This is a genomic window from Spirillospora sp. NPDC048911, from assembly GCF_043198015.1.
Lineage (GTDB): Bacteria > Actinomycetota > Actinomycetes > Streptosporangiales > Streptosporangiaceae > Spirillospora.
The window spans coordinates 341224-398306 of sequence record NZ_JBICUD010000007.1 but is presented as its reverse complement, the minus strand read 5'-3'; the positions used below and the strand labels follow the sequence as shown (position 1 = coordinate 398306).

The following is a 57083-nucleotide window of genomic DNA, read 5'->3' as shown; positions in this document are numbered from 1 at the left end:
CACCGCGTTGGTGTCGAAAATTCGCAGAGCCGTGGGACCGTCGGCCGACTCCGTCCCCAAGATGCCCGCGTTGTGCACCAGGACGTCGAGCCGGCCCTCAGCCGAGCCGATCGACGCCAGCGCGCCGGTCACGGACGCGTCGTCGGTCACATCGAGCTGGACGAAGCGTGCGCCGAGAGTGGCCGCGGCCTTCTCGCCCCTCTCGACGTCACGCGCACCGAGGTAGCAGGTGACACCGCAGCAGGCGGGCGTCCCCGACGTGGGTGTGAGAAGGGTGCCCGGGCTGCGCCGCGAGGAGGTCGCCATGCTCGCCGGCATCAGCGCCGACTACTACCTGCGGCTGGAGCGGGGCCGTGATCGCAACCCCTCCGTGCAGGTGCTCGAGTCGATCGCGCGCGTGCTGCGCCTCGATGACGACCACCTGGCCCACCTGCTGGCGCTGGTGACGGAGGTCCTCCGGCGCCGACCGCGCGAGGACAGCCCTCCGCCCGGCGCGCTCAAGCTCATGGACTCCCTCGTCCAACCCGCGTTCATCGAAGACCGGTATTTCGACATCCTGGCCTCGAACGACCTGGCCAGAGCGCTCTCGCCCCGCCTCAGCGCCGGGGGGAACCAGCTGCGGGACCTGTTCCTGGACCCGGCCGAGCAGGCTCTGCATCCGGACTGGAAGAACGTCACGGAGTGCTTCATCGCGAACCTGCGGCAGGCCGCGGGCAACGACGTCGACGATCCCCGCTTCGTCGAGCTCACCGGAGAGCTCTCACTGGCGAGTCCTCGATTCCGTCAGCTCTGGGCCCGCCATGAGGTCCGGGGACAGCGCGGGACGCCGCTGCGGCTGCGGCACCCGCAGGTCGGGGACCTGACCCTCAACCGGGAACGACTGAGCATCGGCGGAGCCGAGGACCTGATGCTCGTCGTGTACCACCCGGACGCCGGGTCCGGCGACGCGGACAAACTCGCGCTGCTGGCGTCCGCGGGTCTGCCCACCTCGGAAACGCGAAGCGACGATCTTTCTCGGAACAACGCTGAGGCGGAAGCGCCCCATGGCCACGATCGGAGTCCTCTACGGTAAGGCTTCATGATCGAAGTGCCCCCCGCCTCTCGTGACGAGGACGTCCTGGTCTTTCCCGACGAGTGGCGGGAGGCGCTGTACCCCCGCCGTGGCGGGCTGCCTCCCGTTCCTGCGGTCGAGATCGATCCGTCCGCCCAAGCGGAGATCGACGGGTGGCTGGAGAGAGCGCGTCCGCGAATCGATGCGGTCCTCGATGACGAACGCAGCGAGCGGGAATTCGTCGAAGCGGCCCGCGACTACCTGCGCGGGCAGGCGAACCCCCTGGGTGCGGCAGTGGTCGCCTGCATCGACGAGGAACTGCGGTACGGCCGGCAGATCAAGCCGTGGATCGACGCATGGGCTGCCGCTCATGGCCTCGCCTTCGCTGCCTGCGCGTGCCTGGAGATGGATCAGGTCCACATCTCCACGCACCACGACCGGGAAACGTACGAGAAGGAGCTGGACTACGTCGGTCCCAGCATTTACGTCGACTCGACGTCGGTCGGCGGGTTCCATGGGCGGCGAGTGCGGGCACTGCTGGCCGTCACCGATGAGAAGAGCTACCAGGAGACGGTGGAGCGGCTGGCGGACTACCGCCAGACCCCGACGGAGCGCTACGCGGTCTCCTTCCTGGTGCCGACGCGCCAGGACTGGGTGGACGAGTGCTGCGCCGAACCGGTCGAGCGCCATCGCAGCAAGCTGTGGTGCTCGCTCGGATCCGCCGACCAGCTCGCCCGGCTCGGGGACTGGGCGGAGTTCGGCGAGTACGGACGCTGGCAGGCATGTCTCGTCACGGCGGTGGAGGGAGTCGGGCCCGCGGTCGCCCCGCAGCTGGCGCGTGCCTTCGACGACGAGTCCGACGCCGGCGACCGCAGGAGGATCGTCGCGGTGCTCGGCGAGCTTCCCACCGACGAGGCGTTCCTGCTCGTGGCGGAGCGGCTCGACCAGGAGTACGTCCTGCCCGTCGCGCAGGCGATGATCGAGCGGTTCCCGAGGCGTGCGATGCGGGTACTGCCACAGGTCTCGGCAGGGACGTCGAAGCGGGCGAAGCTGGCGGCCGGGCTGCTGAACGCGCATCTGCTGGCGCGGCCCGACCTGCTCGCCGAGGTGCTGCCCGGGCTGGACGACGAGGCCAAGGCGGCGATCCAGGCCATCGAAGAGGCCCGGGTGGACGAGGCGTCCGCTGGCGACGTCCCCAAAACGCTGTTGAAGGGCGGGAAGAAGGGACCACCGAGCTGGGCGCCGCCCACCACCCTGCCGCAGATCCTGCTCAGGGGCCGTGACCTGGCGTTGCCCGCGGCGGCGACCGGGCACCTCGTCGAGGCGCTGGCGAAGGCGAGCCCGCGTCGATCGCCGCCCACGGCGCTGGACGCGCTCGACCCGGGATCGCTGGCGGAGTTCGGGTGGGCGCTGTTCGAGCGGTGGCGCGTCTCCGGCGAGTCCCGGATCGGCTGGGCCACGTCGCAGCTGGCCTGGACCGGTGACGACGAGACGGCGCGGCGGCTGGGCGGGATGGCGCGGTCCTGGCCCGGGCAGGACGGGGTCAAGCTTCCGCTGAACGGGCTGGACGTGCTCGCCGCGATCGGCACCGACGTCGCCGTCATGCAGCTGCACCTGGTTTCGGAGAAGGCCAGGCCCAAGCGGCTCAAGAACAAGGCGGCGCAGCTCCTCCACCAGGTCGCGGCGAACCGCGGGCTCACCATGGAGCAGCTCGGCGACCGCATCGTGCCCGACTTCGGGCTGGACGCCGACGATGGGATGACGCTCGACTACGGGCCCCGGCGTTTCCGGGTGGGGTTCGACGAGGAGCTCAAGCCCTACGTGACCGACGACCAGGGCAAGCTCCGCAAGGCGCTCCCGAAGCCGGGCGCCAAGGACGACCCCGAACTCGCGCCCGCCGCGTACCGGACGTTCACCGGCCTGAAGAAGGACGTCCGCACCGTCGCCGCCGATCAGATCCGGCGGATGGAGCGAGCCATGAGCGAGCAGCGCCGGTGGGAGACCGCGGACTTCCAGACACTCTTCGTCGGGCATCCACTGCTGTGGCACATCGTCAAGCGGCTGGCCTGGCTGCACGAGGACGGCGGGAAGACGACCGCGTTCCGCGTCGCCGAAGACCGCACGTTCGCCGATGTGCACGATGACGTGCTGACGCTGCCCGAGACGGGAACCGTGCGGATCGCCCACCCGGTGCACCTGGGGGAAACGATCGGCGCGTGGAGCGAGGTGTTCGCCGACTACGAGATCCTGCAGCCGTTCCCGCAGCTCGGGCGGCCCACCTTCGCGTTCACCGAAAAAGAGCGCGAAGGCGGCAAGCTGGACAGGCTTGACGGGATCGCCGTCTCGACCGGCAAGGTTCTGGGGCTGGAACGGATGGGCTGGGAGCGAGGCACCCCGTTGGACGGCGGCGTCCAGTGCGAGATGGTCTGGACGGCGCCGGGCGGCAGCACGATCGTCCTCGACGTGGCCCCGGGCTTCCCGGTCATGTCACCGGCCGAGTGGCCCGAGCAGACCCTGGGCGCCGTCCAGATCACCACACCCGGCTCCGAAGCCCGTTTCGAGGAGCTAGACGACGTCACCGCCTCCGAACTGCTCCTAGCCCTGACCACACTCACCGAATAGACGCAAAACCCCCTGGGGAGGTGACCGGAGGTCACCGACCAGGGGGTGTGGGTGCGCCGTCAGGGACTTGAACCCCGAACCCGCGGATTAAGAGTCCGCTGCTCTGCCAATTGAGCTAACGGCGCGTGTCGACCGGGGCTCCGGGCGTACCCGGCGCTCCCCGCGACAGGAAGAACATTAGCAGGCACTGCGGACGCTGCGCGAATCGATTGATGGGGCCCCTCACCTGGGGATTGGGGCGGTCGTCGAGGCCGGGGGACGGGTGCGCGGGGCCGGGGGAGCGACGTTCGGGAAAAGTCGGGGCAATCCAGGAGCGAGGGAGCGGCGAATAGGAGGCAGGTGCGACGGAGCTCGCGGCGCTCGCGAGCAGAAGGGACACACCATGTCGATACGCCTCTCCAGACGGTCACGGACCGTCGCGGTGCTCGCCACGGGGGCGGCACTGATCGCCGGAGGGTCGACGAGCCTGGCACCGATGCAGGCCACGGCCTCGAGTCACCGGGAGGCTCCCTTGATCTCGGGGCAGCCCGAGTACGACAACACGGACGTGTACGCGTTCGTGAGCCCCGACCAGCCGAACACGACCACGCTGGTCGCGAACTTCTGGCCGTTCGAGGAGCCCGCCGGCGGGCCCAACTTCTACAAGTTCAACCCTGACGGCCGGTACGAGATCAACGTCGACAACGACGGGGACTCGCTGCCCGAGTTCACCTACCGCTTCACGTTCAAGGAAAGCTACCGAAGCCAGAACACGTTCCTGTACAACACGGGAGTCGTCCGCAGCTTCGACGACCCGACGCTCAACTACCGCCAGACGTACGACATCACCCTCATCCAGCGCAGCGGGGGCTCGGTCGTCAACACGCGGACCCTGGCCACCAACGTTCCGGTGGCGCCGTCGCGCGTCGGGGACGCGTCGATGCCCGACTACCGCACGCTGCGGCAGCAGGCGATCAAGCAGCTGCCGAGCGGCGCCAAGGTGTTCGCGGGACAGGCGGACGACCCGTTCTTCCTGGACCTCCGGGTGTTCAACCGCTTCTACGGCGGCAACCTGAAGGAGGTCGGCAACGACACGCTGAAGGGCTACAACGTCCAGACCGTGGCGCTGCAGGTCCCGACGTCCGCGCTGATCAAGCCCGGTCAGCCGATCATCGGCGTCTACTCCGCGGTCCAGCGCCGGAACGCGGCGGGCGGCTTCACGCAGGTCTCGCGCCTGGCCAACCCGCTCGTGAACGAGGTCGTCAACCCGATCAAGGACAAGGACAAGTTCAACGCGTCCGTGCCCTGGAACGACGCGCAGTTCCTGCCGAACGTCACCAACCCGGAACTGCCGCGGCGCCTCAACGAGGTCTACAAGCTGCCCATTCCGCCCACGCCGCGCAACGACCTGGTGCAGGTCTTCCTGAGCGGGGTGCCCAAGCTCAACCAGCCGCCGAACGTCCGGCCGGCCGAGCTGATGCGCCTCAACACGTCGATCCCGCCGACCGCCAGCCCGAAGCGGCTCGGCGTGCTGGACGGTGACAACGCCGGGTACCCGAACGGCCGTCGCCTGACCGACGACACGGTCGACATCTCGCTGCAGGTCGCCGAGGGCGAGCTCGTCGGCATGAAGAACGACCTCAGCGACGCCGTGGACGCCAACGACGTGAAGTTCGAGCCGAACTTCCCGTACGTGGCGCTGCCCACCTCCGGGTCGGCGGTGCGCGGCGGCTTCACCAGCGGCGGTGGCAAGGGCACCGCCAACGGCGCGGCCACCACGTACAACCTCGGCAACCGTTCGGCGCAGTCGTCCACCGCGGACGACGGCGGCACCCCCATCCTGCCGATCGTCGCGCTGGCAGGTGGCGCCGCCTTCCTCACCGGCGGATTCCTGATGTGGGCCCGCAGGCGGTCCCACTAGATCGTGCGCCGGCCCGTCAGGTTCGGGAGCCCCTGCCGGGCCGGCGTACCAAGGCTCGCCCCCTTCCGGCGTCGAGGCGGACGCCGGAGGGGGCGCTCCAGGTTCGGCGGGACGGCGTCGTCCCCGGACCAGCTCGCGACCAGGCAGTTGGAGTCGGAGAGGCATTCATGCTTTTCGTTCGCAGAGTCGCCGCGGGGGCGGTGATCGTCGTTCTGGCCGTCGGTCTCACCGTGATGGCGTCGGTGAAGTTCGGCAGCCGGTTCGAGCCGGCCGCGGAGTCCGCGCCGGTTTCCGGCGCGGGCACGGACAGGGTCACCGGCCGCAACATCGCGCGGCTGCAGGAACACCTGCGTGCCGAACCCAAGGACGCGGACGGCTGGGCCGGGCTGGGCCTGGCCTACGTAGAGCAGGCGCGGGTGACCGCGGACTCCTCGTACTATCCCAAGGCCGCGGCGGCGTTCGACCGTTCGCTGAGCATCTCGCCGAAGGACAACGAGCCCGCGCTGAGCGGAAAGGGTGCTCTGGCCGCGGCACGCCATGACTTCGCCGAGGCGCTCCGCCTGGCCGACCAGGCACTCAAGGTGAACCCGTACGGGACCCGCGCCCACGCGGTACGCGTCGACGCGCTGGTCGAACTCGGGCGATACGACGAGGCCGAAAAATCCGTCCGGCGCGCGGACTCGCTCAAACCGGCCGTCTCGATCTTCACGCGGTACGCCTACGTCATGGAGCTGCGCGGCCGTCCCGACGAGGCCGCGCGCGTCCTCCGGCTGGCCGCCACCTCGGCGACCGATCCCGCGGACGTGTCGTTCGTGCGCACCCAGCTCGCCGAGCTGGCGTGGAACCGCGGTGACCTCCGCGACGCCGAACGCGACTACGCCGCCGCGCTCCGCACCGACCCGAACTGGCTGCCCGCGATCGACGGCCGTGCCCGGGTACGCGCGGCCCTGGGCGACGCCGCCGGTGCCATCCGCGACCGCCAGGCCCTGGTCGGCCGCGCGCCGCTGCCGTCCTACGTCGTCGCGCTCGGCGAGCTGTACGAGGCGCAGGGCATGAAGGCACAGGCGCGCGAGCAGTACGCGGTCGCCGGCGCATGGGCCACCCTCGCCCGATCGAATGGCGTGACCACCGACCTTGAAGGGGCCATAACGGCCACCGACCACGGTGACCGCGCCGCCGCGCTCGTGGCCGCCCGCACGGAATGGAATCGCCGCAAGAGCATCCACGTCGCCGACGCGCTCGCCTGGGCGCTGCACGCGAACGGCCAGGACAAGGAGGCCCTCGGCTACGCCCGCCAGGCCGCCCGCACCGGCTACCGCAGCGCGACATTCCGCTACCACCTCGGCGTCATCGAGAAATCCCTGGGCCGCAGAGCAGACGCGCGCCGAGACCTGAAAGCGGCCCTGGCCCTCAACCCCCATTTCTCCGACCTGCACGCCCCGCTAGCCCGCAAGGCGCTCAAGGAGCTGTCATGAAGCGGCGTCCGGCACACGCCGCGAAACCGGCCCCCGCACATGACGCCGCCCGAACCGACCCAGCGCGTGCCTCGTGCGAGCGGAAGTCGCCCCAGGCGCGGACCGCTTATGCGCGAAGACACGGAGTTTCCGCGGGAGGGGCAGACAATGCCGCGAGGCGCGTACCTGGACGTCGCGCAGCAGGCCAGCCAACTTTGAAACGCGCCCTAACCACCCTGCTAGCACTCCTGGCCGGGCTAGCCCTAATCCCTTTCACCCAAACACCCGCCTCCGCGACGCCCGCGTCCGCGACGCCCGCGTCCGCGACGCCCGCCTCCGCGACGCCCGCCTCCGCGAGGTCTGCGTCTGCGATGCCCGCATCCGTGACGGTCGCGTTTGCGAGGTCTGCGTCTGCGATGTCCGCGTTTGCGGGGGCGCTTCCTCGGCACCCGCTCGGCAACTTCTCTGTTAATCGTTATGACGGGCTGGTGGTCGCTCCCGGCGAGCTCCGCGTCGACCACGTCCAGGATTTGGCGGAGATTCCCACTGCTCAGGCGGGCCAGCAGATCAAGGACGACGGGCAGGGCTGGGCGGCTGCGCGCTGTGCCGAAGCCGCCCGTTCCATGGGCGGCACGGCGGCTCAGCGGCCGCTGACCTTCGCGGTGCGCTCGTCGGCAGTACGGATCACACCTGGGCAAGCCGGACTTCCGACCGCGCGGTTGGAGTGCGCCCTCGCCGCGTCCGCCATCGGTGGCCCGATCGCCTTCCGCGACACGGGCGGTCCGGCCACGGTCGGCTGGCGCGAGATCACGGCACGCGGCGACCGGATGACGCTCACCTCGAGCGACGTACCGGCGGCATCGCGCAGCGCGCGACTCACGTCGTACCCGTCCGACCTCCTCTCCAGCCCGCTCGCCCAGCGGACCGCGAACCTGGGGGTGCGAGCGGGCGGACCCGCCCTGGCGCCCACCGAGACCCCGGTCACGAAGATTCTGCCGCGAGGTGCCGACAAACCGGCCCAGGCGTTCGCCGACCTGGTCGCCAACCGGCGCCTCACGCTGGGCTTCGCCGTCACCGCGCTGCTGATCGCCATCGCGCTGGGCGCCCTCCACGCCATCGCGCCGGGGCACGGAAAGACGATCATGGCCGCGTACGCGGTGAGCCAGGGTCGCCGTGCTCGCCGCAACATCCTGACGCTCGGCATCACCGTCACGCTCACCCATACGGCAGGCGTGCTTGCCCTGGGCCTGGTTGTTCTCTCGGGCACCGTCGTCGCCCCTGGCCTCGTCTTCGGAGGTCTAGGCGCGGCCAGCGGTCTCCTTGTCGCAAGCGCCGGGGCCCTCATGCTGCGCCGTGCCGTCCGCGTGTTCAGAACGGGAGCCCATACCCACAGCCACACGCATGCCTTTGGCCACGGCCACGGGCACGGGCACGGCCACGGGCACGGGCATGAGCCGCCGCGTCTGCATGACGCCAAGGCCATTCAGGAGTCGGTGCACACTCACCACGCCGCTACTTCGACCCTCGTACGTTCCGCTGCTGTCACTGAAGCGCCCGGCCACCAGCATCCGGACGGCGGCACCCACGTCGGAGAGACGCACGATGACTCGGAGCGGAGTCGGGGGGCGGCGTTGATGGGGTTCGCCGGCGGGATGGTGCCGAGTCCCTCGGCGGTGCTCGTGCTCATCGGCGCGGCCGCCATCGGCAAGGCGTGGTTCGGCGTCGTGCTGGTGCTCGCGTACGGCGTGGGCCTGGCGCTCACGCTGATCCTCGTCGGCCTGCTCGTCATGGGCGCCGGCCGTGCGCTGGCCGCCCGCCTTTCCGACCGCGTGGACCAGCCACGCCTGCTGAGACGGGTGAATCTGCGCGCGCTGCCCATGGCGACCTCCCTCGCGGTCGTCCTCCTCGGCGTCTGGCTGCTGCTCCGCAGCCTGCCCACGGTCTTCGGGTGACCGGATCCGGCCACGGCCGTGGGAGAAGCGGGATGAACGATGTGGGGACGTAGGCAGGCCGCGGCGACCCCGGTGGAATCACAGTCCCCGGTGGACCTGAACGCGCTGCTCCTGGACGTGGCGCGCAACGACGCGGCCGCGTTCGAGGAGCTTTACGACGAGGTGGCCGGGGTCGTCTACGGCCTGATCCGCAGGGTCGTCCGCGATCCGGCGCAGTCGGAGGAGGTGGCGCAGGAGGTCCTGGTGGAGGTATGGCGCACGGCCCTGCGGTTCGACCCCGCGCGGGGCGGCGCGATGGCCTGGATCACGACGATCGCGCACCGGCGGGCCGTCGATCGCGTCCGGTCCGCGCAGGCGGCGGCGGAACGGGAGGAACGCGCGGCCCAGAGCGCGGCCGAGATACCCCACGACGAGGTCGCCGAACAGGTCGTCGACCGGCTCGAACGGGAACGGGTGCGCCGCTGCCTGGACGGGCTCAGCGGCATCCAGCGCGAGGCGGTGACGCTGGCCTATTACGGCGGCCACACTTACCGGGAGGTCGCCGAACTGCTCAAGGTACCGCTGGGCACCGTCAAGACCCGTATGCGCGATGGGCTCATCCGAATGCGCGATTGCCTCGGCGTCCGGACGACATGACCGGGAAACCGGTGTCAGTCTTTGCCGGGGAGCACGCTCATCATGCCGCGCCAGAGAGCGATGGCGGTGGCCCGGGAGCTGACGCCGAGTTTGGCGTAGATGCGATTCACGTGGTTTTTGACGGTCTTTTCGCTGAGGAAGAGTTGGCGGGCGATCTCGCCATTCGAACGGCCGCTGGCGATGAGATCCATGACCTCGGCCTCGCGTGCGGACAAACCGAGGCTGACGCGGCTGGCGTCGCGGACGCTGCGGATCAGGTCCCGTACGGTGAACGACCCCGGGACCAGATGGCCGCAGGCGCCGCCCCGGATCGCGACCTCGACCGTGCCCTGGTCTTCGGCTGAGGCCAGCACGAACACGCGGGCGCTGCGGCTGAGGGGGGTGGCGTGGCCGGTGCGGGCGGCGTCGGCGTCGAGCAGGACGATGTCGGGACGCAGCCGTTCGGCCAATCCGACCGCGTCCGTGCCGTCACCGGCCTCGGCGATCACTTCGAGCTCTTCGCTGCCGGACAGAAGTGAGACGACATCGGCGCGAGCGTGCGGATTGCCGTCCACCACCATCACGCGCAGCGGGGCGGTTTCGTCGACACTCATCCCGCCTCCGGCGGTGCGACTTGGAAGTGCCATTGCCATTTATCACGTCGGAGCATAACCGGCCGATCATCGGGAGCCAACGAGCTTAGTCGATGGACGGGGCCAGCGGGATAGGTGCGCCTGCCGGTAAAGAACCGTTCTGTCCACCGCCATACGGCTCGTTCGGGTCGCTCCGGCCGCCGATGGCGGGCAGAGTGGAGGCGTGTCCGACCAGAACAAGGCCGCCGCCCTCCTCGCGTTCGAAGTATGGGGTACCGGAGAGCTTCACCGGCTCGACGCCATCGTCGCCCCCGACGTGATCCACCACGATCCGTACGACCCGAACGGCGGGCACGGCCTCCCCGGCATGAAGAAGTCGATCGCCAGGAATCGCGAGGCGTACCCCGACCTGCTGATCACCGTCGACGACCAGATCGCCGAGGCGGACCGGGTGGCCACCCGGTGGACGGCCGCCATGACCCACGACGATCGCCGGGTCACCCTCACCGGCGTCACCATCGACAGGTTCGAGAACGGCAAGATCGTCGAGGCCTGGCGGACCATCGACATGCTCAGCTTTCTCCGGCAGGCCAAGCCCCCCGCCGCGTAAGGCCTACGCCTGGAGAACGGAGAGGACGTTCCCGGCCGGGTCGGTGAACCAGGCGATAGGCGGCCCCTCGGCACGGAAGATGCCGCGCTCATCCTGGGGCATTCCTTCATATCGCAGGAATTCCACTCCCCGCCTGGCGAGTTCGTCCACGGCCGAGTCGATGTCGTCGACCGGGAAGTTGAGGACGGTGAACGTCGCCGGAGCGTGGTTCGGCTTCGGATACACGATGACGGGACGACCACCCGCGATATCGAGGGTGAGCCCAGGCGGCTGTTCTGTCACGTCGAGGCCCAGGATCTCGCCGTAGAACTTCTTCGCCGCGTCGAGATCGTTCACTGAGAAGCCGCTGAACGCCTTGGTATCTCTGAACATGGCTTTTCCTTCCTGTCAGAGATACAGACCACCCAGCCGCAGCCAAATCATCGCCGACGACGCTTTCGAATCCTGGTCGTGGGGACGGTCTAAGAGACGAGGGGACGGACCTTTTCGGCGGCGAACCGGACGAAGTCCACCGGGTCGGGCTCGTCGGCCGTGGGTTGCAGGATGACGGTGTCGGCTCCGGCGTCAGCCAGCAGCCGCACGGCCTCGGCGATGTTCTCGGCGTCTCCGGCGACGGTGAAGGGCGGGTGATTCCTCGTGTCGGGCTCGGCCCGGATGCGTTCGTCCGCGCCCGGCCCGGTCGCGGCCAGCAGATACACCACGATCTCGTGGCGGTCCGTCCGCCCGCCGGTCGCGCGCCCCTCTTCGACGAGGCGGCGCGCCTCCCGCACCGCCTCCGGATCGGTGTCGGCGGTGAGGATCGTGCCGTCCGCGCACTCGCCGGTCAGCCGGAGCGTGCGCGGCCCCGTCGCCCCGGCGAACACGGGAGCCGCCGCGGACGGCGGCCAGTCGAGCGCGACCCCGTCGAGCTTGACGTAGCGTCCGTCCACCGTGACGCGCTCACCACGCAACAAAGCGCGCATGGCATCGAGATGCTCGCGCAACAGGGTCATCGGCGAATCAACCCGCGCGCCGACCTGCCCCATCCAGTCCTGGACGCCGTGACCGACCGCGAGCACGACCCGTTCCGGAAACAGCCGATGCAGCGTGGCCGCCTCCATCGTGGCCAGCGCGACGTTCCGCAGGGGCACCGGCAGCAGCCCGACGCCGACGCGCAGCCGCCGCGTCCACGCCAGCGCCGCGGCCGCCGAGGCGATGCCGCTCTCGAAGAAGCAGTCTTCCCACAGCCAGAGCTGTTCCAGGCCCGCGTCGTCCGCGGCGGTGGCCACGTCGCGCAGCCGTTCGGGAGGCAGTTGAGGACGGAACACGGCACCGAGAGCGGTCATGCGATCATCCTAGATCGCCGATCTTCGGCCCCTCCGCGCCAGACCGAGGGGCCGCCCAAAAGACCAAGGGCCCGGCCACCGTCCCCGATGACCAGGCCCTTGACGCTGGGGTGAGTGAGGGGACTTGAACCCCCGACATCTTGGACCACAACCAAGTGCTCTGCCAGCTGAGCTACACCCACCATGGCCGGGATCATCTCCCGGCTCCAAAGAGTGTAGCGCCTCCCGATGGGTGCGTGGCCACTCGGTTTGCGGGCTCAGCCGGAGGCGACGATCTCGGCGGCCAGGGCGCGGGCGGTGTCGGAGTCGGGGCCCGGCTGGGCCACGAAGACGGCGGCGCGGTAGTAGCGGAGCTCCTGGATGCTCTCGGTGATGTCGGCGAGGGCCCGGTGGCCGCCCTTCTTCTCGGGGCTGGCGAAGTAGACGCGGGGGTACCAGCGCCGGGAGAGCTCCTTGATGCTGGAGACGTCGACCATGCGGTAGTGCAGGTGGGAGTCCAGGGCGGGCATGTCGCGGGCCAGGAACGAGCGGTCGGTGGCGATGGAGTTGCCGCAGAGCGGGGCCTTCTTGGCGTCGCGGACGTGCTCGCGGACGTAGCGCAGGACGGTGTCCTCGGCCTCGGCGAGCGTGACGCCACCGGGCAGGACGTCGAGGAGCCCGGACGTGGTGTGCATGTCGCGCACCACCTTGGACATCTGGGTGAGGGCCTCCTGCGGCGGCTTGATCACCACGTCGACGCCCTCATCGAGGATGTTCAGCTCACTGTCGGTCACCAGCGCGGCTATCTCGATCAACGCGTCGTTACGCAGGTCGAGCCCGGTCATCTCACAGTCGATCCATACGAGCCGCTCGTTCATGGGATTCACCCTACGACCATGAACGACTCCGCGGGTCATCGAGTTCGGATCGAGTTGACGAAGAGTTCGAGGTCGCCGCCGTTGGGTGGCTGTCCGGGAGGGAGAGGCAGACGGTGCCGGTGCGGTCGATCACGATGAGCACGACGGTCTCGCTGCGGAAGTTCCAGCCGCGGGATTGCGCCTCGGGTCGCGGTACCAGCCCTGCGGGGTTCTGACCGCTCATGACCCGAGTATGTGCGCACCCGCAGGCGTTGGGGACACCCTATTCGCGGCCTCACCTGGCCGTCGGCTCAGCCGGCGGCTCTCGAAGGCCGGTCGGCGATGTGCGGCGGGACGGGGATGCCTGGGCGGAGGAGGGGATCGGGTTCGGGAGTGCCGAAGGCCTGGCGCACCGGGACGACTCCGGCCCAGACGTCCAGGGCGTGGTCCTCGTCGTCGTCCGAGGGCGGCCCTGTCCGTACCTTGACGGAGGCCTCCTCCAGCGACAGGGCCAGGACGGTGGTGCCCGCGAGCTCCTTGCGCGTCGGCTTCCGGGCCACGTCCCACTGGCCGGGCGCCAGCTGTTCGGTGACGGCCCGGAGCCCCGCGAGCTTCTCGTCCGGGTCGGTGACCAGGCGAGGGGCACCGTAGATGATCGCGCTCCGGTAGTTCACGGAGTGGTGGAAGAGCGACCGCGCCAGGACGAGGCCGTCCAGGTGCGTGACGGTGACGCAGATCTCCTGGCCCTGGCCGGCGATGAGGCTCTGGGCGCCGGTCGAGCCGTGGACGAAGAGGGTGTCGCCGGCCCGCCCGTACCCCGTCGGGATCACGCGGGGGGAGCCGTTCACCACGACACCGAGATGGCAGATCAGGCCGCCGTCGAGCACCTCGTAGAGGCCGGAGCGGTCGGCGAGCCCGCGTTCGCTCAGGCGGCCGAGGCGGGTGCGGTCGGTGGGGGACAGTGGTGTCGCGTTCATAGGCCTTACGCTAGGAGGCAAGTGGCCTGGCCTGTAGGGCCACTTGATAAAGATAACGGGAGACCACTTGCCGACCCTCGATCTGCCGCTCACGGTCGACCGTTCCGCCGGGGAGCCGCTGAACGTCCAGCTCACCGGCCAGCTTCGCGCCGCCATGAAGGAAGGACGGCTGGCGGCGGGCGAGCGGCTGCCCTCCAGCCGCTCGCTGGCCGGGGTGCTCGGCGTCAGCCGGACGGTCGTGACGGAGGCGTACGAGCAGCTGTACGCGGAAGGCTGGCTCGAGGGCAGGCACGGATCGGGCACGTACGTCACAGAGATCGCCGCCGCGCCGCCCGTCCGCGCCGACCTGGTGCCCACGGCCCTGACGCCGGAGAGCTGGGAACGCCCAGGGCGTCCTGGCACGCTCGACCTGCGTCCCGGAGTCGCCTGGATCGGCGCCCTCGACACCCCCGCGTGGCGTCGTGCCTGGCGGCTGGCGGCGACCGTCGCGCCCGCCGCCCGCCCCGATCCGCACGGGCTGCCCGGCCTGCGCGCGCTCCTCGCCGACTACGTGCGCCGCAGCCGTGGCGTGGCCTGCGCTCCCGAACGGCTGCTGGTGACGCGAGGCTCGACCAACGGTCTGGACCTGCTCGCGGCCACGATCCTGAAGCCGGGCGACCGCGTGGGCGTCGAGGACCCCGGCTACCGCAAGGCCCGTTCCGTGCTGGCCGCCCGGGGCGCCGACCTCGTGCCCTGCCCGGTCGACGAGCACGGCCTGATCGTCGATCACCTGCCGGACGATCTGCGGCTGGTCTACACGACGCCGTCCCACCAGTACCCGCTGGGCGGCGTGCTGCCGGTGCCGCGCCGCCAGGCGCTGCTGGCGTGGGCCCGCCGCACCGGCACGCTGATCGCCGAGGACGACTACGACGGGGAGTTCCGGTACGACGTCGCGCCGCTGCCCGCGCTGTACGGCCTGGACCCGGACGTGGTCGTCTACCTCGGCACCACGGCCAAGATCCTCACCTCGGACGTCGGGGTCGGCTGGCTGGTCGCCCGTCCCGACCTCGTCGAGGCCATCGCCCGCCGCCGGGCCGACCTCAACGACCGCACGGCCGTCGTCCCCCAGGAGGCCCTGCGCCTCCTCCTCGAACGCGGGGACCTCGAACGGTACGTACGCCGCATGAGGGCCGAGTACGCGCGCCGCCGGACGGTCGTCGCCGAAGCCCTGCACGGCCTGCGCCTGCGAGGCGACACCGCCGGTCTCCACCTCGTCGTCGAACTGCCCGCGGGGCGGACCGAACGCGTCGTCCGGGAGGCGGCCGAGCGCGGCGTCCTCCTGGACACCCTCGAACGTCACCACACCGGCACCCCGGCCGCCTTCGGCCTGGTCATCGGCTACGGCTCAGCCGCCAACCCGACCGACCTCAAGACCGCCTGCACCCTCGTCCGAACCCTGATCACCGCCCCCTGACGCCAACCCCTGACGAGACGCGGGCGAGGCGTTGCGGACGCGGGGGTTGCGTGGACGGGGGAACGCTTGTGCGGCCGGGCGGGGGGTCAGCGGCGGGCTGGTTCGGGGCGGGCCGGGTCCGGGGTGCGGGTGGGGTCAGGGGTCCGGGCCGGGTCGGCGGAGAGCGGCGGGTCGGGCGTGTGGACCGGGTCGGCCACGGCTCGTACCAGCGCGGACGGCCGGGGGAGGCGCGTCGGCGGGCGGGCGGTCTCGTGGCCGGGGACGGGGCGGGGTCTCGGGATGGCGGCCACCGGGGTGTCGGGGCCGGTGATGCGGCGGACGTCGATGCCGCCCGGGTCGGGGCGTTCGGCGCCGGGGACCTGGGAGGCGCCGTAATGGCCCCCGCGGGACCAGTCCCGGCGGCTGCGGCTGGAGTGGTACGACTGGGGCGACGGGAGCGGCGGGCCGGCGGGCCAGCGGCGGGCCACGCCCCAGGCGTCCAGCCAGCGCATGAGCGGGTCGAGGCCGTTGAGCAGGGTGTTGGTGAACGGATCGCGGGCCTGGCCGACCACCATGATCTGGACGTTCACGCGCCCTTCCCGGCCGACGTCACCGAGCAGCGGGGCCGCGCGGGTGATCGGCACCGACTGGATGATCTCGCCGGAGCAGGGGTTCCAGACCACGTGCGCGGAGCGGCCGGCCCGGCGGAGGTCGGCGGCCACCGACCGGGCCGAGACCGTGCGCGGGTCGGATTCGCTGCTGAACCAGGAGACGCGAGGAGCACCTCCCCTCAACGCTCCGCCGTCCTTCTGCGCCGGCATGCGTCCGGCTCCCGGCAGCCATGCGTCGGCCACGGTGCGTCCCCCCCAATCGGGCGGTCGTGCCCCGAATTGGTCTAGTCCTTTTAGTTCGCAGCCCGACGGGACCCGCAAGTCCAGCCTGCCGCCTTGGGCTGGTTTCGACGGCTGAGCGGCACGGCGTCCAGTAGATACCACTCTGATCGCGTGTCGATGCAGATGCGTACCCTTCCTGCCGCCTGAATCCACCTCCGTGATCATGGTTCCTGTGGAACGTTCGGTTCGGGGTATGTGTCGATCGAGGTTTCCTCAGGTGAGAGGCATGATCATGGCACGAGAGCGGGGCCCGGTGACGGCCGGAAGTGGCCGGGAGGTTACGTTCCGTGCGGCTGCGCCGCCCAACGCGGGGGTGCCCTTCACAGGTGAGACCGAGTCACGTTCTAATAGGGCGTCATGACCGTTGACGCTGAACTTCCGGCCGGAGTCCCCGGCATCGACGTACCCCGCCTGGCGGACTGGCTGGCGCGCGCCCTGCCCGGGGCCGGGCGGATCACCGCGATCGACCTCATCGCGGGTGGACGGTCGAACCTGACCTACGGGATCACCCTGGCGGACGGTCGCAGGATCGTGCTGCGGCGGCCTCCGCTGGGGCACGTCCTGCCGACGGCCCACGACATGAGCCGCGAGTACAAGGTCCTGTCGGCGCTGGGCGCGGGCAGCACGGTCCCCGTCCCCACGACGCTGGCGTTCTGCGACGACGAGGACGTCATCGGGGCGCGGTTCTACCTCATGGACTTCGTCGAGGGCCAGGTGCTCCGCACGCGCGAGGACGCCGAGGGCATCACGCCCGAGCAGGCCGGACAGCTGAGCGAACGTCTCGCCGAGGCCCTCGCCGCGATCCATCTCGTCGATGTCGAGGCCGTCGGCCTGGGCGACTTCGGACGGCCGAGCGGCTACATGGCCCGCCAGCTCAAGCGTTGGGGCAAGCAGTGGGACAGCTCACAGGAGGCCATCCGGGCGGGCGGCGCGACGCATGACGTGCCCGAGTATGACCGGCTCGCGGCCCGGCTCGCCGAACGCCTCCCCGCCGACGGGCCGGCGCGCCTCGTCCATGGCGACTTCCGGCTGGACAACGCGCTCGCCCGCCTGGAGCCGCGCCCTGAGATCGCCGCCGTGGTCGACTGGGAGATGTCCACGCTCGGCGACCCGCTTTCGGACCTCGGCCTGACCCTCGTCTACTGGGCCGAGGCGGACGACGACGAGGGGCTCCCGGTGGGCGCCACGATCACGTCCGCTCCCGGCTTCCACACGCGGCGGGAGTTCGCCGAACGCTATGCGGCGCTCACGGGGTTCGACCTGGGCGCCCTCGACTTCTACGTCGCGTTCGCCTGCTTCAAGCTCGCGGTCATTCTCGAAGGCATCCACGCCCGCTTCCTGCAGAACGCCACGGTGGGCGAGGGTTTCGACCAGATCGGCGAAGGCGTCCCCGTGCTGGTCAACCGCGCCCACAAGGTTCTCGACACAGGCTCGGCCTGGTAGTAACGGCGGGGGCGCCCTGCTGGGGGAGAGAAGACCAGTGGGCGCCCCCGCCGTAGTTCGGGGGTCAGCAGTAGGAGACTTGGGCGGCACCGCCAGGGGCGAACGAGACCGTTCCGTTTTCCTTGCCCCAGCAGAAGCCGTTCGTGCGCGACACCTGCACCTCGACCGACTGGCCCTTGAGCAGACGGCCCGAGCCGCCCGCGCTGAGTTCGCCCGAGGCGCCGGTGACCCGCCAGTTCACCGGACCGCCGACCGCGGTGATCCGGATGGGGCAGGAGGAGTTCACGCCCATGCTGCAGCCCGCCACCGCCAGCGAGCCCGGCCGCGGCCGTCCCGGAGGCGGCGGTACGCGAGGCTCTTGCGGCGGCGCGCTCCGTCCGGGCGCGCCGGAGGGGGGCTTGGACGGCGACGTGCTCGGCGTGGGGCTCGTCGTGGTCGGTGACGGCGACGGGGACGTGGACGTCGAGGACGCGGTCGGGAGGGGAGTCTCGCCCGGCGGCGTCTCGTCCGGCGGGGAGGACGAGGGCTCCTGGCCGGACGACGGCGGGGGAGCGGCCGAGTTGGCGCCCGAGTCGCCGCCCGAGAAGACGGTCACCGCCCCGGCGATCAGGGCGACGAAGGCGAGCGCGCCGCCGATCGCGAGCAGCGGCACCTTCCGGCGGGACGGTTCCCGGTCGCGCACGACGCCGGGCTCGTAGGGGAGCGGCCAGCCCACGTCGTTGAACGGCTCGGCCAGGGCCGCGATGCCGCGCCGGGTGTCGGCACGGTCGGGGCTGGTCGCGGCGGTGAGCACGTCCAGCCGCAGGTCCCCGGGGATCGCCGCGATCGGCAGCACCGACATCAGCCGGTCCACCGGGAGCCGCGGCGTCTCGCGCGGGCCACAGGTCGGGCAGGTCGCCACGTGCCGGACGAGGGACTGGGCGATCTGCGGCGGCAACGGCCAGGTCTCGGTGAGCGCGGAGACGCTGGGGCAGTCCTCCCAGTGGTTCTGGGCGATCAGCGCAGCCCGCAGCGCGGCGTCGAGGTCGGCCTGGGCCTCGGCGAGGAGCTGGTCCGTCTCGGCGAGGGAGATTCCGAAGATCCCCGCGAGGTCGGGCGGGTCGAGCTCGTGGCGCACCGAGAGATCGATGGCCTCGCGCTGCCGTCCGCTCAGGGCGCCCAGCGCGCTGTGGGCGAGCGCCCTGCGCTCGGTGCGGCGCGCGAGCTGCTCGTCGCTGAGGTCGCCGTCCTCGGCCTCGGGCGCCTCCTGGCCGGTGTGGCGGTTGGGCTCGTCACGGCGCCGCATGCTCTCCTTGCGGGCGATCGCGTACAGCCAGCCGCGCAGCCGTTCCGGCTCCTGCAGCCCGGCGACGTGCTCCCGCGCGGCGATCAGGCAGTTGCGCAACGCTCCGGCCGCCTCGACCCGGTCACGCAGCAGGCCGTGGCAGTAGTCGAAGAGGAAGGGCGCGTAGGTGTCGTAGACCTCGGTCAGCGCGATGACGTCGCCCGCACGCAGGGCGCCTGCGAGCCGGGGATCGTCGAACTGACCGGAACCGGGTCCGCCGGCCACAGTTCCTCCAGTGAATAGGTTGCGTCGGACGTGCCCCCCGGCAGCCCGCCTGACGTTTGCCGGCGGGCTCTGGTTGACAGATCTTGCCACCTAATTCCTGAGATTTCTGCTTCTTGTGGGATTTGTGTGTTTGGTGAGGTACGGAGCGTGCTCGTTCCCGCCGCTTGATCGACAGTAAGTGACCATTGTGGTGAGTATCACGGCGAGGCGGACGTCGAGGAGCGCGAGAGTCAGCCGCCGTCAGGGGGCGCGCACTCCCAGGAGACGGTCGCGCTGCCGCCTGGGGAGAAGCGGACCGAGCCGGAGCCGGCGCCCGGCTTGGTGCACTCCGGGCGGGACGCGGTGACGCTGGTCGAGCCGCCCTTGCCGAGCCGCCCGCCGCCGCCTGCGGAAACGCCGCCGGTCGTGGTGGTGACGGACCAGGAGACGGGGCCGCCGATCGCTCGTACCCCGACGGCGCAGGACGACTCCCCGACCTTGATGGAGCAACCCGAGACCGACAGTCCGCCCGGCTGCTCCGGCGCCTTCGACGGAGGCTTGGGCTTCCGGGTGCGCGTGGGAGTCGGCGTCGGCGTCGGAGTGGGCGTCGGGGTCGGCGAGGACGTGGTGGGGGTGGGCGTCGGGGTCGGCGACTCCGCGGGCTCCTCCGACTCGGTCGGCTCCGTCGATTCGGAGGGCGTCTCGGACGGGTCGGCCGCGGACGTCGTGCCCTCGGGGGCGTTCGCCCCGGCGCGGTTGCTCCCGTCGCCCGGCAGCCACAGGAACGCGCCCAGCACGATGAGGATCACCACCGCCGCCGCGGCGACCGCCGGGAGGAGGGCCGGGGGCTTCGACCGTTGTTTCTGGGTGTCGCGCGCGGCCGGCCGCTCCAGGGTGACCGGCCAGCCCCAGGTGTCGAACGGCTCGGCCCGGTGGGCGATCATCGCGAGATCGTCCCGTAGCGCGGGGACGAAGGCGGTCTGCAGCACGCGGGCGCGCAGGTCGGCGGGCATGAGGGCCACCGGCAGGACCTGGAGCAGCCGTCCGGTCGAGACGCTGCGGTCACGCCGGTTCGTGCAGGTCGGGCAGGTCTCGATGTGCCGGATCAGCTTGCGGCTGACGGCCGGGGTGAGCGGCCACTCCCCGTCGTACACGAGGGCCGCGACGCTGGGGCACTCGTCGCGTCCGCTCCGTGCGATCAGGGCGGCGGCCAGCGCGTCGTCCAGGTGCCGGCGGGCCTCACCGACGAGGTCGGTGGCCTCCTGGGCGCTGACGCCCAGCACGCCGCCGATCTCCGCCGCGTCCAGGTCGTGCCGCAGGAGCAGGTCGAGCGCCTCGCGTTCAAGGCCGCGCAGGCCGGACAGGGCGCTGTGGACGAGCTGCCGGGTCTCCAGGCGCATGGCGCGCTCGTCGGCGTCGAGGAAGACGTCGTCGACCTCGGGGGCCTCCACGCGCTCGGTGGGGCGCTCCGGGTCCTGCAGGCGCCGCAGGCACTCGTTCCGGATCAGCGCGTACAGCCAGCCGCGGAACCGCTCCGGCTCGCGCAGGAGGCCGATGTGCGCGTACGCGACGATGAACGCGTCGTGCAGCGCGCCGGCCGCCGACTCCTGGTCGCGCAGCAGCGCGTGGCAGTAGTCGTAGAGGCGGGCCGAGTAGCGATCGACGATGTACGCCAGCGCGTCGGAGTCACCGGCGGCGAGGGACAGGGCCAGGCGCTGGTCGTCCTGCCGGTCGAGCGTGGGCCAAGCGGACACGTGGGTCCTCCCGCGTGCTGAGACGTCGGCGGGTGCGGGCCGGGAAGCCGCGCCGCAGAGGTGCCGTGTTTCAGGAAGCTGTCGTGCTCTCTGGCCCTCGGGAGGGCCGCCCTGCCGGGGCCGCCGTGGGGGCCGTCCCCGATGGGCCGATCCACCCCGCCACAGATCAGGGGGAGGTGAAAGGAGGCCCGACGGCCCCGCTCCCCGTCGGGCCTCCACCTAGATTGACGAGCGACCCCGCCGCCCGGTTGACACGGTTTCTGAACAAATCTCCCCGATTTGCCCAGAGGCCCTCGGGCGTCACCTCCGCAAGGGCCGGACCAGCAGATTTCCGGATGAAGTGGGCCGAAAAACAAACGAGGCCCTGGGGACGAAAGTCGTCTCCGGGGCCCCGCGGATGCCGCCTGGATGTCGCTGGGCGAGCTCAGGTGTTACTGAGCGAGCTCGGTCTTACTGAGCGAGCTCGGGTCTTACTGGGTGATGCGGCGCGAGAGCATCCGGAGGAAGATCTTGGCGATCTCCTGGGGGTTCCTGGCCACCTGGACGTTGCCGCCGGTGAGCTCGGCGATCGGCTCCATCTCGCTGGTGTCGACGTTGTCGCCGATGCCGATCATGTTGACCTGGATGGGCTTGTTCCGGTCCATCATGCCGCGCAGGCGCTTCATGGTCTGCTTGAACGTGGGGCCGCCCGGGTCGTCGTTGCCCTTGCCGTCGGTCAGCAGCAGGATCGAGTTGCCGAACTCCGGCTTGTAGGTGCGGTTCATCTCCTTGTACGCGGCCATGAGCGTCTCGAAGAGGCCCGTGTCGCCGGTGACCTTGGGCTTCGACGCGCTCAGCGACGACAGGACCAGGTCGCGGCGCTTCACCGAGCCGATGCGCTCGCCGAGCGGGCCGACCTGCACCACGGGCTTCCAGTCCTGGTTGCCCACGAGCTTCGTCGAGAACTCCCAGACGCCCAGCTCGGTGTCATCGGACATCATGCTGAGGCCGCCCTGGGCGGTCTTCGCGGTGGCCTGGAGGCGGGTGACGCCGGGCGCCATCTCCTCGGCCATCGTGCCGGACACGTCGAACAGCGTCAGGATGCGCAGGCCCAGCGACAGCCGCGACCACGCCTGCATGATCTTCTGGACGTCGGCGTCCTTCGGCGGCGGAAGCTGGCGCGGGCGCGCCGGGCTGACGCCCAGTTGCTCGCCGAAGCCGCTGGGCGCCTTGCCGTCGGGCGTCCGGAAGCCCAGCTGCCGCACGTCGCCGCGGGCGGCGTCGGTGTTCATCGCCTGTTCGAGCAGGCGCGCGGCCTTCTGCTTGTCGCCGTCGCCGCTGGTGATGTTGAACGGGTAGTCCATCGAGAGCGTGCCCTCGATCGGGTACAGCGCCACGGCCGGCTCGGCGGGGTTGCGCTTGTTGAAGCTGTAGAGCGCCTGCTCCGACGACAGCGCGACCGGCTGCTTGGCCGTACGGCCCTTCCGGAACTGCGCGAACTGCGAGTTCACGCTCGGCACGGTGCTCTCGCGGACCGTGCGCACGATGCTCGTGAAGATCTCGTTCTGGTTGGGGTCGTTGTTCAGCAGCGTGCTGACGACCATGAGCCCGGCCATCCCGGCCGAGTTGCGCGACGGCTCGGGCACCAGCAGCTTGATCGCGTTCGCCGGGATCATCTGGTTCTTGGTCACGCCGCCGCCGGTGACGCCGCCGGAGGCCTTGAGCAGGTTGTCCCAGGACGGCGTCGCGGTGACGCCCTGCTGCTTGAGCTGGCCGGCGAGGGTACGGGGGAGCCCGACGACGAGCGGGCTGGAGGCCACCGAGGTCTTGGTGGTCTGGACACTCTGCTTGCCCTTGGCCGTGCCGTGCACGAGCGAGGTCCACAGCGACGAGTCGGGGATCCACACGTCCGGGCGCTTGTTGCCGCCGGTCGCCACGCCCTGGCCCGACAGCAGCGTCGCCGCCGAGGCGGACTCGGTCTTGGCGACCTTGGCCGTGACGCACTTGCCGCCGACCTTGTGCCGGGCGCCGTTGAACCGCTCGGCCGTCTTGAGGACGGCGGGCGCGATGTCGGGCGAGGCCGCGACGTCCAGGTTGAGGGCGTCGCCGTCGCTGCAGCCGCCGCCGCTCTCGGCGAACGCGTACACGCCGACGCCGAGCAGCAGGGCCAGGCCGACCGCGCCGGCCATCGGGCCGATCAGCGCGGTCGCGCTGCGCTTCTTGCGCCGCCGCCCGTACTCGCCGCTGCCGTAACCGCCGGAGCCGCCACCGGGACCGCCGCCCGAGCCGCCGCCGTAGCCGCCCGAGTCGCCGGAACCGCCCGCGCGGCCGCCGAAGAACCCGGTCGGACGTTCGTCGGACCGGCTGATCGAGTCGTATTCGCCGTACGAGCCGCTGGCACCGCCGACGCCGCCCGCACCGCCGGCGCCCGGGGCACCGTGCTCGGCGGGGCCGGATTCCGGGCCGTACGGGCCGGCCGCGGCGGAACCGGGCCTCCCGAGACCGTAGCCGCCGGCGTCCGAGGCCCCCGTGAAGCCGCCTCCGCCGTAGCCGGGCTCGTCCGGCCGGGGGGTGAACCATTCAGGGTTCTCGGAACTGCCCGAAGCGCGCGCGGCGCCGTGGGCGCCGGATCCGGTGGCCGCTCCGTGCGGGCCCGAGGCGCCGGGAAGGCCCTGCGGCCCCGTTCCGCCGGGGGTTCCGTGCTGTCCGGACGCGCTGGAGGCGCCGTGCGGGCCTGACACGCCGGGAATCCCATGCTGTCCAGAGCCGCCGGGTCCGCCGGGCGTACCGGGCGTGCCCGCGCCCGCCGGTCCGCCCGTCGCGCCCAAGGCGCCCACGGCGCCGTACGAACCTGAAGCACTCGGGCGGCCGGGCGTGCCGCCGCCCGGGCGGCCGCCTGGACCGCCTGGGCTTCCGGCGCCAGGGCCACCGGCGACCGGGGCTCCGAGCGGCTGGCCTGCCGTACCGAGGTCGCCCGGACCGCCCGGCGCAGGGCCGGAGCCCGGTCCGGGCCGGCCGTCGCGGGATCCGAACCAGTCGGAGGACCCGTCATTGGCCGGGCCGAAGACCGGCCTGGAGGGGTCGAACCCACCGTCACCCGGCGTCCCCTCAGGGAAGTCGTTGCGATGACGTCCGCTCACGGCAGTCCTCGATTCACCAGAAACCCGTCGATGTTCCCCGGCACTGTAGTAGTACGACCCGGAGGTTACAAAGAGCTCAAATCTGATAATGGCGCAGGTCATGAGCGTACGTCTTGATAACTCATGCTTTGGCCCTTCCCCTTCACAGCCCGCAGTCGAAGCGCCACTCGGCGGCGCGGCAACTCGGCGGCGCCGCCGAGCGTCAGTAGATCTAGGGGGCGAGCCGTGGCGGCTCGCGCAAGGGGAGCGAGGTACCGGTGGGGGAGACGACGGCCGAGCCGGCGACCGGTTCGACGGCCGAAACGGACCGAAACCCGGGACGGTGGCGGGCCGTCGTCGCCTGGACCGGAGTGACCGCCTGGGGCACATGGGCGCTGGTCAGGCTGGCCGACGGTGATCGGCTTCCCCTCATCGGGGTCCCGGCCGCGCCACTGCTCGCGCTCACCCCGTACGTGGCCGCCGCCGTGCCCGTACCGATCGTCGTGGCCCTGCTCCTGCGCAGATGGCGGGCCGCCGTCGTGGCCGGAGTGGTCGCCGCGGGCCTGCTGAGCGCCGTCGTCCCGCGGGCGCTCGGCGGTGATCAACCGGCCGCCCGGGGCCCGGTCGTCCGGGTCCTGACCGCCAATCTGCTTTTCGGTGAGGCCGACCCCGCCCGCCTCGTCGAACTCGTCCGCGAAACCGGGGCGGACGTCCTCAGCCTGCAGGAACTCCGTCCCGAGGCGGTCGAACGGTACGAAAAGGCCGGGCTGACGGCGCTCCTGCCCCACAAGGCCCTGGATCCACGATGGGGCGCGGCCGGATCTGGCCTATATTCCCGCCACCCCTTGCGCGCGTTGCCCTCGCTTCCCCGGACGCAGATGGCGATGCCGCAAGCCGAGATCACCCTGCCCGGCGGCCGCCGCATCGAGGTGACCGCCGTCCACCCCGTGCCGCCGATCTCCTCCGAGTCGTTCCGCGACTGGAAGCGCGACCTGAAGGCCCTCCCGGACGCCCGCCCCGAGGCCGTCGCGTCGGCCCCGGCGGGCAGTTCCGCCAACCAGCCGGTACGGATCCTCGCGGGCGACTTCAACGCCACTCTTGACCACGCCAACCTGCGAGGCGTCCTCGACCGCGGCTACGCGGACGCCGCCGACCGCGCCGGCGCCGGGCTGGTGCCCACCTGGGGCACCACGGAGCCCCGGCCCCGCATCACGATCGACCACATCCTGGCCGACAGCCGCTGCGCCGTGACCAAGGTCGAGGTCCACGACCTGCCCGGCAGCGATCACCGGGCCCTCTTCGCCGAACTCCGCCTCCCCTGACCTCCGAACCCGCGACGCTCGGCACAATTGGGGGATGGCCCAGCTCGTTCCCGTCTCCGACCCCGCCGATCCGAGGCTCGCCGACTTCGTGAGCCTCCGCGACATGAACCTGCGCAAGAGCCTGGAGGCCGAGCACGGGCTGTTCATCGCCGAGGGCGAGAAGGTGATCCGCCGGGCCGTCGGCACCGGATTCCCCGTCCGCTCGTTCCTCATGGGCGAACGCTGGGTGAAGCCGCTGGCCGACCTGCTCGACGGCCTGGACGCCCCCGTGTACGTCGCGGACGACGCGACCGTGGAAGGCGTGGCGGGCTTTCAAGTCCACCGAGGCGCCCTGGCCTCGCTAGAACGCCTCCCGCTCCCCACCGTCAAAGACCTGATCACCCGCACCCACCGAATCCTCGTCCTCGAAGACCTCGTAGACCACGCGAACGTCGGCTCTATATATAGGTGCGCCGCGGCTCTGGGCATCGACGCGATCGTCCTGTCTCCTCGTTGCGCCGATCCGCTCTATCGCCGGGCGATCAAGGTCTCCATGGGGGCGGTCTTCGCGATCCCCTACGCGCGCATGAGCAACTGGCATGATGACCTGGGCATTCTCCGCGACGCCGGCTTCGGTCTTCTGGCCCTCACTCCTGACCGGTCGGCTACGCCTATGGACAAGGCCCCGCTGGGTGACCGTGTGGCGCTGATGCTCGGCTCGGAGGGTGACGGCCTCTCGTCCCGCTGGCTGTATGAGGCCGACGAACGCGTTCGCATCCCCATGAGCCCGACCGCCATGGCCAATGGCGTCGACTCCCTGAACGTGGTGGCCGCGGCCGCCATCGCCTGCCACGGGCTGATGCGCGGGGTCAGTTGACCCGGCGGTCCATTCCCGCCCAGAACGGCTCGCGCAACTCGCGCTTGAGGACCTTCCCGGTGGTCGACAGGGGGAGGGCGTCGACGAACTGGCAGCTGGTCGGCGTCTTCCAGGCGATCAACGGCTCGCAGTGCCGCCGGATGTCCGCCGCGCTCGCCGTCCGGCCGTGCTTGAGCACGATGACCGCGTGCACCTTCTCGCCCGGCTTGTCGTCGGGGATGCCGATCACCGCGACCGCGGCCACGGCGGGATGGGCCGCGATCGCCTGCTCCACCTCGGTGGAGAAGACGTTCCAGCCGTCGACGTTGATCACGTCCTTGATCCGGTCGACGATGAAGAGGTAACCGTCGTCGTCCAGGTATCCGCCGTCGCCGGTGTGGAGCCACCCGTCCCGGACCGTCCGCGCCGTCTCCTCCGGCTTGTTGAGGTAGCCGAGCATCATGGCGCCGGTGCGGACGATGATCTCCCCGACCTCGCCCGGCGGTAGCCGCACGCCCTCGCCGTCGACGATCTGCACCTCGGCGCCGAGCGCGGGCCGCCCGGCCGAACGCAGCTTCCTGCCCGCGACATGATCCTCCGGCGGCAGCAATGTGGCGAGACCGAACTCGTTCATCCCGTACCACTGGTGGAAGGCGGCGTTGGGAAACGCCTTCATCACCCTCGCCAGGAGTGCCTCGGTGATGGGCGCCGCGCCGTAGGCGATGCTCCGCATGCTGGACAGGTCGCGCGCGGCGATGTCCGGGCGATCGACGATCTGCTGCAGGGTGCCGGGGGCGAACGGCGCGTGCGTGACCCGGTGGCGTTCGATGGCGTCGATGAGCCCGCCGACGTCGGTCGTGCGCGGGATGACGGTGAGCCCGCCCCACATCCCCTGGATCAGCCAGGTCACCAGCATGGAGATCGAGGAGAAGTTCGACGTGATCAGGATGTGGCCGCCGGGGACGCCGTGGCACGGAACCCTCGCCGGAAGGATCAATGCCTGATGGACCAGGCCGGCGTGGCTGACCACGACGCCCTTCGCGCGTCCGGACGTTCCGCTGGTGTAGACGATGCCGGCGGGGGCCTCGCCACCCCGGCGAGCGTCCTCGACCGGCTCCGTGCTCGCGATCAGCTCCTCGAACCCGCGCATGCCGGCCGGCGGCGGCCCGTCGCCGACGTGGACGACCTCGCGCAGGTCGGGGCAGGCTTCCCTGATCTCCGTGAGGCGGTCCAGGAACGTGTCGTCGACGAAGAGGATCTCGGTCCGCGACTCGGCCAGCGCGTAGATCATCTCTCCCGTGCTCCACGCGGGGTTGACCGGGTGGAACACCCCGTCGGCCCATGCCACGGCCAGGAAGAACTCGATGTAGCGGTCCGAGCCGAGGGCGAGCATCCCCACGTGTTCACCGTCGCGCACGCCGTACCCCCGCAGGGCCCCGGCGAGGCGGGCCACCCTGTCGGCCTGTTCGCGCGCGGTCCGGGTCCGGTCGCCGTATACCGTGACCGGCTCGTCAGGAGCGAGCTGCAGCGCCCGATGGACGATGTGGGTTATGTGCATGGTCTCCTCCGGGTGGCACGGAAGGCGGTCAGGGCCGTCGCGAGCATGAACAAGGAGAGGACCAGGGCGCCGGTGAACGCTCCGGCGAGCGACTGGACGCGCGTCCCGTCCACCCGCTCGTACACGGCGACGAGGACGGCGATCCCCAGCGGCCCGCCGACCTGCATGGTCTGGATGAGGCCCGACGCGCTGCCGTGCTCGCCGGCGGGCAGATCGGTCATGGCCATCGCCGTCGCCGCCACCGACACCAGCCCGTGGCCCGCGCCGAAGAGCAGCACCGGGCCGAGGATCACGGACACGTAGGTGCTCGTCGCCGAGATCTGCGTCAGCCACGCCATCCCGATGACGGTGAGCACGGACCCGGCCACCATGACCTGCCTCGGCCCGGCGCGCGCCAGCAGCCACGGCACGGCCCTGTTCGCGGCGAGCACGGTGAGCGTGGTGGGAAGGAAGGCCAGCCCGGTCTCCAGCGGGCCGTAACCGAGGACCCCCTGCGCATAGAGAGTAAGGAAGAACATCATGCCGCTCATCGCGGCGGTGAGGAGCAGGCGCATGACGCAGGCGCCCGCGCGGTTCCGGTCGCGCAGCAGCCCCAGCGACATGATCGGCTGTGGGGCTCGCGCCTCGGCGGCGACGAACAGGGCCAGGAGAACGACCGCCACGGTGAGGACGGCGCCGACCAGCCCGTCCCCCCAGCCGGATTCGGCGGCGCGCACCACCCCGTAGACGAGGAGCGTCATCCCCGCGGTCGCCATGAGCGCCCCGGCCGCGTCGAAGCGGCCCCTGATACGCGGGGTCTCGTGGAGGCACCACCGGGAGAGCACCACCACGGCCGCCCCGACGGGCACGTTGATGAGGAACGTCCACCGCCACGTCCCCCACTCGATCAGCAGCCCGCCGGCGACCATGCCGAGCATCATGCCGAGGCTGCCCGCGCTCGTGGTGATGGCGTAGGCCCGGTTCCTGGCGGCCTCGCCGGGAAACCCGGTGGCGATCAGCGCCAGCGAGCCGGGTCCGGCGAGCGCGGCACCGGCCCCCTGCGCGGCGCGCGCGAGCAGGAGCGTCTCGGTGTTGAACGCGAGCCCGCCGGCGAGCGAGGCGACGGTGAAGAGCGCGGCCCCCGCGGTGAAGACCCGCCGATGGCCGAGGATGTCGCCCGCCCGGCCCCCGAGCAGCAGAAGGCCGCTGAACACCAGCGTGTAGGCGTTGACCACCCAGGAGAGCTCGGCCGCGGAGGCGTGCAGTTCCCGCTGGATGCCGGGCAGGGCGAGGTTGATGATCGTCACGTCGAGCAGCACGATCACCTGGCTCGCGGCCAGGATGCCGAGGGTCCACGTGCCCCGCGCCGGCGCCAAGATCATCATCGCGGGGGAAGGCTACCGCCCGCTCTCGATCATGGAAGTTGCAAGATGGTAACGGAAGATCATCAGGTGCCTGAGCGGGCGTTCGCCGCCGTATCTTCAAGATCAACGAGGTCTGGAATGGTATTGGCGTGGCCCGCTCCGGAGGTTTGATGTGTGGACCAAGAAATGCGTCCGCGAATTCGACCACATTGACGGGGTGGCCCGAAACGGCGGGCGGGTCGTGACGCTCTTCAGTGGCGGGCTCGACAGTTTCTATCTGCTGTGGCGGCTCAGTCGATATCCCGACCTTGAGGTGTACGCGCTGTCGGTGGGGCTGGGCGGCGACGCCGAGTACGACGACAGCGCCGGCGGGGTGGCGCGGCTCGGGGCCCGGCACGTGCTGGCCGATCGGGCGGCGGTCTTCGCCGACGAGTTCGTCGCGCCCGCCATCGCCGCGCAGGCGTCCTATCTCGGAATACATCCCGTCAGTTCCTCGCTGAGCCGCCCGCTGCTCGCGCGCGCGGCGGTGGAACTCGCCGGAGAGGTCGGCGCGGACGTGGTGCTGCACACCGCGAACCGGTCACAGAACAGCCTGCGACGGTTGAACACCTCGATCGCCGCGCTCGGCTTCGACGGGCACTTCGGCAGCCCGTACGAACTCGACGCGATCAGCCGTGACGAAAAGCAGGCAGCGTTGAAGAAAGCCGGGTTTCCGGATTTCGCCAACCGCTCGCACAGCGGGGATTCCAATCTGTGGTGCCGGGAGTTCGAATCCGGGCTCTTGGACGACCCCGAATGGTTTCCGGTACCCGACGACCTTTACATCTGGACGGCCGCCGTGCCGCCGGAGCGCCCGGCGAAGGTCGTGATCGACTTCGAGGGCGGCCGGCCGGTGGCCCTGGACGGCGAGCGCGCGGAGCTGCGCGAGCTGATCGGGGCCCTCAACCTCCGGGCCGGCCGCTATGGCCTCGGCCGCTACTCGGGCCTGGAGCACATCGACAGCGGCGAGAAGGTCCTGGAGGTGCGGGAGATGCCCGCCGCCTGCCTGCTGCTGCACGCCTACCGGCAACTGGAGAGCGCCACCGTGCCCGCCGAGACGATGCGGGAGAAGCTGTCGCTGGAGCAGTCGTGGACACGGGAGGCGCTGGAGGGACGCTGGTTCGGCTCCCTGCGGGTGGCCGCCCAGGCGTTCGTCATGAGCGTCGCCGAGCGGGTGACCGGCCGGATCACCTACCGGCTCGACCGGACCGGGATGACGGTGCTGGCGGTGGAGGCCCGCGACGCCCTCTACATCCGCGACCGCGACGCGTGGGAACGTGACACGGCCCGGTCGGCCTTCCACTTCTCCACGGCCTGACCTTCATGAGCTGATCTCGCAGGCCTGACCCTCACAGGGACGTGCTGAGCTCGTGGAGGGCCGCGGTCAGCACGTCGATGCCGCGGAGATACTCGGCGATCTCGATGTGCTCGTCCTCGCCGTGGTCCAGCGAGCTGTCGCCTGGACCGTACGCGGCCATCGGCACGCTCCAGGTCTCCGACACCGTGTTCATGTCGGACGTGCCGGTCTTGAGGGTGGGGCGCGGGGTCCCGCCGCAGCGCCGGATGGCCGCCGAGATCCCGCGGACCACCGGGTCGGAGCGCGTGGTCCGGGCCGCGGCCACGTGCCGGACGACGGTCAGCTCGCCCCCGTTCAGCCGCTCGCCGAGCCGTGCGGCGAAGGCGTCCACGTCGAAGCCCACCGGGATCCGGCAGTCGATGTCGAGGCGGGCCTCGACGAGGTCGCCGCGGACCCCGCGCAGCGTCGCGGCCGGGAGGTCGAACGCCCCGTGGTCGCGCTCCGGGCCGAGGGCCGCGAGCAGCTCCTCCCAGAACGCCATCGCGACCTCGCTCGCCTTGGCGGCGGGATTGGTGGAGTGCGTCGAGGGACGGGTCACCCGGTACTCGATGTCGATCTTGCCCTTGTAGCCGAGCACGACCCGCGACCAGCCGCTCGGCTCGCCGATGACCAGGGCGTCCGGCGCCGGCAGCGTGCGCGCGATGTGGTGGCCGCCGCGCGAGAGCCGTTCCTCCTCGACCGCGCCGATGACCCGGACCGTGCCGGGGAACGACGGCAGCGCCGCCGCCGCACTGATCATCGCTGCGAGCGGTCCCTTGGCGTCGACGGCGCCCCGGCCGTGCAGCCGCCCGTCCGCGCGGCGGACGGGGAGCGGCAGGTCGACGGTGTCGAGATGGCTGAGGAACATGACGGTCGGCCCGTCGCCCGTCCCGATGTCGCCGATCACGTTGCCGGCCTCGTCCCGGTGCGCGGCGAAGCCGATCTCGTTCAGGCGTTTGTCGAGGAACCGTGCGAGCTCGTCCTCGTCCCCCGACGGCGAGGGGATGGCCAGCATCTCGTGCAGCAGCCGCACCGGGTCTCTCACATGACCTCCAGAGTCGTGCCGGCTCCGTCCAGGGCCGCGCTGACGGGTCGCGGGACCCGCCCGTCGGAGACCGTCACCCGCGGGACGCCCGCGAGCAGGGCCTCGCGGGCGGCGATGAGCTTGCGATGCATGCCGCCGCTCGCCGCGTGGGGCATGGCGCCTTCGCGGGGGAGCGGGCAGCGGCGGATCAGGCTGGTCTCGTCGGACGCGTCGCGCAGCACGCCCGGCGCGGCGGTGAGCAGGATCAAATGGTCCGCCCCGAGGGCGGCGGCCACGGCGGCGGCGGCCCGGTCGGCGTCCACGTTGACGGGCGCGCCGTCCGCGCCGGTCGCGGGCGGCGAGACGACCGGGACGATCCCGGCGTCGAGCAGGACGCGCAGGACCTCGGCCCGCACGCCGGTGATGCGGCCGCTGAGATCGTCGCGGACGATCACGGTGCGCCCGTCCTGGACATGGCGCTGGGCCGGCTTGCGCCGCGCCTGGATCAGCCCGGCGTCCAGACCGGTCAGGCCGACCGCCCGCACGCCCTGCGCGGCCAGGGCCCGCAGCAGCCGCGGCTTGGCCCGCCCGGTCATGGCGAGCGTGACGACGTCCAGCATGGCCGTGTCGGTGTGGCGGCTGGTCACGCCGCTGGGGGAGACGAGGGTGCGAGGGCGCACGCCGAGCTCCCCGGCGAGCTTGGCGATCTCGGGGGCGCCACCGTGCACGAGCACGACGGGCCCGCCGAGGGCGGCCAGGTCCGCGCACACCGGTTCGGCGGCGATCTCCCCGCCGCACTTCACCACCGTGACGCCCGTCACAGCGGATGCAGGCCCGGAAACTCCAGGCCCATGGTCTCGGGGAGTCCCCTCCGGATGTTGAGGCACTGCACCGCGGCGCCCGACCCGCCCTTCATGAGGTTGTCCAGCGCGGCGATCGCGGTGATCCGGTCGCCGTCGGCGGCGAACCCGACGTCGCAGTAGTTGGAGCCGAGCAGGATCCTGGGATCGGGCAGCCGGTGCGAGCCCCGGCGGTGCGCCACGATCCGGACGAACGGCTCCTTCGCGTAGTGCTCCCGGTAGGCGCGCCTCAGGGCCTTCTCGTCCAGCTCGTCCAGTGATGCGGTCGCGTGACACACCACCTGGACGCCGCGCACCGCCTCGACCCCGGTGGCGGTCATCCGGACGTTCAGGCCGGTCAGCCGCGCCACCTCGGCCTCGTGGCGATGCCGTACCGGGGCGAACACGCGCATCGCGCCGCTCCGTTCGGCGTGCAGGTTGGAGTCGCCGGCGGTGGCGCCCGAGCCGCTCGACCCGGTGCGGGCGTCGATCTGGACGTCCGGGCCGATGAGGCCGGCGAGCGGGGCGAGCGCGAGGATCGCGGCCGTGGCCATGCAGCCCGGCACGCTGATCAGGTCCGCCATGGCCAGCTCGTCGCGGAACAGCTCGGGACAGCCGGGCACGAAGCGGCCGAGCAGGTCCGGGGCGGTGTGCGTCACGCCGTAGTGGCGCTCGTACGCCGTGGTGTCGGGCAGCCGGAAGTCCCCGGACAGGTCGATGACCTGCTGGGCCCGGCTCATCACCGTGGGCAGCAGGTCCATCGTGGCCCGGTGCGGGGTGGCGAGCAGCAGCACGTCGCAGTCGGCCAGATCGTCGATGGAGCTGAACGTGAGATCGGTCTGGGCCCGCAGGTTGGGGTGGACGCCGTCGACGCGCTTACCGGGGAACCGCGTGGAGATCGCCTGGCCGACCGTCACCTGGGGATGCCCGATCAGCAGCCGCAGCAGCTCCCCGCCGAGGTAACCGGCGGCGCCGATGACGCTCGCCGTGATCACGACGCCTCCCGGACCCGGCCCGCGGCCAGCGCGTGGTCGATGATCGCATCGGCCACGTCGATGGCGTGGTCGTGCGCGAGCTGGAAGGCCTGGAACTCGACGGTGTGATTGACCTCCAGCACCAGCAGGCCGTCGGGCCCCTCGATGAGGTCGACGCCGAGCACCCCGCCCCCGACCGCACGCGCGGCGGCGCGAGCCAGCCCGGCCAGCTCGGCGGTGACCGGGCACGGCTCCGAACGTCCGCCCAGGGCGGCGTTGGTACGCCAGCCGTCGCCGTAGCGGTACGTCGCGCCGATCACCTCGTCCCCGGCCACGAGCACCCGGATGTCGCGGCCGGGCTTGCCGACGAACTCCTGCAGGTAGGCGATGTGCTGCTGCGGAGACGGCAGGGCGGCGCGGTGCTCCAGCACGGTCTCCGCCGTCGCGCGGTCGGGCGCCACCGCCGCCAGCCGGCCCCACGAGCCGGCCAGCGGTTTGATCACGACCGGGAAGCCCAGCCTCTCGGCGGCGTCGGCCCCCGACTCCGGCGTGAGGGCCACGGTGGTGCGCGGGGTGGGCAGCCCGGCACGTTCCAAGGCCAGCGAGGTGCGCAGCTTGTCGCCGCAGACGGTGATCACGTCGGCCCGGTTGACCGTCGGCACCCCCCGCGCCTCCATCAGCAGCGACGCGTACAGGCCGCGGCTGAGCGAGATCTCGCGGTTGAGCGCCACCGCGGGCTCCGGTGCGTCCGCGCGGGTCTTGCCGCTCACCTCGGCGATCAACCGGCGGGTGTCGACCTGGGAGTAGGGGACGCGGCGGCGCTCCAGGGCCGCGAAGATCTGCTTCTCCTCGAACCGCACCCGGGAGCACAGCACGGCCAGCGAGGTCACTCGCCCCAGTCCTCCTCGATCTCGGGGGCGAGGGCGAGCGCCACCGGATCGAGCTGGACGACCTCCAACTCGGTGGAGCAGTCGGGGCACTCGGCTATCTCGCTGAGCCGTACGGGTTCGGCCAGCGCGACGGCGCCTTCACACTCGGGACAGGTCTGGGTCATCCGTGCCACCTCCATGGGCTCCGGTGATCAGGTTGAGGGCCGCCGCGACGACCGCCTCCTCGGTGATGCCGTGGGAGCGGAGCAGGTCGGTCTGCCCGCCCGCGACGGGGGCGAACGTGTCGGGCATGCCGATGCGGGTGACGCGGGCGGGCGCGTGCTCGGCCAGCGTCTCGGCCACGGCGCCGCCGAGCCCGCCGGCCCGCCAGTGCTCCTCCACCGTGACGACCCCGGCGGTGCCCGCGGCCGCCGCCGTGACGGCGTCCACGTCGAGGGGCCGGAGCGTGTGCAGGTTGAGGACGGTCGCCCGCACGCCGTGGACCGCCAGCCGTTCCCCGGCCGCCAGCGCGGCCAGCACCGGGTACGGGCCGCAGGCGATGATCGCGACGTCCGCGCCGGAGCGCAGCCACTGGGCCCTGCCGATCTCGATCGGCTCGCGGCCCAGGGCCGGGGTGGGCTTGCGGCCGAGCCGGATGTAGGCGGGGCCTGGCAGGTCCACGCTCTGCCGGACGGCGTCGCGCGCCTGCTCGGCGTCGGCCGGGACGACGACGGTGAAGCCGGGCAGCATCCGCATGATGGCCAGGTCTTCCAGCGCGTGGTGGGTCGGCCCGAGATGCCCGGCGGCCAGGCCGCCGTGGGTGGCCACGATCCGGACCGGGAGCGCGTTGTAGGCGATATCGATCTTGATGGCCTCCAGCGCCCGGGTCGCGGCGAACGTGGCCATGGTGTTGACGAACGGAATCTTCCCGCTGGCCGCCAGGCCCGCCGAGGTCCCCATCAGGTTCTGCTCGGCGATGCCGAGGTTGACGTACCGGCCTGCGGCGGCGCCGAAGTCGACCCCGGCGAACAGCCCGGTGTCGCTGTCCAGGCAGTACAGCCGCTCGTCAGCGAGCATGAGCCCGGCCAGCAAGTCACGGTAGACCTCCCGCGCCGACCGCGACTTCCCAGCGACGGCACCGTCACTCATGGCGCTGCTCTCTTGTGGCGGGCGCGCAGTACTGCGAGTGCTCGGCGGTGCTGGGTGTCCCGCAGTGTCGCGTAGTGGCTCTTCACCGTGCCTTCGAGGGAGGGCAGTCCGTGTCCCTTCACGGTGTCGGCGAGGACCACGACCGGGCGGCCGGTCTCCGGGCCGGTGAGGGCCTCGCGCAGGGCGGCGAAGTCATGGCCGTCCACCTCGCGTACGGACCATCCGAAGCTGCGCCAGCGGTCGGCGAGCGGCTCCAGCCTGATCGTGTCCTCGGTGGTGCCGGTGAGCTGGAGGCGGTTGCGGTCGACGACGGCGGTCAGGTTGTCCAGGCCCAGGCTGCTGGAGGCCATCGCCGCCTCCCACACCGAGCCCTCCTGCAGTTCGCCGTCGCCCATGACGGCGAAGCACCTGCGACCGCGGTCGGCGAGCGCGAAGCCGTTGGCCAGGGCGAGCCCATGGCCGAGCGATCCGGTCGGCATCTCCACGCCGGGCACGCTCCGGATCGGATGGCCCATCAGCCTGCTGCCCGGCCGGGCGTACGAGCCGAGCTCCTCGACCGGGAAGAACCCGCGTTCGGCCAGCACGGAGTAGAGGCAGATGGCGCCGTGGCCCTTGCTGAGGATGAGGACGTCACGTCCGGGCGCGTCCGGGCGTGCCGGGTCGATCCGCAGCACCTCGAAGTACAGCAGGCTGAGGATCTCCACCAGCGACATCGACCCGCCGAGGTGGCCGCCCTCGGGGCCCGCGCACATGTCGACGATGTGCTCGCGCACCCGGTGGGCGGTCGTCCGCAGGTCCATCAGCGGGCCCCCGGCAGGGCGGCGAACACGAAGTGGCCCGGCAGGTGCACGGCCAGCCCCTCGCGGATCTCGGCGACCAGCGTGTCCCCGTCCAGCCGGATCGTCGAGGCGCGCCGGTCCAGCAGGGTCGCGGCGGCGGTGAAGTCGCCGACGAGCGCGGTCCCGGCCGGCACCATGCGGGTGCGGCTGACCTTGACGCCCTGCACGGCCAGGCGTTCCAGGAAGGCGCCGTCGTTCACCAGCGGCCACCAGTCGTCGGGGTGCATGACGATCCCGTCGGCCGACCCGCCGTACCACTCGCACAGCGCCGCCGTGGCCAGCAACGTCTCCGCCGTCCCGCCGGCGGCCTCGCGCCGGCGCAGCCCGGGGGTGCGCAGCAGCCCGCGGATCTCGTCGGTGCCGTTCAGCAGCACGTCGTTCTCGGCCGTGCCGAGCCGGACGAGCAGCCGGAAGTCGACGAACGCGGCGAGCGCGGCCGGGTCGGCGAGGATCTCGGGCGGCACCCGCACCGCGGCGCGGATCGTCTGGACGCGGGCGACCTCCGAGCCGACCTCGAACTCCCACTCGGGCGCCGCGTCGTCGGGGGCGACGTTCGTGGCGCGCTCGGTGAAGACGGTGACCTCGTCCGCGTCGACGACGGCCTTGCGGAGCAGATGCCGGACGGTGAACCGGGGACGGCGCTTGGCGGGCGGGAACAGGTCGCTGATGGCGGCGCGCAGCTCCACCACGGCCTTCGGGCCGTTCCTGGCGTGGGCGAGCGCGAACTCCTCTCCCGGGCTGCGCCGTGTCAGCTCGGGATCGTCGAGCAGCATGGAGACCTCGGACATGATCACGTCCCTAGGGAGCGGCCGCCGTCGACGACCTGGACGGTTCCGGTGATGAAGCCGGCGTGGGCGCTGAGCAGGAAGGCCCCGGCGGCCGCGACCTCGTCCGGCCGCGCCATCCGGCCCAGCGGGATGCCGGCGTCCACCGCGAGGCGGCGCAGCTCCGCCTCGACGTCGTCGCCGGTGACGTCGTTCAGCAGCGCATCCGTGGCGGTGTAGCCGGGGGCGAGCACGTTCACGGTGATGTCGCCCGCTCCCAGCTCGTGGACGAGCGTCTTGGCGTAGCCGACCAGGCCGGAGCGGGCGATGCCGGACAGCGCGTACTTCGGGATGAGCTGGCGGACGGTCTCGCTGGTGATCATCAGCACCCGGCCCCAGCCCGCCGCCCGCAGATGCGGCACCGCGGCCTGCACCAGCCCGATGTGGGAGAGCATGCTCAGTTCGAGTGCGGCGCGGTAGCCGTCGAGGTCGAAGTCGCCGGTCGGACCGGCCGGCGGGCCGCCCGCGTTGGTCACCAGGATGTTCAGGGCGCCGTGTTCGGCGGCCGTCTCGTCGACCCAGGCGCGGGCGGCGGCGGTGTCGAGGATGTCGAGCCGTTTCGTGATGACCGTGCCGCCGGGTTCCGCGCTGAGCTCGTCCTCGGCGGCCTTCAGCCGGACGGGGTCGCGGCCGGCGATCGACACGGTCGCGCCTTCGCGGACCAGCGCGCGGGCGATCGCCAGGCCGATGCCCGCCGAGCCGCCCGCGACGAGCGCGACCTTGCCGCCGAGTCCCAGATCCACGTCAGCCCCTCATCTCGTAGCCGTACCGGTGCAGGAGCGGCGATGCCACCAGCGTCGCCGTGGCGCGCTGGGCGCGCGGCAGCCCGGTGTGCCATCTGCGGTCCTCGTCGATGGGCGTGCGGCCGCGTTCGAACCTGTTGGGATTGCCGGTGACGGTGTGGTTGCCGCCGAGCTCGACCGTCCCGTTCGCTGCGACGGGGTTGGGCCCCTCGTGCCCGATCAGGTCGAGGATCCGGCCGACGGCCGCCCGCGGGCTCCGCACCAGGTCCTCGTACCGCAGGTGGACCGAGCCGGCCCGGTTCGCGCGCCCGACCGCCTCGGCCGCGAGGTTGAACCCGGCCCAGAGGAGGGTGCTGTTGAGCGCGGAGCGGCGTCCGGTGTACGCCTTGGGCTGCATCCACGACCAGGCGACCGCGCGCGGATCACGGATCAGGTGGACGTGCGCGGGCCGGATCTGCGGGAAGCCGGACAGGAGCGCGGCGTCGGAGGCGTACTTGGAGCTGTCCACGATGACGCTCGCGCCGGAGACCTCGGCGATGGCGCGGTAGGTCGCGTCGAGCGTGGCGGGCCAGGGGTTGCGCGGCGGCCGTCGCAGCACGCTCCAGGTGTGCCGGGTGCGGCAGGCGCCCTGCCAGGCGACGACGTCGGCCGCGTGATCGGCCAGCGAACGCCCGGCCGGGCGGGCCGCCTCCAGCACCGCGGACCAGAACGGGCACTCGACATGGCCGAGGCCGCAGCCGCAGCGCCCGTTGCTGCCCGTCCCGAGGACGCCGTTCTTCCAGAGAAAGCGCAGCTCACCGACGTGGACGACGCCGGCCGCCTCGGCCAGCACGTTGCCGAGCACCGTGCTGCCGCTGCGGCACCAGCCGGTGATGTACAGCACCGTCAAAGGCATGGACGACTCCCGGGATCACCGGAGCGAGTTGATCACGAGCGATCAAAGCATGATCTTGCTCCCAGCGGAACCGTCCGGATAAGAAGATCACGAACAAAGATCAAATCCGGCGTTCGAGGCGATCCAGACGGAGGCACGGGATGTCCGAGGAGTACCGGCGGCGCGGCTGGTGGCGGGACGAGACCTTCCTCGGCGACCTGCGGCGGCACACGCGGGAACATCCCGGCAAGGCCGCCGTCGTCGCCCGCCGGATCGGCTCGGGGCACACCCGCACGCTCGACTACGCCGAGCTCAGCCTGCTGACCGACCGCTGCGCCGGCGCTTTGATCGAGCTGGGCCTGCGCCCCGGCGATACCGTCGCCGTCCAGCTCACCAACGGCTGGGAACTGACCGTGCTCGCGCTCGGCTGCCTGCGCGCCGGGGCACAGATCTGCCCGCTCCTCCCGGTCTACCGGGAGCGGGAGCTGGCGGCCTATCTCGGTTTGACGGAGGCCCGGGTCTTCATCACGCTCGCCGAGTTCGGCGGCGAGGCGCTGGGCGAGCTCGGCCTGCGGCTCGCCGCTGAACTGCCGTCACTGGAGCACGTCGTGGTGTCGGGCGAGGAGAGGCCGGAGGGTGCCAGCGAGAGGCCGGGGGATGCCGGCGAGAGGCCGGAGGGTGCCTGCGGGAGGCCGGAGGGTGCTCGCGACCTGCATGAGTTCTTCTTCGAGACCCCGTGGGAGGAGACGCATGCGGTGCGCCTCGACGGCCGGGAGCTCGGCCCGGACGAGCCGTACCTGACCCTCTTCACCTCGGGCACCACCGGCGAGCCCAAGGGTGTGCTGCACAGCCAGAACACCCTCTACGCGCCGATCCGCGGCGAGGCCGGGGTCTTCGGCCTGGACGGCACGGACGCGGTGACCATGGCCGCCTCGTACACCCACTACACCGGGTTCGTGCGCGGCATGCTACTGCCGCTCTCGCTCGGCGGCACCGCGGTCTTCCAGGACTCCACGGACGGCGCGGCCATGGCGGACCTGCTGGCCGAGCACAAGGTCACCTACCTGTACGCCCCGCCGCACTTCCTGCGGCCGCTGGTGGACGCCCAGCGCGCCGGGCCGCGCGACCTCACCGCCCTGCGCTGGGTGGTCGGCGGGTCCGCGCCGATCCCGGCGGCGCTCGTCCAGGACGCCGGCGAGGTGTTCGGACGGCGGCTGTTCTCCCTGTGGGGCATGTCCGAGAACGGCGCGGTCACCATCAGCCGTCCGGACGACCCGGTGGACTGGGCGGCGCACAGCGACGGCAGTCCGATCTCCGACATGGAGTTCCGCATCGATCCGTTCCCCGGGCGGCAGGAGGAGGCCGGCGTGCTGTGGGTGCGGGGTCCGACCCAGTGCCTGGGCTACCTGCGGCGAGAGGAGCTGTACGCGTCGTTCTGCGACGAGGACGGCTGGTTCGACACCGGTGACCTGGCCCGCCACGACGGGCGCGGCGGCATCCGCATCACCGGCCGTACCAAGGACACCGTCTTCCGGAACGGGTTCTTCGTGCCGGCGACCGAGATGGAGGAGATCCTCGTCCGGCATCCCGGTGTCGAGGAGGCGGCGGTGATCGGGCTGCCGGTGCTCGGCGGTACCGACCAGATGATCTGCGCGGTCGTCCGTCCCGCCGCGGTCGAGGGCGGCGGCGGCCGCGATGGCGGCGGCGGCATCAGCTTGGAGGAGGCGCGGGCGCTGCTGCGCGATGCCGGGATGTCGGCGTTCTTCTGGCCGGAACGCCTCGAACTCGTCGACGACCTCCCGAGGGCGGCGGCCACCGGGAAAGTGCGCAAGGTGGAGCTCCGGGAACGGTTCGCCTGAGCGGTGTTCAGCCCGCCGGACGGAGGTTCGGGCCGCGAGCGGAGGTTCGGGCCGCAGACGGAGGTTCAGGCCGCCCACTCGGGGCGGGCGGTCAGTTCGACGACGGCGCACGTCCAGCTGAACCCCGCCCCGATCCCGATGAGCATGACCCGGTCGCCCGCGTCCGCCTGCCCGGTCTCGACCAGATGGGTCAGGCCTGTGAGCTGGTCGGCGGCGCCGACATGCCCGGTGCGGCGGCCCCAGTCCCATGTGGTGCTCGCGAGGTCCAGGCCGAGCGGCTCGGCGTACCGGGTCCGCAGGACGTGGAGGCCCACGTTGGGGAAGATGAACCGCTTCACGTCGCCGAGCTTCAACCCGGCCTCGTCCAGGACCCTGTCCACCACCTCGGTGAGGCCCGCGGTGGTCCGCTCGGCGACCTTGGCCGCCTCAGCGTCCCCGGCGGTCTCGGCGGCGAAGGCCGCGCGGCGGGCGCGGACGTCGACCGGGCGGCCCGGCGCGGTGGCGAACGGCTCGTCGCCGCGGTACATGCCCTCCAGCCCGGTGTCGACGACGGTCGAGACGGCGAGCAGCCGCGCGAAGCCGGTCCGGGCGAGCACCACCGAGGCCGCCCCGTCGCCGTACACGATGCCGCGGACGTCGCCGCGCCACCGGTCGAACCCGGGGTCGCCGAGCCGGTCGGCGGTGGTGACCAGCGCCGACCGCCGGGACGGGACCGCGAGCAGGTACGAGGCGGCCAGCTCGATCGCGCCGAGGGCTCCGTTGCACATCTGCTGGACGTCCAGCGCGGGCGCGAACCGGCCGCCGCCGAGCACGTGCCGATGGATGTAGGAGGCGGCCGGCCAGAAGCCGATCCCCTGGAACCACGCCGAGGCGTGCAGGACGAGGGCGACGTCCGCGGCCGGGATGCCCGACCGTTCCAGCGCGAGCCGCGCCGCCCCGACGGCCATCTCCGGCGGTGACTCGCCGTCGGCGACGGTGATGGAGGCGTACTCGTTGGCCTCCTGCTCCGCGGCGTCGTACCGCCCGCCGGCGATGGCCTCGCCGACCTCGACCGCGGCGGGAAGCCGGTGGGCGAGCCCGGCGATGAACAGATCGTCGCAACGCATGCGGACCCCTCGGGGGACGGTGACAGGAGCCGGTTCGCATCCTATGTTGATCTTCGTCGCGTCGCGTCGCGTCGCGTCGCGTCGCGGCGCGGCGCGTCGCGGCGACGGCGGACGCGAAGCTCACCGCCGTCACCCTGCGGCGCGCCGGTCGTCGTGCCTTGATGCTCTGCGCGGATTACTTGCCGAAGACGCCTCGGCGCGGGCGGCGGTGGTCGCCCTTGGGGCGGATCGGCGCGGCGGCCGGGCCGGTGCGGCGGCGGCCCAGGCGAAGCTGGGTCAGCAGCAGCGAGAACGCGACCATCAGCGCGGCCAGCCAGGCCACCTGCGTGCTCGCCATCCGCTCGAACGTGAGGTCCTGAGCGACCGGACGTTCGTTGCCACGGAGGCGGCTGTTGGGAGCCGGTGCCGTGGCCGCGGCCACCGAGGGGGACGGCTGCGCGATCTGCGGGAGCGCCACCTGCGGGCTCTGGGTGCTCGGGTTGAACGTGCTGTTCGGGCTCGGCGGCACGTACGGGGTGTTGTTGCCGCCGGAACTGCTCCCGTTGCCGGAGCTGCCGCCGTTCGAGCCCGAGCTGCCGCCCGAGCCCGTGCCGCTCTTCCCGCTCTTGCCGTCGGACGGCCCCTCACCGGAGTCCGGTTTGAGCGGCGGCTTCTTCTCCTTCACGACGTACGTGACCTTGGCGGAGTCCTTGACCGTGCCGATGTCCTTGCCGCGCACCTTGACGGTGAGCGTCACGAACGTGGTCTTGTCGAGGTCCTTGGGGAGCTTCACGTAGGAGACGAGAGCCTTGTTGGGCTCCTCGACGCCGACGGCCCCGAACTTGCAGCGAGGACCGGTGAACGGACTCGGGCAGTCACCGGACAGCGTGGGCTTGGCCTTGGCGGGCCTGGAACTGGTCGCCGTGATGCTCACGACCTTGACGTCCGACGCGTCGGCGTCATCGACGTTGATGAGCGTGATGAGCTTGACCCTGGTGCCCGGCTTCGTTTCGACGGTCCCCGGATCGATGTCGACCTTGAGAACAGGTTTCGGTTTCGGAACCTCAGGAACCGGCGGGGTGTCCTTGGGAGGCTCGGGCTCGGCCGGTGTGGAGGGTGAGCTCGAGGTCGACGTACCGGCCTTCGGTGAAGGGGTGTCTGCCCACGCAGGTATACCGCCGGCAGCGACCAGTGCCGCCGTGCTGAGTCCTACGAAGATCGGTTTGCCTGCCGATCGGGAGAGCACAGCCCCCGCACCTCCGTCGTGTCATCGTTGACCGGTCGTCACCGAAGCAATGCGAACACGGATCTAATGATCAATCAACCCCAAGCCGGGTGAATTTCGATCAGATGAGCTCTTCGCGGAGATCCTCGATCTCGGTGCGCGGCGCCCACGTCTGCCAGACCCCGTGGTCGACGCGGTCCAAGCCCATCCGGGCCGCCGCCGGAGCGCGTCCACCCGCGTACTCCACCCGCAGCCAGCCCTCGTGCTCGCCGACGATGACGAAGCGTTCGCCCTGCCACGAACAGGTGGTGCGGATGTAGCGGAGCTCCTCGACCTCGTGGGCGGGCACGATGCGCCGGTAACGGCCGGGCCGGATCTCCTCGAACCCGTCGGTCGTCTGGTCCGCGTACAGCCGGATGTCGCCGTCCGCGCCCGGCGCGGCCTCGAACTCCCGGCCCAGCCAGCGGGCCACGTAGCCGTCGCGGATCACTGCGTCGCCTCCGAACGGTCCGTGCCGCCGGCCGCTTCCTCCTGCGGGCGCAACCACGCGAGCCGGTCAGGGTCGTACATCGCCACGAACCGCTCCGACCGGTCCGTCCCGAGGTAGTACATCTCAGCCCCATACGGCAGCCGGACGCTGTCGACCTTGTATTCGCGGATGGATCCCGCGCTGCCCGGCGCGAACCCGCCGCCCTGGAACGGCGGCCGCTCGATCACCCAGCCCGCGTCGCCCCAGGCCTCCAGGTCGTCCTCGGTCTGGCCCCCGAACGGGATCCGGTACAGCGCGCCGCAGTACGCGGGCCAGCGGATCACGTAGACGCCGTCGTCGCCCAGGTCGAACGGGGACTCCTCGTAGAGCAGCCCCAGCGCCTCGTACAGCTGGACGGGCGTCTGCAAGTCCGCGACGTCAGAGGTCGGATGGACGAAGCCGCCCACGCGGTCGTAGCCCTGCTCCAGGTACCAGCCCACATGGCTGTGCGGCACGACCTTCTGCATGACCGTCGGCTGCGAGGAGAGCTCGGCCTCCGGCGTCGGCATCGGCGGACGTGTGCGGTACGGCTGCGCCGGGGCCGCCGTCGCCTCGAACGGCTCGGGCTCGGGATCACGCAGGGTCTGCGGCGGCTCGTACGCGGGCTCGGCCCCGGCCTCACGCTGCGGCGCCGGCGGCACAGGCGCGTCGGGCCGTGGCTGGACGAGCCCGACCCGCACCGCCCACTCGCTCAGCGCCTGCACCTGGTCGCCGCGCAACGACGCGCCGATCCGCGTGCCGGGGTTGAGCAGCATGGCCCATTCGGCGCGCGGCCAGGACCCGATCAGCTCACGGAAGTCGGCGTACACGAACCGCGACTCCGGCAGCACCTCGCGCAGCCGGACGAGCGACGTGAAGACCTGCACCGCCGACGGCTCGCGCAGCGCCGCCTCCCAGCGGAACTCCTGCTGGATCGGCGTCACCTCCAGCGCCGCGTCCTGCGGGATCGGCACGAGAACGTTGGCGGCCAGCAGCACCCGCAGGAACGCGTCGGAGTCACCGGCGAGCGCGGCCTCGTAGAGCTCCTGGTCGATCCGGTTACCCGGCTCGAACTCCTGCTCCTGCGCCCGGGCGCCCGTTGGCTGCGCGGTGGTGTGACCCGCCTGCGCGTCCGCAGGCTGACGAGCGGCGGCATAGCTCTCCTGCGCGTCCGCAGGCGGCTGCGAGGAGGCGAGACCAGGTTCTGCGTCGGCAGGCGGCCGCACGGAGGCGTGGCCAGCTTGCACATCTGCAGCCTGCTGCGCGGCAGCCTGGCTCTCTCGCGCGTCCGCAGGCTGCTGCGAGGAGACGCGACCAGCGTGTGCGTCCGCAGGCGGCTGCGCGGAGGCGCGGCCAGGTTGCACATCTGCAGGCTGCTGAGAGGGGGCGCGACCAGCCTGTGCGTCCGCAGGCGGCTGCGTGGAGGCGTGGCCAGGTGGTGCATCTGCGGGCGGCTGCGCGGCCACGTCGTCCCGCTGCGGGTCTGCCCGTTGCGCATCGTTCGGTCGGCCAGGCACATCACTCGGCTGCGCTGCGACGTCGTCTGGCGCACCAGGCGCCACCCTTGCCGCGCCTTCGGGACCCATCGGCTGCGCGGCCACATCGTTCGGCTGGTCAGCCGATGGCCGCACCGTGGAGTCCACCGCGTCCGCCGGTTGTGCCGTGGCGGGAGGCGTCGCGCCGCGCTGCGGCCGGAGGGGGGACGGCTGGCCCGCGGTGGGCTTCGCCTCGGCAGGCCGGTCGCTCGTCGCCGCCGCACGGGGCGGACCGCTGAGGGCACGGACCTGCTCGCCGGGCATGGTGGCGTCGATCGGCGTACCGGGATCGATGACGAGCGTCCACTCGGTGTCCGGCCAGGCGGACACCATTTCGAGCAGGCTCGGCATCACGAACCGGGACGACCCGATCGCCTCGTTCATCCACTTGAGCGAGGTGAAGACCTGGATCGAGGCCTGACCGTGCACCGGCACCGGCTGCCACGGGAACTCGGGGTCGCCGGGCGAGATGCCCCAGGGGGTGTCCGCCTGCGCGGGCACCAGGACCTGCGCGCCCAGCAAGATCTTGAAGAAGGCGTCGGTGTCGCGGCGCATGGCGGTCTCGAAGAGCCGCTGCTCCACGTCGTTCTGGGGCTCGAAGTGTTCCGCGAGACGCCGTGCCGCGCGTTCGTCCGCCCACTTGGCCAGGCCCGGCAGCTGCGCCGCGTGGATCGTGCCGCCCGCCGGCGAGCCGGAGTTGATCGCCAGCGCCCAGCCCGCGTCCGGCCAGTAGCGCATGGCGACGGTGAACGGCAGCCGGATCGAGTCGGTGCCGGTCCCCGCGGCCGCGGCGGCCTCGACGAGGCGTTCGGGGGAGGTGAACATCGGCACGAACGGCGAGCCGTCGATGTCGCCGGCCCGCCAGGGGAAGCCGGGCCGTCCGGGCCGCAGCGTGTAGTCCATGTCCTCGGGAACGGGCAGCAGCACGTCGGCGTCCGCCAGTGTCTGCAGGAAGAGATCGTGATCGTTCTGCGCCGCGGCGCGGAGCAGATCCCTCTCCACCTCGTTGGCGGGCCGGAACTCGGGCCGCCGCTCCTGGCGCGGAAGATCCTTGTGCTGGTCCTGAAGCTCTTCCCACGGCCCGTCATCCGTCGCAGCCGGAGGATCGACCAACGTCTCGTCGGGCGACGGACCACGCCGCTTGGCGGCACCCCCAATCGGTGCGACCAGGGCGTCCGACCCAGCACCGCCGGGCACCACCCGCTCACTCGAACCCTGCTTACCGGCCCCAGCCGCGCCACCAGCCGTCCCCGAACCAGAAGCCGCGCCTGGGCCAGAAGCCGCGCCTGAGCCGGATGTTGCGCCTGGGCCGGACGTGCCTGGACTGGACGCCGCGCTTGAGCCGGACGCCGAGCCCGGACCGGACGTGCCTGGACCGGACGTCGTGCCCGGGCTGGACGCCGCGCTTGAGCCGGACGCCGTGCCTGGACCGGACGTCGTGCCTGGACCGGATGTCGTGCCCGAGCCAGACGTAGTTCCAGGTGTGGGCGTGGCGCTGGTGCCGGGTGCTGCGTCCGGAATGGGCGTTCCGCCTGGCGTCGAGGTCGTGCCCGGAGCGGACGTTGCGCCTGGCAAGGACGTCGTGCCTGAAGCGAACGTCGCGTTCGGATCGGACGCCGCGCCTGGCGTTGATGCCGCGCCCGGGCCAGTCGCCGAGCCTGGCAAGGACGTCGTGCCTGGAGCGGACTCCGCGCCTGGGATAGGCATTCCGCCTGGCGTGGGCGTCGCGCCCGGCAAAGACGCCGCGTTCGGGTCGGACGCTGCGCCTGGGACGGGCGTCGTTCCAGGTGTGGGCGTCGCGCTGGTGCCGGGCGTTGTACCCGGAATAGGCGTTCCGCCTGGCGTCGACGTTGCCCCTGGAGCGGACGTCGCGCCCGAAGGCGGCGTCGCGCTCGGGCCCGGCGTTGCGCCTGGCGCTGGCGTCCTGCCTGGAGCAGGTGTCGCGTCCGGTGTCGGCGTCCTGCCCGGAGCAGGTGTTGCACTCGGGCTGGACGTTGCACCGGGGATAGGCGCTCCGCCTGGCGTGGCCGTCGAGCCCGACGTTGGGGTTGCGCCTGATGTGGGAGATACGTCCGGGCTGGACGTCCCTCCAAGCGTGGAGCCTGGGGGAGGTGTTGAACCATGAGGAGCCGCGCCTGGGGTGGACGTGGTGCCAGGCAGAGGCGCAGAGCCGCCGAACTGGGCATCGCGTGTATGCGTGTCGGGCTTAGGCGTCGCGCCGCGAACGAGCGCATCCGAAGCGGAAGCCGCGGCGGAGCCGGGGGCCGAGTCACGCCCGGGCGCCGAGGTGGGCGCGCCACCAGGTGTGGCGCCGGGAGCGGATGGGCCTGGGCTCGCCGGGCTGGTGCCGGGGGGTACGTCTGGAGAGGGCACCGCTGAGGCAGGTGTTGCGCCTGCGGTGGGTGTACCTGGGCCAGGCGTTGAGCCGATGCCCGGCATCGAGCCAGGAGTGAGCGCCTCCGAGATGGGCGTGCCGCCGGAAGCGGGCGCTTGACCGGGATCGGCCGTCGCGCCGTGGCCAGCCGCCGTACCAGGGCTGGGCATTGGACCATGCCCGGGCGTAGCGCCGGGGGCGGGCGTCGCGCCCGCAACAGGCGCGCCTGGACTTGGCGTCGCGCCCGCAACAGGCGCGCCTGGGCCTGGCGTTGCACCGGGGGTAGAGGCGCCCGGCCCTGGCGTTGCGCCGGGAGTAGAGGTGGCTGGGCCTGGCGTTGCGCCGGGAACCAGGGCATTCGGGCCGGGAGTCGGGGTGCCTGGACTTGGCGTTGCGCCGGGAGCGGGGATGCCTGGGCCGGGCGGCGCGCCGGGGGCGTCTGGGCCAATCGTTGGGGCGGGAGTCGAGGCGCCCGGGACGCCGGGGGTGGGGGCGTCCGAGCCGGGGGACGGGTCGGCGCGGTGGGCTCCGCGGGAGGCGCTTCTGCGGCCGGTGCTGGGCGCCGGGCCGGACTCCGCCGCCGCTCCGGCCACGGGGGTTCCTGGGGCGGGCGGCGGTGCTGCGTGTGCGCCTCGGGACGGCGCGGGCGATCCCGGAGGGGCGTTGCGTGAGGGGTCGCTGAGGGCGGGCAGGTCGGTGACCGTGGTGTCGGGGGAGGGCTGCTGCGGGGCGGGCGCGGCGGCCGGGGTGCGGCCGATCTGCGGTGGCTTGGTGTCGCCCTCGGCGAGCTGCTTGATGAACCATGCGGGCAGCCGGCCCTCGATCGGCAGCGGGAGGGCGAGCCGGGCGCCGTGGGCGGGGGCGTCGACCGCCAGCCACCAGCGCGGGTCGGGCCAGGTCTCGGCGAGGTCGGTGAACTTGAGCTTCAGGAAATGCTGGTACGCCGGTCCGAGGCAGACCCGCATGGCCGCGGCGGAGGTGTAGACGAGAACGTGAACGCGCCCGTCCTCCTCCTGCGTCGGCCAGGTCGGCTGGACCTCGTTGGCGAGCACGTCGTCCATCAGGTCCGGTGGTACGGGGATCACCAGCTCGCTCTCGGCGAGCACCCGGAAGTACGTCTCCTGGTCTCCGGCGCGCACCGCCTCGTGCAGCCGGCGCTCGAGCTCAGACGTGGGTCGCCACGCGTCGGCCACGGTCGCCACCCCCTGTTCCTTGCCGCGCTGTCTCATGCCGTCCGCCCCTGTCCCCCGCCCGCCTGCGAGCCCCCTGCGGGACCCCGGCGGGCAAGGCACGGACCCCGACTACGCTACATGGGCGAACAGGACCAAAGCGTCCTATCGGCGGGTCGCCGGTCGAGACCGGGCCACCCGGACGAGGCCGGGCCGCCCGGCGAACGGACCTCCGGCCGGAGGCTCGGACACGGGTGCCGGCGGTCAGCCGCGCGGCGTCCCGGCCAGCCGCCCGAGGGCGGTCAGCAGCCGGTCGACATGCTCGTCGGTGGTGCCGACGCCGAAGCTCGCGCGCACCGCCGAGGTCTGCCCACCCCCGCATCCGCCCTCGCCCGCGCCGCCACCGGCCTCCAGCGACGCCTCGGGAGCGCCCAGGAGGTGGTGCACGAACGGGTGAGCGCAGAACTTCCCGTCCCGGACGCCGATGCCGTAATCACCTGACAGGGTAAGCGCCACGTCGCGCGCGTTCCAGCCGTCCACCACGAAGGACACGATTCCAACCCTCTCGCTACGGCCGCCCCAGAGCGTGAGTTCGCGCACACCGGGGATCGCGGCGAGTCCCTTCCGGACGCGGGCGAGGAGCCGCTCCTCGTGCGTCTTCAGAACGTCCCAGCCGGTGCCGGCGAGCGCCTCGCAGGCCGCGGCGAGCGCGATGACGCCGAGGACGTTGGGGGTGCCCGCCTCGTGTCGCTGTTCGGGGCTGGTGGACCACTGGGTGGTCTCGCCGCCGTCCCGGACCGCCGCGCTGGCGCCGCCGCCCTTGAGGTACGGCTGGGCGGCGCGCAGCCAGTCGGCCCGGCCCGCGAGCACTCCGGCACCGAACGGCGCGTACAACTTGTGGCCGGAGAAGGCCACATAGTCGAGGCCGAGGGCGCTCATGTCGAGCGGGCGGTGCGGGACCAGCTGCGCGGCGTCGACGGCGATCCGGGCGCCGTGGCGCCGCGCCACGTTCGCCAGTTCGGCGATCGGCCACAACTCGCCGGTCACGTTGGAGGCCGCCGTGACGACCAGCAGCCACGGGCCCGCCGGGGCCTCGGCCAGCGCGCGGTCGGCGGCGGAGATCGCTTCGACCGGACTGGCGGGCGCCGGAAGCCGCACGGCGCGCTTCCACGGCAGCAGGGTGGCGTGGTGCTCGGTCTCGAAGACGACGACGGTGGTGCCGGCCGGGACGGCGTGGGCGAGCAGGTTCATCGCGTCGGTGGTGTTGCGGGTGAAGACGACGGCGTCGCGTTCCCAGGCGCCGAGGAACGAACGCACGGTCTCGCGTGCCTTCTCGTACGCCTCGGTGGTGACCTGCGACGCGTACCCGGCGCCGCGGTGGACGCTGCTGTAGTAGGGCAGTGCGCGGTTGATCGCCTCGTGCACCGCCTCCAGACAGGGGGCGCTCGCGGCGTAGTCGAGGTTGGCGTAGCCGACGGTGCTTCCGTCGTTCAGCGGGACGGGCGCACCCGAGCCGACGACCTTGAGCGCGCCAAAAGCGCCGGTCGAGACGGCCGCCAAACCAGCGGAAGCGGCGGTGGCGGGGTTCGGGGTGCGCGTGGCCGGGACGGTGGTGCGGGGGGAGGGGGCAAGCGTGGCGGCGTGCATGGGTGCGACCTTTCAGGATCCAGGGACCCCTCAAGGTGGTTGACCGGGGCCCGCGCTTGCCGAACACGGTGTTGCGTTCGGCCAGGTCCTCACCCGGGGCACCCCATCGCGGACGAAGGGTTGCCGGCCAGCAAGCCGGGGCTTGACGCTGGCGCTCATGACCTAGTGCGGAAGTATATGCGGATACCGGCGGGGATCAAAGGGGAGGATGTGCGATGCGAGACGGGGCACAGGTGGCGACCGCCGACCTGACGCGGGCTTCGGGCGGGGTCATGGCCACCGCCAGGCTGGCGGCCGGAGCGGCTCTGCTCATGAGCGTGGGGGCGTGCGGAGTGCTGGGCGGCGGCGACAACACGAGCCAGGTCTGCACCGACACCAAGCAGGCTTACCAGCAGTACATCACGCAGGTGAAGGGCGCCTCGGCGGCGGATCCGGCCGTGTGGAAGCAGGCCACCGACCGGCTCGCGGGCCGGATCGACGGGCTCGGCAAGAAGGCTGAGAAGAAGGAGCTGAAGAAGGCGCTCGCCGATGAGGCGGCCCGGCTCCGTACGGCCGCGGCGAGCGTCGGAACGGGCGACGCGGCGCAGTTGAACGCCGCGATGGCCGGTACGCCGGAACGGATCGGCAACGCCTGTTCCTGAGAAAGGGAGCCCGGCCATGGTGGCCGGGCTCCCTTCCAGGCGTCCCTATGCGTTCGGGCGTTGCGGATTGCCGCCGTCACCGGGGTCGTCCGGGTTGCCGGGGTCGCCCGGATCACCCGGGTCTTCCGGCTCTGAGGGCTTGTGGCTCGGACGGCCGGACGGTGGCTTCGGGGTCTTCGAGCCGCCGCCCGGGTTCGGGGTCAGCGGGGGCCGCGACGGCGTCTCCGACGGCGGCGTGGAGGGCCGCTCGGTCGACCGTCCGCTCGGGCTGCCGTCGTAGCCGCCCGTGTAGGTCGACGGCTCCCCGAACTCCTTGATCTCGAAGTTCTTGATCGCCACCGCCTTGGACATGTACGAGTTCCAGATCTGCGCGGGCAACTGGCCGCCGTACACCGCGTACCCCGGGATCGACAGCGGCTTGTTGTCGCTCCGGAACATCGCCACCGACGTCGCCATCTGCGGGATGAACCCGTTGAACCAGATCGCCCGGCCGCCGTTCGTCGTGCCGGTCTTGCCCGCCACGTCACGTCCGTCCGACAACTGGGCGTTCGTGCCGGTGCCGCTCTGCACGGCCCTGGTCATCGCGTACGTGGCGTCGCGGGCGACCTGCTGGCTGAACGCGCGCTTGCCCTTCTCGGTGAAGTCCTTCTCGTCGCCCTTCTCGTCACTGACCGACTTCACCGTGTACGGCTGCCGGTAGACGCCCTCGGAGGCGAACGTCGAGTAGACCCCGGCCTGCTGGACCGGGTGCAGCGAGACCGTGCCCAGCGGGAACGACGGCGACTCCCGCTGCTCCTTGGTCATCTGGGACGCCGGGATGCCCATCTTCTCGGCCATCTTGGCGATCCTCTCGGTGCCGATGTCCTGGCCGAGGTTGACGTACGCCGTGTTGACCGAGTTCTGCGTCATGGTGACGAGGTTGATCGTGCCGAACTGGGCGTCGCTGTCGTTGTGCAGCGCCGTGCCGTTGAAGTACTGCGGCGAGCTGCCGTCGTACGACGTCGACAGGCTCTTGCCGTCGTCGAGCGCGGCCGCGAGCGCGATCGGCTTGAACCCCGACCCGGCCTGGGCGCGGTCCCAGAACGCGCTGCTGCCCGCCTCGTCCAGGTAGTCGCGGCCGCCGTAGAACGCCTCGACCTGGCCGGTCTTCGGATCGACCGACACCATCGCGGTGCGGATCTTCTTGCTCATCCCGTCGGGCGCGTTGGACGTCACCGCCTCCTTGGCGGCGTCCATGAGGTCATGGTCGAACGTCGTGGTGATCTTGAGCCCGCCGCGGTTGATCTGGTCCTCGGTGTAGCCGCGGCGCTCCAGGAGCTCCTTCTTGGCCACGTTGACCATGTAGCCCTTCTGGCCCTTGAGGACGTCGGTGATCTTCTGCTTGCGGGGCTGCGGGAACTTCATCTGCGCCACATCCGCGGCGGTGATGGCGTTGTCGCGCACCATGTTGCTGAGCACGGCGCGCCACCGCTGCTCGGCGGCCGGACGGCGCGTGGCGGTCGGGTTGCCGAACGGGGTCGGCTGCTGGATCGCCGCGGCCAGATAGGCGCCCTCGGCCGCCGTCAACTGGCTGACGTCCTTGTCGTAGTACGCCTTGGCGGCGGCCTGAATCCCGTACGCGTCGCGCCCGAAGTAGATCGTGTTGAGGTACTGCTCCAGGATCCAGTCCTTGTCCTTCTCCCGCCCGACCTTCAGGGAGACCATGATCTCCTTGAGCTTGCGGAAGACGGAGCGCTCGGTGCCGATCCCGCCGTAGTAGTTGCGGACCATCTGCTGCGTGATGGTCGAGCCGCCCTGGAGCTGCTCGCCGCTGACCGTCGACCAGAACGCGCGCACGGTGCCCGTGACCGAGACACCGGGATCGTCGTAGAAGCTGCGGTTCTCGGCCCCGATCACCGCGTCCCGGACGCTCTTGGGCACCTTGTCGAGATCGACCGCGTCCCGGTTGGTGCCGGTCTTGGCGATGAGCGTCTTGCCGTCGGCGTAGTAGAAGCTCGGCCCCTGCGCCACCGCGGACTCCTGCGGCGACGGCACCGGCGTGACGAGATACGCGATCGCGAACGCGACGACCCCGAAGCCGATCAGGCCCAGCACAGTGAAAGCGGCCCGCCGCGCATACCGAACCCGCCGACTGCGCTGCTTCTTAGGCCTACGCCCCCCACCGCCAGCGCCCTCCGCAGCAGCAGCGTCTGCGGTACCAGCACCACCCGCAGCACCCGTGCCTTCCGCAGCGAGGGCGGTGGTAGCGCCACCGGCAGCAGCCGCAATACCCGTGCTACCCGCGGCGTTCGTGCCACCTGCAGCGCCCGTGCGCTCCGCAGCGCCACCGCCAGCAGCGCCCGTGCTGCCTACAGTGCTCGTGCCATCCGCCGAACCCGCAGCGCTCGCGTTACTCCCAGCGTCTGCGGTGCCTGCGCTACCCGCAGTGCCTGCAGCACCTGTGCTTTCCGCGGCGAGGGCGGTGGTAGTGCCACCGGCAGCAGCCGCAGCGCGCGTGCTACCTGCGGCGTTTGCGTCCGTGCGCTCCGCGGCGCCAGTGCCATCCGCAGCGCTCGCGGCGGGAGCGGAATCCGCGGCGCTGGCGTCGTTCGCAGCGGCACCAGCCGCAGCGGCCGGGACGGCCGTGTCGTCCGTAGCGTTCGCGGCGGTGTTGGTGCTCTTCGCAGCGCCAATGCCGGCAGCGGCCGTGCCGTCTACGGCGGCCTTGCCCGCGGGCACCTCGCCGTCGATGGTCGCGATCGCGGCGCTGGCCGGCTCAGCCTCGGACGCGGCGTTTTGGGATTCGTCTGGTTTCACGTCGTCTTGCCCGGTGGGCTTGTCGCCTTCCGGGTCCGTACCACTACTGGTCACAAGCCCCCCGTGATTCTTTCGTTACCAACGATACCTGAGGGGATTCGTGGTTTCGGCTGATCACTGCACTCTCCCGTGACGTCCTTAGAGAGGACGATCGGCGTCCCGTCCCGGTTGTCGTGGCCCTCGTCACGCCCCGAACGGGAACTCCCTTACGGATCAGCCACAAAAGGAAGGCGGGACACCCATACGGGTGTCCCGCCTTCGGAAAGCGCGCGTTACTTGGGGAGCGTCCCGAGAATGTCGACCACGAACACCAGCGTGTCGGTGCCCTTGATGCCGGCCTGCTCGTTGCCCTTCGTCCCGTAGCCCTCCTTGGGCGGCAGGATGAGCAGCACGCGGCTGCCGACCTTGGCGCCGGTCAGGCCCTTGTCGAAGCCCGGCACGGTGCCGCCCGTGCCGATCGGGAACGAGGCGGGCTGGCCCTTGCTCCAGCTCTCGTCGAACGTCTTGCCGTCCCGCCAGAGCTTGCCCACGTACTGCACGATCGCGGTGTCGCCCTTGGCCAGGGCCGGGCCGCCGCCCTCGATCAGCGTCTTGACCTCGAGCTTGCCCGGCGCGTCGGCCTTCGGCACGGTGATCTTCGGGCCCTTGCCGGGCTCGCCCGCCTCGACCTTGGGCAGGTTCTTGTCGTCGAGCTTCTTCTCGGTGCCCTTGGCCTCGGCGTTCTTGGGGATCGACGCCATGACGTCCACCACGAAGACCACGGAGTCCTTGTTGGTGAGGCCCATCTGCGAGCCCTGCTCACCGAACCCGTCCGCCGGCGGCAGCTGCAGCACCAGCCGGCTGCCCGCCGAGTGCCCGACCAGACCCTTGTCGAGCCCCTTGACCTGGGTCTTGCCGACCGTCATCGGCATGACCTGCTGGCCGCCCTGCTGCTCGTACGACGAATTCAGCTTCTTGCTGGTGCTCTCGTCGGACTTGCTGCCGGAGGCCTTGGACCACTGGTAGAACGCGAACTTCACGTAGGCGATGTCACCGTTCGCCAGCTTGGGCCCGGACCCCGCGATCGCCTCGGTCACCTTGAACTTGTTGTCCGGCACGAGGTCCTTGGGGATGTCGACCTTCGGCGCGGTGCCGAGCTTGCCGCTCACCTTGATCTCCGGCCCGGGCCGGGTCACGTAGAACGCCGTGGCGCCCGCGATGGCCACCAGCCCGACGATCACCGCCGCCACCGTCGCCTGCTTGCGCTTCTTGGCCTGCGCAGCGGTCAACCCGGACGGCCGCGGCCCGCTGCCGCGCCCGGCGCTGATCCCGTGCGGCGTGAACTCCGGGCTCCGGATGTTCTTGGCCTGCGGCAGCTTGGCCGCCCCCGCCGCCGGCGCCTTGATCTTGATGGACGGCTTCCCGGAAGGCTTCTTCTCAGCCCCGCCCTCGGCCTCAGCGGTCGTCTCGTCCGCGGCCTCGGCCTCGCCCTCGGCCGTCGTCTCGTCCGCGGCCTCGCCGCTCGACTCGTCCTTCAGCTCGTCCGCTGCCGAGTCGTCTTTGCCCGTCGGCTCACCCTTGGGCTTGTCATCCTCGGCCATGTGTCCTCACTCGATCCGGGTTCACGAAACGTCCACCCTGCCAGCCGACCCCTAAGGTGGCCGTGAAATCAGGGCAAAGACAATCGGCTGCAATCTACCGGCCAACCGGCGGCCAAGGACAAGCCGATCCGGCGGAGCGAGACCGACCTGTCACCCATCCACCACGCCCTGCCGGGGCGAGGCGAAGCCCCGTGCCCGATGGCCGCCCGGGCCTGCAAGATCATCCGCGTCCGGGGGTGATCGTAAGCGCGCCGGGCAGGATTCGAACCCGCGACCGTCGGATTAGAAGTCCGATGCTCTATCCAGCTGAGCTACCGGCGCTTGTTGAGCCCTGAGTGTAGAGCGCGGCCGATGGTCTTCGCACTGTCGTATCTGCGTGGCGATGCCGTTACGCCTGGTGGCGGGCGGTGATCACGATCAGGCGGGGGCAGCGCTTATCGTTGGGGACTGTGAACGTGGAGGTGCCGCTCTCCGGCGGGGACGTGACGGAGGGCGTTGTCCGGGTGGGGGACACGGTGCGGAGGCCGGTCGGGCCTCATAGTCCTGCTGTTCACGGGCTGCTGCGGCATCTTGAGCGGGTCGGGTTCGAGGCGCCGCGGCTGCTCGGGGTGGACGATCGGGGGCGGGAGATCTTGAGTTGGGTGCCGGGGGAGGCGCCGGGCCGGCCCCTGCCGCACTATGCGGTCACCGAGGAGGCGCTGGTGGGGGTGGCCCGGCTGCTGCGGGGCTACCACGAGGCCGTTAGTTCTTACGAGGCGCCGGAGGGGGCGCCCTGGGACACCGTGGCCTCCAATCTGGACGGGAAGCCGGAGATCATCGGGCACTGTGACGTGACGCCGGAGAATGTCGTCTTCCGGGGTGGGCGGCCGGTGGCGTTGATCGACTTTGATCTGGCGCGGCCGACGACGCGGTTGTACGACGTGGTGACGGCTCTGCGGCATTGGGCGCCGATCGCCGATCCGTGCGATCGGGACGGTCCGCTGTACGGGGTCGATGTGGGGCGGCGGCTGCGGGTCTTCTGTGATTCCTACGGGTTGGACCGTGGCGCGCGGCGGGTGTTGCTGGTGGCGGCGAGGACGCGGTTCGAGCGGTCTTACGAGGCCATGCGGTTCCGGGCGGAGCATGTGGGCGGCGGGTGGGCCCGTATCTGGCATGCGGGCGCCGGGCCGAGGATCCGGCGCGCTCAGGACTGGCTGGAACGCAACTGGGATGAGCTTGATGCCTGCCTCAACTGAACGGGCTGTGGGGTTGTTGCTGGGGGTCGCCCTTGATGCTCTTGTGGGGGATCCGAGGCGGGGGCATCCGGTGGCCGCTTTCGGCCGCGTCGCTTCTGGGCTGGAGAAGTCTTTCTACGGCGACTCGCGGGCTCGGGGCGTGGCTTATGCGGGCGTTCTGGTGGTGGGGGCGGTGGGGCTTGGGTTGGCAGAGCGGGTGCCGGGGGTCCGGGTTCCGGTTACGGCTCTTGCCACTTGGGCTGTCTTGGGCGGCACCTCGCTGGGGCGAGAGGGGCGGGAGATGGCCCGGTTGCTGGAGGCGGACGATCTTGAGGGGGCGCGGAAACGGCTCTCGCACCTGTGTGCGCGCGATCCCGAGGGGCTGGACGCCAAGGCGCTGGCGCGGGCCACGGTCGAGTCGATCGCGGAGAACACCTCTGACGCGGCCATCGCTCCGTTGTTCTGGGGTGCGGTTGCGGGTGTTCCGGGGCTGTTGGGTTATCGGGCGATCAATACGTTGGACGCGATGGTGGGCTATCGGAGTCCCCGATATGAGCGGTTCGGGTGGGCGGCGGCGAGGTTGGACGATGTCGCGAATTGGGTGCCTGCGCGGGTGACCGGGTTGTTGACGGTGGCTCTCGCGGAGCGGCGGGGAGACGCGTGGCGGGTGCTGAGGCGCGATGGTCAAGCCCATCCGAGTCCGAACGCGGGACGGTGCGAGGCGGCGTTCGCCGGTGCTCTGGGCGTCCGGCTGGGCGGGGCGAACGTCTACGGCGGGCGAGCTGAGCGGCGGCCCGAG

Annotated in this window: 45 protein-coding genes, 3 tRNA genes, 1 pseudogene and 1 riboswitch (2 of these 50 only partly in view); of the genes and pseudogenes, 16 read left to right on the top strand and 33 right to left on the bottom strand. The window is 71.5% G+C overall.

The window, feature by feature from the left end:
* A protein-coding gene (locus ACGFNU_RS31360; protein ID WP_392599428.1) for an SDR family NAD(P)-dependent oxidoreductase crosses the window boundary here: on the bottom strand, positions 1-306 show its 5' end (the start). The gene continues 378 nt to the left of window position 1, outside the view; 306 of the gene's 684 nt are visible here — the first part of the coding sequence; it begins with the start codon at positions 304-306; its stop codon lies beyond the left edge, outside the window.
* Between ACGFNU_RS31360 and ACGFNU_RS31355 the strand changes: the two genes are divergently transcribed.
* Both ACGFNU_RS31355 and ACGFNU_RS31350 read left to right on the top strand, forming a co-directional pair.
* Positions 305-1072, top strand: a complete 768-nt coding sequence (locus tag ACGFNU_RS31355) for a helix-turn-helix transcriptional regulator (protein WP_392599426.1) — start codon at positions 305-307, stop codon at positions 1070-1072. The two genes, ACGFNU_RS31360 and ACGFNU_RS31355, sit on opposite strands and share 2 nt — an antisense overlap.
* A 6-nt stretch (positions 1073-1078) precedes the next feature.
* Positions 1079-3673 (top strand): DUF4132 domain-containing protein, encoded by a 2595-nt coding sequence (locus tag ACGFNU_RS31350; protein WP_392599424.1) that lies wholly within the window; start codon positions 1079-1081, stop codon positions 3671-3673.
* Positions 3674-3725: 52 nt separating this feature from the next.
* Here ACGFNU_RS31350 and ACGFNU_RS31345 read toward each other — a convergent pair.
* Positions 3726-3798 (bottom strand) — tRNA-Lys (locus ACGFNU_RS31345).
* Positions 3799-4055: 257 nt separating this feature from the next.
* On the opposite strand from ACGFNU_RS31345, the gene ACGFNU_RS31340 reads away from it, so the two are divergent.
* From ACGFNU_RS31340 to sigK, 4 genes are all read left to right on the top strand, one after another.
* Positions 4056-5573 (top strand): DUF4331 domain-containing protein, encoded by a 1518-nt coding sequence (locus ACGFNU_RS31340; RefSeq protein WP_392599422.1) that lies wholly within the window; start codon positions 4056-4058, stop codon positions 5571-5573.
* A gap of 167 nt (positions 5574-5740) precedes the next feature.
* Complete coding sequence (locus ACGFNU_RS31335) at positions 5741-7048, top strand: tetratricopeptide repeat protein (protein ID WP_392599420.1); 1308 nt, start codon at positions 5741-5743, stop codon at positions 7046-7048.
* A gap of 395 nt (positions 7049-7443) precedes the next feature.
* On the top strand, positions 7444-8979 hold the full coding sequence (locus ACGFNU_RS31330; RefSeq protein WP_392599418.1) for a nickel/cobalt transporter: 1536 nt from the start codon (positions 7444-7446) through the stop codon (positions 8977-8979).
* Between the two features lie 39 nt (positions 8980-9018).
* Positions 9019-9615: an ECF RNA polymerase sigma factor SigK gene (sigK, locus tag ACGFNU_RS31325; RefSeq protein WP_392599417.1), complete on the top strand. Its 597-nt coding sequence runs from the start codon at positions 9019-9021 to the stop codon at positions 9613-9615.
* Between the two features lie 14 nt (positions 9616-9629).
* Here sigK and ACGFNU_RS31320 read toward each other — a convergent pair whose 3' ends face one another.
* Positions 9630-10208: a response regulator transcription factor gene (locus ACGFNU_RS31320; RefSeq protein WP_392599416.1), complete on the bottom strand. Its 579-nt coding sequence runs from the start codon at positions 10206-10208 to the stop codon at positions 9630-9632.
* Between the two features lie 202 nt (positions 10209-10410).
* Here ACGFNU_RS31320 and ACGFNU_RS31315 point away from each other — a divergent pair, with 202 nt between their 5' ends.
* Positions 10411-10797 carry an ester cyclase gene (locus tag ACGFNU_RS31315; RefSeq protein ID WP_392599415.1) on the top strand — a complete coding sequence of 129 codons (387 nt, stop codon included), beginning with the start codon at positions 10411-10413 and terminating at the stop codon, positions 10795-10797.
* A gap of 3 nt (positions 10798-10800) precedes the next feature.
* Here ACGFNU_RS31315 and ACGFNU_RS31310 read toward each other — a convergent pair whose 3' ends face one another.
* From ACGFNU_RS31310 to ACGFNU_RS31290, 5 genes are all read right to left on the bottom strand, one after another.
* The gene (locus ACGFNU_RS31310; protein WP_392599414.1) at positions 10801-11169 is read right to left on the bottom strand and encodes a VOC family protein; all 369 of its coding nucleotides are present in this window, start codon (positions 11167-11169) and stop codon (positions 10801-10803) included.
* 89 nt (positions 11170-11258) lie between these two features.
* Complete coding sequence (locus tag ACGFNU_RS31305) at positions 11259-12122, bottom strand: LLM class flavin-dependent oxidoreductase (RefSeq protein WP_392599412.1); 864 nt, start codon at positions 12120-12122, stop codon at positions 11259-11261.
* A gap of 106 nt (positions 12123-12228) precedes the next feature.
* Positions 12229-12304, bottom strand: a tRNA-His gene (locus ACGFNU_RS31300).
* Between the two features lie 75 nt (positions 12305-12379).
* A complete protein-coding gene (orn, locus tag ACGFNU_RS31295; RefSeq protein ID WP_392599411.1) occupies positions 12380-12979 on the bottom strand; it encodes an oligoribonuclease in 600 nt (199 codons plus the stop codon).
* Between the two features lie 290 nt (positions 12980-13269).
* Positions 13270-13935: a pyridoxamine 5'-phosphate oxidase family protein gene (locus ACGFNU_RS31290; RefSeq protein ID WP_392599409.1), complete on the bottom strand. Its 666-nt coding sequence runs from the start codon at positions 13933-13935 to the stop codon at positions 13270-13272.
* Between the two features lie 67 nt (positions 13936-14002).
* Between ACGFNU_RS31290 and ACGFNU_RS31285 the strand changes: the two genes are divergently transcribed.
* On the top strand, positions 14003-15388 hold the full coding sequence (locus ACGFNU_RS31285; RefSeq protein WP_392599407.1) for a PLP-dependent aminotransferase family protein: 1386 nt from the start codon (positions 14003-14005) through the stop codon (positions 15386-15388).
* An 86-nt stretch (positions 15389-15474) separates the two neighbouring features.
* Here ACGFNU_RS31285 and ACGFNU_RS31280 read toward each other — a convergent pair whose 3' ends face one another.
* Positions 15475-16221, bottom strand: coding sequence for a hypothetical protein (locus ACGFNU_RS31280; RefSeq protein ID WP_392599405.1), 747 nt, complete (start codon positions 16219-16221; stop codon positions 15475-15477).
* A gap of 396 nt (positions 16222-16617) precedes the next feature.
* Here ACGFNU_RS31280 and ACGFNU_RS31275 point away from each other — a divergent pair, with 396 nt between their 5' ends.
* Entirely contained in the window at positions 16618-17703 is a 1086-nt protein-coding gene (locus ACGFNU_RS31275) for a phosphotransferase family protein (RefSeq protein ID WP_392599403.1), read from the top strand.
* 64 nt (positions 17704-17767) lie between these two features.
* Here the strand turns inward: ACGFNU_RS31275 and ACGFNU_RS31270 are convergent, their stop codons facing one another.
* The 3 genes from ACGFNU_RS31270 to ACGFNU_RS31260 all read right to left on the bottom strand — a co-directional run bounded on the left by ACGFNU_RS31270 (position 17768) and on the right by ACGFNU_RS31260 (position 23705).
* On the bottom strand, positions 17768-19252 hold the full coding sequence (locus ACGFNU_RS31270; protein WP_392599401.1) for an RNA polymerase sigma factor: 1485 nt from the start codon (positions 19250-19252) through the stop codon (positions 17768-17770).
* 230 nt (positions 19253-19482) lie between these two features.
* Positions 19483-20985 (bottom strand): RNA polymerase sigma factor, encoded by a 1503-nt coding sequence (locus ACGFNU_RS31265; protein WP_392599399.1) that lies wholly within the window; start codon positions 20983-20985, stop codon positions 19483-19485.
* A 470-nt stretch (positions 20986-21455) separates the two neighbouring features.
* Positions 21456-23705 (bottom strand): hypothetical protein, encoded by a 2250-nt coding sequence (locus tag ACGFNU_RS31260; RefSeq protein ID WP_392599397.1) that lies wholly within the window; start codon positions 23703-23705, stop codon positions 21456-21458.
* A gap of 656 nt (positions 23706-24361) precedes the next feature.
* Between ACGFNU_RS31260 and ACGFNU_RS31255 the strand changes: the two genes are divergently transcribed.
* Together ACGFNU_RS31255 and ACGFNU_RS31250 are read left to right on the top strand one after the other, a co-directional pair.
* A complete protein-coding gene (locus tag ACGFNU_RS31255) occupies positions 24362-25405 on the top strand; it encodes an endonuclease/exonuclease/phosphatase family protein (protein ID WP_392599395.1) in 1044 nt (347 codons plus the stop codon).
* 34 nt (positions 25406-25439) lie between these two features.
* Complete coding sequence (locus ACGFNU_RS31250; RefSeq protein WP_392599393.1) at positions 25440-26261, top strand: TrmH family RNA methyltransferase; 822 nt, start codon at positions 25440-25442, stop codon at positions 26259-26261.
* Here the strand turns inward: ACGFNU_RS31250 and ACGFNU_RS31245 are convergent.
* Positions 26254-27798 carry an AMP-binding protein gene (locus ACGFNU_RS31245; RefSeq protein WP_392599391.1) on the bottom strand — a complete coding sequence of 515 codons (1545 nt, stop codon included), beginning with the start codon at positions 27796-27798 and terminating at the stop codon, positions 26254-26256. The two genes, ACGFNU_RS31250 and ACGFNU_RS31245, sit on opposite strands and share 8 nt — an antisense overlap.
* Positions 27789-29162, bottom strand: a complete 1374-nt coding sequence (locus ACGFNU_RS31240; RefSeq protein WP_392599390.1) for an MFS transporter — start codon at positions 29160-29162, stop codon at positions 27789-27791. The genes ACGFNU_RS31245 and ACGFNU_RS31240 overlap by 10 nt, the downstream gene beginning before the upstream one ends.
* Positions 29163-29313: 151 nt before the next feature.
* Here ACGFNU_RS31240 and ACGFNU_RS31235 point away from each other — a divergent pair, with 151 nt between their 5' ends.
* On the top strand, positions 29314-30498 hold the full coding sequence (locus ACGFNU_RS31235; protein ID WP_392599388.1) for an argininosuccinate synthase-related protein: 1185 nt from the start codon (positions 29314-29316) through the stop codon (positions 30496-30498).
* Positions 30499-30529: 31 nt separating this feature from the next.
* Here the strand turns inward: ACGFNU_RS31235 and ACGFNU_RS31230 are convergent, their stop codons facing one another.
* Genes ACGFNU_RS31230 through ACGFNU_RS31185 form a run of 10 tightly spaced genes read right to left on the bottom strand, consistent with a single transcriptional unit; the run spans position 30530 to position 38672 of the window.
* The gene (locus ACGFNU_RS31230) at positions 30530-31561 is read right to left on the bottom strand and encodes a M20/M25/M40 family metallo-hydrolase (RefSeq protein ID WP_392599387.1); all 1032 of its coding nucleotides are present in this window, start codon (positions 31559-31561) and stop codon (positions 30530-30532) included.
* Positions 31558-32361, bottom strand: coding sequence for a [LysW]-aminoadipate kinase (locus ACGFNU_RS31225; RefSeq protein WP_392599386.1), 804 nt, complete (start codon positions 32359-32361; stop codon positions 31558-31560). Before ACGFNU_RS31225 ends, ACGFNU_RS31230 begins: the two co-directional genes overlap by 4 nt.
* The gene (argC, locus tag ACGFNU_RS31220; RefSeq protein ID WP_392599385.1) at positions 32358-33374 is read right to left on the bottom strand and encodes an N-acetyl-gamma-glutamyl-phosphate reductase; all 1017 of its coding nucleotides are present in this window, start codon (positions 33372-33374) and stop codon (positions 32358-32360) included. The genes ACGFNU_RS31225 and argC overlap by 4 nt, the downstream gene beginning before the upstream one ends.
* Positions 33371-34243 (bottom strand): lysine biosynthesis protein LysX, encoded by an 873-nt coding sequence (lysX, locus tag ACGFNU_RS31215; protein ID WP_392599383.1) that lies wholly within the window; start codon positions 34241-34243, stop codon positions 33371-33373. Before lysX ends, argC begins: the two co-directional genes overlap by 4 nt.
* Complete coding sequence (gene lysW / locus ACGFNU_RS31210; RefSeq protein WP_392599382.1) at positions 34240-34407, bottom strand: lysine biosynthesis protein LysW; 168 nt, start codon at positions 34405-34407, stop codon at positions 34240-34242. Before lysW ends, lysX begins: the two co-directional genes overlap by 4 nt.
* Positions 34382-35371: a transketolase family protein gene (locus ACGFNU_RS31205; protein ID WP_392599381.1), complete on the bottom strand. Its 990-nt coding sequence runs from the start codon at positions 35369-35371 to the stop codon at positions 34382-34384. The genes lysW and ACGFNU_RS31205 overlap by 26 nt, the downstream gene beginning before the upstream one ends.
* Positions 35368-36171, bottom strand: coding sequence for a transketolase (locus ACGFNU_RS31200; protein WP_392599380.1), 804 nt, complete (start codon positions 36169-36171; stop codon positions 35368-35370). Before ACGFNU_RS31200 ends, ACGFNU_RS31205 begins: the two co-directional genes overlap by 4 nt.
* Positions 36171-36998 carry a family 3 encapsulin nanocompartment shell protein gene (locus ACGFNU_RS31195; RefSeq protein WP_392599378.1) on the bottom strand — a complete coding sequence of 276 codons (828 nt, stop codon included), beginning with the start codon at positions 36996-36998 and terminating at the stop codon, positions 36171-36173. Before ACGFNU_RS31195 ends, ACGFNU_RS31200 begins: the two co-directional genes overlap by 1 nt.
* A 2-nt stretch (positions 36999-37000) precedes the next feature.
* A complete protein-coding gene (locus ACGFNU_RS31190; RefSeq protein WP_392599376.1) occupies positions 37001-37777 on the bottom strand; it encodes an SDR family NAD(P)-dependent oxidoreductase in 777 nt (258 codons plus the stop codon).
* A gap of 1 nt (position 37778) precedes the next feature.
* Entirely contained in the window at positions 37779-38672 is an 894-nt protein-coding gene (locus tag ACGFNU_RS31185; protein WP_392599375.1) for a sulfotransferase, read from the bottom strand.
* 140 nt (positions 38673-38812) lie between these two features.
* Between ACGFNU_RS31185 and ACGFNU_RS31180 the strand changes: the two genes are divergently transcribed.
* Complete coding sequence (locus ACGFNU_RS31180) at positions 38813-40510, top strand: AMP-binding protein (RefSeq protein WP_392599373.1); 1698 nt, start codon at positions 38813-38815, stop codon at positions 40508-40510.
* A gap of 65 nt (positions 40511-40575) precedes the next feature.
* Here ACGFNU_RS31180 and ACGFNU_RS31175 read toward each other — a convergent pair whose 3' ends face one another.
* The 6 genes and pseudogenes from ACGFNU_RS31175 to ACGFNU_RS31150 all read right to left on the bottom strand — a co-directional run bounded on the left by ACGFNU_RS31175 (position 40576) and on the right by ACGFNU_RS31150 (position 50053).
* A complete protein-coding gene (locus tag ACGFNU_RS31175; protein ID WP_392599371.1) occupies positions 40576-41616 on the bottom strand; it encodes a ketoacyl-ACP synthase III family protein in 1041 nt (346 codons plus the stop codon).
* Between the two features lie 175 nt (positions 41617-41791).
* Positions 41792-42529 carry a hypothetical protein gene (locus ACGFNU_RS31170; RefSeq protein WP_392599369.1) on the bottom strand — a complete coding sequence of 246 codons (738 nt, stop codon included), beginning with the start codon at positions 42527-42529 and terminating at the stop codon, positions 41792-41794.
* 412 nt (positions 42530-42941) lie between these two features.
* Entirely contained in the window at positions 42942-43310 is a 369-nt protein-coding gene (locus tag ACGFNU_RS31165; RefSeq protein ID WP_392599368.1) for a hypothetical protein, read from the bottom strand.
* Positions 43307-45976: an SseB family protein gene (locus tag ACGFNU_RS31160; protein WP_392599749.1), complete on the bottom strand. Its 2670-nt coding sequence runs from the start codon at positions 45974-45976 to the stop codon at positions 43307-43309. The genes ACGFNU_RS31165 and ACGFNU_RS31160 overlap by 4 nt, the downstream gene beginning before the upstream one ends.
* Before the next feature lie 2160 nt (positions 45977-48136).
* Positions 48137-48466 (bottom strand): annotated as a pseudogene (locus ACGFNU_RS31155) (SseB family protein); the annotation flags it as partial.
* 204 nt (positions 48467-48670) lie between these two features.
* Complete coding sequence (locus tag ACGFNU_RS31150) at positions 48671-50053, bottom strand: aminotransferase class V-fold PLP-dependent enzyme (protein WP_392599367.1); 1383 nt, start codon at positions 50051-50053, stop codon at positions 48671-48673.
* A 47-nt stretch (positions 50054-50100) separates the two neighbouring features.
* A riboswitch (SAM riboswitch) is annotated at positions 50101-50216 on the bottom strand.
* 52 nt (positions 50217-50268) lie between these two features.
* Here ACGFNU_RS31150 and ACGFNU_RS31145 point away from each other — a divergent pair.
* Positions 50269-50694 (top strand): hypothetical protein, encoded by a 426-nt coding sequence (locus ACGFNU_RS31145; RefSeq protein ID WP_392599365.1) that lies wholly within the window; start codon positions 50269-50271, stop codon positions 50692-50694.
* A 45-nt stretch (positions 50695-50739) separates the two neighbouring features.
* Here ACGFNU_RS31145 and ACGFNU_RS31140 read toward each other — a convergent pair whose 3' ends face one another.
* The 3 genes from ACGFNU_RS31140 to ACGFNU_RS31130 form a co-directional block, all read right to left on the bottom strand.
* Positions 50740-52788, bottom strand: a complete 2049-nt coding sequence (locus tag ACGFNU_RS31140; protein WP_392599363.1) for a transglycosylase domain-containing protein — start codon at positions 52786-52788, stop codon at positions 50740-50742.
* Positions 52789-53762: 974 nt separating this feature from the next.
* Positions 53763-55070: an FKBP-type peptidyl-prolyl cis-trans isomerase gene (locus ACGFNU_RS31135; RefSeq protein WP_392599361.1), complete on the bottom strand. Its 1308-nt coding sequence runs from the start codon at positions 55068-55070 to the stop codon at positions 53763-53765.
* A 247-nt stretch (positions 55071-55317) separates the two neighbouring features.
* A tRNA-Arg gene (locus tag ACGFNU_RS31130) sits at positions 55318-55391 on the bottom strand.
* Between the two features lie 128 nt (positions 55392-55519).
* Here ACGFNU_RS31130 and ACGFNU_RS31125 point away from each other — a divergent pair.
* Positions 55520-56305 (top strand): phosphotransferase enzyme family protein, encoded by a 786-nt coding sequence (locus ACGFNU_RS31125; protein ID WP_392599360.1) that lies wholly within the window; start codon positions 55520-55522, stop codon positions 56303-56305.
* A protein-coding gene (locus ACGFNU_RS31120) for a cobalamin biosynthesis protein (RefSeq protein WP_392599358.1) crosses the window boundary here: on the top strand, positions 56193-57083 show its 5' portion. Its footprint extends 117 nt past the window's final position; the window shows 891 of its 1008 coding nt (coding positions 1-891); its start codon is at positions 56193-56195; the stop codon falls past the right edge of the window. Before ACGFNU_RS31125 ends, ACGFNU_RS31120 begins: the two co-directional genes overlap by 113 nt.

Excerpts from the sequence above, each read along its gene's own strand:
- ACGFNU_RS31355 (WP_392599426.1), top strand. The coding sequence starts at position 305 with ATGCTCGCCGGCATCAGCGCCGACTACTACCTGCGGCTGGAGCGGGGC.
- ACGFNU_RS31350 (WP_392599424.1), top strand. The coding sequence starts at position 1,079 with ATGATCGAAGTGCCCCCCGCCTCTCGTGACGAGGACGTCCTGGTCTTT.
- ACGFNU_RS31340 (WP_392599422.1), top strand. The coding sequence starts at position 4,056 with ATGTCGATACGCCTCTCCAGACGGTCACGGACCGTCGCGGTGCTCGCC.
- ACGFNU_RS31335 (WP_392599420.1), top strand. The coding sequence starts at position 5,741 with ATGCTTTTCGTTCGCAGAGTCGCCGCGGGGGCGGTGATCGTCGTTCTG.
- ACGFNU_RS31330 (WP_392599418.1), top strand. The coding sequence starts at position 7,444 with ATGTCCGCGTTTGCGGGGGCGCTTCCTCGGCACCCGCTCGGCAACTTC.
- sigK (WP_392599417.1), top strand. The coding sequence starts at position 9,019 with ATGTGGGGACGTAGGCAGGCCGCGGCGACCCCGGTGGAATCACAGTCC.
- ACGFNU_RS31320 (WP_392599416.1), bottom strand. The coding sequence starts at position 10,208 with ATGAGTGTCGACGAAACCGCCCCGCTGCGCGTGATGGTGGTGGACGGC.
- ACGFNU_RS31310 (WP_392599414.1), bottom strand. The coding sequence starts at position 11,169 with ATGTTCAGAGATACCAAGGCGTTCAGCGGCTTCTCAGTGAACGATCTC.
- ACGFNU_RS31305 (WP_392599412.1), bottom strand. The coding sequence starts at position 12,122 with ATGACCGCTCTCGGTGCCGTGTTCCGTCCTCAACTGCCTCCCGAACGG.
- orn (WP_392599411.1), bottom strand. The coding sequence starts at position 12,979 with ATGAACGAGCGGCTCGTATGGATCGACTGTGAGATGACCGGGCTCGAC.
- ACGFNU_RS31290 (WP_392599409.1), bottom strand. The coding sequence starts at position 13,935 with ATGAACGCGACACCACTGTCCCCCACCGACCGCACCCGCCTCGGCCGC.
- ACGFNU_RS31275 (WP_392599403.1), top strand. The coding sequence starts at position 16,618 with ATGACCGTTGACGCTGAACTTCCGGCCGGAGTCCCCGGCATCGACGTA.
- ACGFNU_RS31250 (WP_392599393.1), top strand. The coding sequence starts at position 25,440 with ATGGCCCAGCTCGTTCCCGTCTCCGACCCCGCCGATCCGAGGCTCGCC.
- ACGFNU_RS31245 (WP_392599391.1), bottom strand. The coding sequence starts at position 27,798 with ATGCACATAACCCACATCGTCCATCGGGCGCTGCAGCTCGCTCCTGAC.
- ACGFNU_RS31240 (WP_392599390.1), bottom strand. The coding sequence starts at position 29,162 with ATGATGATCTTGGCGCCGGCGCGGGGCACGTGGACCCTCGGCATCCTG.
- lysW (WP_392599382.1), bottom strand. The coding sequence starts at position 34,407 with ATGACCCAGACCTGTCCCGAGTGTGAAGGCGCCGTCGCGCTGGCCGAA.
- ACGFNU_RS31205 (WP_392599381.1), bottom strand. The coding sequence starts at position 35,371 with ATGAGTGACGGTGCCGTCGCTGGGAAGTCGCGGTCGGCGCGGGAGGTC.
- ACGFNU_RS31200 (WP_392599380.1), bottom strand. The coding sequence starts at position 36,171 with ATGGACCTGCGGACGACCGCCCACCGGGTGCGCGAGCACATCGTCGAC.
- ACGFNU_RS31195 (WP_392599378.1), bottom strand. The coding sequence starts at position 36,998 with ATGTCCGAGGTCTCCATGCTGCTCGACGATCCCGAGCTGACACGGCGC.
- ACGFNU_RS31185 (WP_392599375.1), bottom strand. The coding sequence starts at position 38,672 with ATGCCTTTGACGGTGCTGTACATCACCGGCTGGTGCCGCAGCGGCAGC.
- ACGFNU_RS31180 (WP_392599373.1), top strand. The coding sequence starts at position 38,813 with ATGTCCGAGGAGTACCGGCGGCGCGGCTGGTGGCGGGACGAGACCTTC.
- ACGFNU_RS31175 (WP_392599371.1), bottom strand. The coding sequence starts at position 41,616 with ATGCGTTGCGACGATCTGTTCATCGCCGGGCTCGCCCACCGGCTTCCC.
- ACGFNU_RS31150 (WP_392599367.1), bottom strand. The coding sequence starts at position 50,053 with ATGCACGCCGCCACGCTTGCCCCCTCCCCCCGCACCACCGTCCCGGCC.
- ACGFNU_RS31145 (WP_392599365.1), top strand. The coding sequence starts at position 50,269 with ATGCGAGACGGGGCACAGGTGGCGACCGCCGACCTGACGCGGGCTTCG.
- ACGFNU_RS31135 (WP_392599361.1), bottom strand. The coding sequence starts at position 55,070 with ATGGCCGAGGATGACAAGCCCAAGGGTGAGCCGACGGGCAAAGACGAC.